Annotated in this window: 42 protein-coding genes, 2 tRNA genes and 2 pseudogenes (1 of these 46 only partly in view); 29 read left to right on the top strand and 17 right to left on the bottom strand. The window is 73.1% G+C overall.

The genetic code is table 11. The features are described from left to right. Window positions 1–903, bottom strand: a pseudogene (locus SCA03_RS18435) (hypothetical protein); the annotation flags it as partial. 608 nt (window positions 904–1,511) lie between these two features. On the opposite strand from SCA03_RS18435, the gene proB reads away from it, so the two are divergent. From proB to SCA03_RS18410, 5 genes are all read left to right on the top strand, one after another. After that, window positions 1,512–2,618 (top strand): glutamate 5-kinase, encoded by a 1,107-nt coding sequence (gene proB, locus SCA03_RS18430; RefSeq protein WP_141275501.1) that lies wholly within the window; start codon window positions 1,512–1,514, stop codon window positions 2,616–2,618. A gap of 242 nt (window positions 2,619–2,860) precedes the next feature. Beyond that, on the top strand, window positions 2,861–3,280 hold the full coding sequence (locus tag SCA03_RS18425) for a DUF8830 family protein (RefSeq protein WP_230988793.1): 420 nt from the start codon (window positions 2,861–2,863) through the stop codon (window positions 3,278–3,280). Between the two features lie 266 nt (window positions 3,281–3,546). Then, window positions 3,547–4,848: a glutamate-5-semialdehyde dehydrogenase gene (locus SCA03_RS18420; protein WP_086818107.1), complete on the top strand. Its 1,302-nt coding sequence runs from the start codon at window positions 3,547–3,549 to the stop codon at window positions 4,846–4,848. A gap of 50 nt (window positions 4,849–4,898) precedes the next feature. Continuing rightward, window positions 4,899–5,720 carry an SCO2584 family spore wall biosynthesis protein gene (locus tag SCA03_RS36325; RefSeq protein WP_230988792.1) on the top strand — a complete coding sequence of 274 codons (822 nt, stop codon included), beginning with the start codon at window positions 4,899–4,901 and terminating at the stop codon, window positions 5,718–5,720. A 338-nt stretch (window positions 5,721–6,058) separates the two neighbouring features. Continuing rightward, entirely contained in the window at window positions 6,059–7,177 is a 1,119-nt protein-coding gene (locus SCA03_RS18410) for an SCO2583 family membrane protein (protein ID WP_030892109.1), read from the top strand. On the opposite strand, the gene SCA03_RS18405 is transcribed toward SCA03_RS18410, so the two are convergent. Beyond that, window positions 7,174–8,313: a M48 family metallopeptidase gene (locus tag SCA03_RS18405; protein WP_086814924.1), complete on the bottom strand. Its 1,140-nt coding sequence runs from the start codon at window positions 8,311–8,313 to the stop codon at window positions 7,174–7,176. The genes SCA03_RS18410 and SCA03_RS18405 overlap by 4 nt on opposite strands. 271 nt (window positions 8,314–8,584) lie before the next feature. Between SCA03_RS18405 and SCA03_RS35155 the strand changes: the two genes are divergently transcribed. The 7 genes from SCA03_RS35155 to SCA03_RS18370 all read left to right on the top strand — a co-directional run bounded on the left by SCA03_RS35155 (window position 8,585) and on the right by SCA03_RS18370 (window position 13,734). Beyond that, window positions 8,585–8,752: a hypothetical protein gene (locus SCA03_RS35155; protein WP_037853371.1), complete on the top strand. Its 168-nt coding sequence runs from the start codon at window positions 8,585–8,587 to the stop codon at window positions 8,750–8,752. A 63-nt stretch (window positions 8,753–8,815) separates the two neighbouring features. Further along, window positions 8,816–9,478: a nicotinate-nucleotide adenylyltransferase gene (nadD, locus tag SCA03_RS18400; RefSeq protein WP_030892103.1), complete on the top strand. Its 663-nt coding sequence runs from the start codon at window positions 8,816–8,818 to the stop codon at window positions 9,476–9,478. After that, window positions 9,475–11,316: an LCP family protein gene (locus tag SCA03_RS18395; protein WP_086814923.1), complete on the top strand. Its 1,842-nt coding sequence runs from the start codon at window positions 9,475–9,477 to the stop codon at window positions 11,314–11,316. Before nadD ends, SCA03_RS18395 begins: the two co-directional genes overlap by 4 nt. Before the next feature lie 206 nt (window positions 11,317–11,522). Beyond that, the gene (rsfS, locus tag SCA03_RS18390; protein WP_086814922.1) at window positions 11,523–11,990 is read left to right on the top strand and encodes a ribosome silencing factor; all 468 of its coding nucleotides are present in this window, start codon (window positions 11,523–11,525) and stop codon (window positions 11,988–11,990) included. Next, window positions 11,987–12,643: a histidine phosphatase family protein gene (locus SCA03_RS18385; RefSeq protein WP_030892093.1), complete on the top strand. Its 657-nt coding sequence runs from the start codon at window positions 11,987–11,989 to the stop codon at window positions 12,641–12,643. The genes rsfS and SCA03_RS18385 overlap by 4 nt, the downstream gene beginning before the upstream one ends. A 224-nt stretch (window positions 12,644–12,867) precedes the next feature. Further along, window positions 12,868–12,940, top strand: a tRNA-Ala gene (locus SCA03_RS18380). A gap of 560 nt (window positions 12,941–13,500) precedes the next feature. Beyond that, on the top strand, window positions 13,501–13,734 hold the full coding sequence (locus tag SCA03_RS18370) for a hypothetical protein (RefSeq protein WP_030892913.1): 234 nt from the start codon (window positions 13,501–13,503) through the stop codon (window positions 13,732–13,734). On the opposite strand, the gene SCA03_RS18365 is transcribed toward SCA03_RS18370, so the two are convergent. Further along, complete coding sequence (locus SCA03_RS18365) at window positions 13,703–15,076, bottom strand: glycosyltransferase 87 family protein (RefSeq protein ID WP_371863957.1); 1,374 nt, start codon at window positions 15,074–15,076, stop codon at window positions 13,703–13,705. The genes SCA03_RS18370 and SCA03_RS18365 overlap by 32 nt on opposite strands. A 190-nt stretch (window positions 15,077–15,266) precedes the next feature. Between SCA03_RS18365 and SCA03_RS18360 the strand changes: the two genes are divergently transcribed. The 6 genes and pseudogenes from SCA03_RS18360 to SCA03_RS36320 form a co-directional block, all read left to right on the top strand. Further along, window positions 15,267–15,339: transfer RNA gene (locus SCA03_RS18360), tRNA-Ala, on the top strand. A gap of 525 nt (window positions 15,340–15,864) precedes the next feature. After that, window positions 15,865–18,738 (top strand): leucine--tRNA ligase, encoded by a 2,874-nt coding sequence (leuS, locus tag SCA03_RS18355; RefSeq protein WP_030891359.1) that lies wholly within the window; start codon window positions 15,865–15,867, stop codon window positions 18,736–18,738. Between the two features lie 295 nt (window positions 18,739–19,033). Further along, a complete protein-coding gene (locus tag SCA03_RS18350; RefSeq protein ID WP_037867211.1) occupies window positions 19,034–19,822 on the top strand; it encodes a hypothetical protein in 789 nt (262 codons plus the stop codon). A 59-nt stretch (window positions 19,823–19,881) separates the two neighbouring features. Further along, window positions 19,882–20,715 carry a DegV family protein gene (locus tag SCA03_RS18345; protein ID WP_030891396.1) on the top strand — a complete coding sequence of 278 codons (834 nt, stop codon included), beginning with the start codon at window positions 19,882–19,884 and terminating at the stop codon, window positions 20,713–20,715. Window positions 20,716–23,503: 2,788 nt separating this feature from the next. Further along, complete coding sequence (locus SCA03_RS18340) at window positions 23,504–24,229, top strand: ComEA family DNA-binding protein (protein ID WP_086818488.1); 726 nt, start codon at window positions 23,504–23,506, stop codon at window positions 24,227–24,229. A 443-nt stretch (window positions 24,230–24,672) separates the two neighbouring features. Next, window positions 24,673–27,375, top strand: a pseudogene (locus SCA03_RS36320) (ComEC/Rec2 family competence protein); the annotation flags it as partial. A gap of 310 nt (window positions 27,376–27,685) precedes the next feature. Here SCA03_RS36320 and SCA03_RS36315 read toward each other — a convergent pair. Further along, window positions 27,686–27,931 (bottom strand): hypothetical protein, encoded by a 246-nt coding sequence (locus tag SCA03_RS36315; protein WP_086818480.1) that lies wholly within the window; start codon window positions 27,929–27,931, stop codon window positions 27,686–27,688. 53 nt (window positions 27,932–27,984) lie between these two features. Here SCA03_RS36315 and holA point away from each other — a divergent pair, with 53 nt between their 5' ends. Next, window positions 27,985–28,992, top strand: coding sequence for a DNA polymerase III subunit delta (gene holA / locus SCA03_RS36310; protein WP_170223843.1), 1,008 nt, complete (start codon window positions 27,985–27,987; stop codon window positions 28,990–28,992). A 359-nt stretch (window positions 28,993–29,351) separates the two neighbouring features. Here the strand turns inward: holA and rpsT are convergent, their stop codons facing one another. Next, window positions 29,352–29,618 (bottom strand): 30S ribosomal protein S20, encoded by a 267-nt coding sequence (gene rpsT, locus SCA03_RS18330; protein WP_030891373.1) that lies wholly within the window; start codon window positions 29,616–29,618, stop codon window positions 29,352–29,354. Window positions 29,619–30,173: 555 nt separating this feature from the next. Between rpsT and lepA the strand changes: the two genes are divergently transcribed. Next, window positions 30,174–32,042, top strand: a complete 1,869-nt coding sequence (lepA, locus tag SCA03_RS18325; protein WP_030891376.1) for a translation elongation factor 4 — start codon at window positions 30,174–30,176, stop codon at window positions 32,040–32,042. A 309-nt stretch (window positions 32,043–32,351) separates the two neighbouring features. Then, window positions 32,352–34,232: an AMP-dependent synthetase/ligase gene (locus tag SCA03_RS18320; protein WP_086817561.1), complete on the top strand. Its 1,881-nt coding sequence runs from the start codon at window positions 32,352–32,354 to the stop codon at window positions 34,230–34,232. A gap of 144 nt (window positions 34,233–34,376) precedes the next feature. Here SCA03_RS18320 and hemW read toward each other — a convergent pair whose 3' ends face one another. From hemW to SCA03_RS18305, 3 genes are all read right to left on the bottom strand, one after another. Continuing rightward, window positions 34,377–35,603 (bottom strand): radical SAM family heme chaperone HemW, encoded by a 1,227-nt coding sequence (hemW, locus tag SCA03_RS18315; protein WP_086817564.1) that lies wholly within the window; start codon window positions 35,601–35,603, stop codon window positions 34,377–34,379. 137 nt (window positions 35,604–35,740) lie between these two features. After that, window positions 35,741–36,574: a DUF3097 domain-containing protein gene (locus SCA03_RS18310; protein ID WP_030891385.1), complete on the bottom strand. Its 834-nt coding sequence runs from the start codon at window positions 36,572–36,574 to the stop codon at window positions 35,741–35,743. A gap of 12 nt (window positions 36,575–36,586) precedes the next feature. Next, complete coding sequence (locus SCA03_RS18305; RefSeq protein ID WP_051847206.1) at window positions 36,587–37,354, bottom strand: MBL fold metallo-hydrolase; 768 nt, start codon at window positions 37,352–37,354, stop codon at window positions 36,587–36,589. 305 nt (window positions 37,355–37,659) lie between these two features. Between SCA03_RS18305 and hrcA the strand changes: the two genes are divergently transcribed. From hrcA to SCA03_RS18270, 7 genes are all read left to right on the top strand, one after another. Continuing rightward, window positions 37,660–38,676 (top strand): heat-inducible transcriptional repressor HrcA, encoded by a 1,017-nt coding sequence (hrcA, locus tag SCA03_RS18300; RefSeq protein ID WP_030891391.1) that lies wholly within the window; start codon window positions 37,660–37,662, stop codon window positions 38,674–38,676. Beyond that, a complete protein-coding gene (gene dnaJ / locus SCA03_RS18295) occupies window positions 38,677–39,810 on the top strand; it encodes a molecular chaperone DnaJ (protein WP_030891394.1) in 1,134 nt (377 codons plus the stop codon). 471 nt (window positions 39,811–40,281) lie between these two features. Then, window positions 40,282–41,403 (top strand): nitronate monooxygenase, encoded by a 1,122-nt coding sequence (locus SCA03_RS18290; RefSeq protein WP_030892679.1) that lies wholly within the window; start codon window positions 40,282–40,284, stop codon window positions 41,401–41,403. A gap of 40 nt (window positions 41,404–41,443) precedes the next feature. Then, complete coding sequence (locus SCA03_RS18285) at window positions 41,444–42,181, top strand: 16S rRNA (uracil(1498)-N(3))-methyltransferase (RefSeq protein ID WP_086817341.1); 738 nt, start codon at window positions 41,444–41,446, stop codon at window positions 42,179–42,181. Between the two features lie 89 nt (window positions 42,182–42,270). After that, window positions 42,271–42,651 carry a histidine triad nucleotide-binding protein gene (locus SCA03_RS18280; RefSeq protein ID WP_030882177.1) on the top strand — a complete coding sequence of 127 codons (381 nt, stop codon included), beginning with the start codon at window positions 42,271–42,273 and terminating at the stop codon, window positions 42,649–42,651. A gap of 6 nt (window positions 42,652–42,657) precedes the next feature. Beyond that, a complete protein-coding gene (locus tag SCA03_RS18275; RefSeq protein WP_086817339.1) occupies window positions 42,658–43,575 on the top strand; it encodes a ribonuclease Z in 918 nt (305 codons plus the stop codon). 87 nt (window positions 43,576–43,662) lie between these two features. Then, window positions 43,663–44,715, top strand: a complete 1,053-nt coding sequence (locus tag SCA03_RS18270; RefSeq protein WP_078873251.1) for an adenosine deaminase — start codon at window positions 43,663–43,665, stop codon at window positions 44,713–44,715. 30 nt (window positions 44,716–44,745) lie between these two features. On the opposite strand, the gene SCA03_RS18265 is transcribed toward SCA03_RS18270, so the two are convergent. From SCA03_RS18265 to SCA03_RS18225, 9 genes are all read right to left on the bottom strand, one after another. Further along, complete coding sequence (locus SCA03_RS18265; protein ID WP_086817337.1) at window positions 44,746–45,756, bottom strand: pyridoxal-phosphate dependent enzyme; 1,011 nt, start codon at window positions 45,754–45,756, stop codon at window positions 44,746–44,748. A 70-nt stretch (window positions 45,757–45,826) separates the two neighbouring features. Continuing rightward, window positions 45,827–46,792, bottom strand: coding sequence for a GTPase Era (era, locus tag SCA03_RS18260; protein ID WP_030882194.1), 966 nt, complete (start codon window positions 46,790–46,792; stop codon window positions 45,827–45,829). A 144-nt stretch (window positions 46,793–46,936) separates the two neighbouring features. Further along, window positions 46,937–47,308, bottom strand: a complete 372-nt coding sequence (locus SCA03_RS18255) for a cytidine deaminase-like protein (RefSeq protein WP_078873253.1) — start codon at window positions 47,306–47,308, stop codon at window positions 46,937–46,939. 318 nt (window positions 47,309–47,626) lie between these two features. Beyond that, window positions 47,627–48,436: a hypothetical protein gene (locus SCA03_RS18250; RefSeq protein ID WP_030882201.1), complete on the bottom strand. Its 810-nt coding sequence runs from the start codon at window positions 48,434–48,436 to the stop codon at window positions 47,627–47,629. Window positions 48,437–48,589: 153 nt separating this feature from the next. Beyond that, entirely contained in the window at window positions 48,590–48,952 is a 363-nt protein-coding gene (locus SCA03_RS18245; RefSeq protein ID WP_086817335.1) for an MmcQ/YjbR family DNA-binding protein, read from the bottom strand. A gap of 60 nt (window positions 48,953–49,012) precedes the next feature. Further along, window positions 49,013–50,350, bottom strand: a complete 1,338-nt coding sequence (locus tag SCA03_RS18240; RefSeq protein WP_030882205.1) for a hemolysin family protein — start codon at window positions 50,348–50,350, stop codon at window positions 49,013–49,015. Then, the gene (ybeY, locus tag SCA03_RS18235) at window positions 50,347–50,847 is read right to left on the bottom strand and encodes an rRNA maturation RNase YbeY (RefSeq protein WP_030882208.1); all 501 of its coding nucleotides are present in this window, start codon (window positions 50,845–50,847) and stop codon (window positions 50,347–50,349) included. Before ybeY ends, SCA03_RS18240 begins: the two co-directional genes overlap by 4 nt. Before the next feature lie 13 nt (window positions 50,848–50,860). Then, window positions 50,861–51,928, bottom strand: coding sequence for a PhoH family protein (locus SCA03_RS18230; RefSeq protein WP_030882211.1), 1,068 nt, complete (start codon window positions 51,926–51,928; stop codon window positions 50,861–50,863). A gap of 215 nt (window positions 51,929–52,143) precedes the next feature. Further along, window positions 52,144–53,472 carry a carbohydrate kinase family protein gene (locus SCA03_RS18225; protein WP_371863956.1) on the bottom strand — a complete coding sequence of 443 codons (1,329 nt, stop codon included), beginning with the start codon at window positions 53,470–53,472 and terminating at the stop codon, window positions 52,144–52,146. Here SCA03_RS18225 and SCA03_RS18220 point away from each other — a divergent pair. Continuing rightward, a protein-coding gene (locus SCA03_RS18220) for a family 4 glycosyl hydrolase (protein ID WP_086817343.1) crosses the window boundary here: on the top strand, window positions 53,471–53,557 show its beginning. The gene runs 1,242 nt beyond the window's last position; only the first 87 of its 1,329 coding nucleotides appear in the window; the start codon lies at window positions 53,471–53,473; its stop codon lies beyond the right edge, outside the window. The two genes, SCA03_RS18225 and SCA03_RS18220, sit on opposite strands and share 2 nt — an antisense overlap.

The following is a 53,557-nucleotide window of genomic DNA, read 5'->3' as shown; positions in this document are numbered from 1 at the left end:
GGCCGGGTGCAGCAGCACACGCAGTGCGGAGTGCTCCAGCTGCATCAGATGCGCCACCTTCGGGATGCACACGATCGGGACGTCCGTGGCCTCGATCTTCTGCACCATGAACCGCTCGCGCAGCACGATCAGGGGCCGTCCGTCCAGCTCGGCGAGCGTGGAGAGCCACATGTTGGCCTGGTACGCGGAGGTCGTCCCGCCGGAGAAGTACATGCCGACGGTGGGCTTGTACTCGGCGAGCCAGGCGTCCAGCCAGTCGAGAACCTTCTGCTCGCTCGCGGGCCGCTTCTTCGGCAGCAGCCAGGTGCCCAGGTGGATCGCGCTGCCGAAGGAGAGCAGGAAGGAGAGGCTGACCCCGATGAGGCCCCAGGCTTCGGCGGACAGCCCGGCGCTGAGCATCAGACCGAGCGCGCCGGGGATGGAGAAGCGCAGCAGCCGGCGGCTGGGCTGGCGGGCCAGCAGCCGGGGCGGTGCCGGGGTGAGACGGAGCGCGGAGGCGTCGATGTTGCGGGTGACGACCGGCAGGGTGCGGGTCCGCCGTACCAGCTGGGCCACGGCCTGGCACAGGAAGTGCGCGGCGTAGGCGGCGAGCAGCAGCAGGGTGAGGGGGCGCTCGATGTCCGGCGGCACATCCGGGATCCGGACGAGGCCGATGACGATCAGCATGTCGCGCAGCAGCTGCCGCGTGGTGACGTCGAAGCGGACCTTGCCGAGCAGAGCCAGCAGGCCGGGCTGCCGGTGCGTCAGGTACAGGTCGAGGGCGAGTCCCGCGAGGGATGCGGCGACGAAGACGGGCACGTTCGGTAGCAACGCGCCCGCGAGCTGTGCGGTGTAGAACACCGCCAGCGCGAGCAGCGCCGCCAGCTGTACGGCGCGTCGTGGGGAGAGTCCGGCAGAGGGCACGGGCTGGGCTCCTGGCATGGAGATCGAGGAACTTCTACGGACGGTGGCCACGCGGCCAGTGGTCGACCACTGACCGTATGACGGTCCCGGGTCAAGTGCCAATCTTCGGCGGCCCCGCGCGGGCGCCGCCCGGCCCCGTGAGCGGGCACGGAACCGGCAAAGGTAACCATCCTCACGCGTCCACGGCGCGGAACGCGGGGGCGGCGCGGAGGGGCGCTGACGTAGATTGCGCCCAGGGGAGGCCGCGACCGGCCTGGTCACGGGGCCGCCGGGGGAGGGGAGGGGCCGACCGTGGCGGGGGAGGCGGTCTCCGTTCGTTCACGAGTCGGTCGCACAGGTGCGGGTTTCCCGGAGGCCGGGATTCCGGTCGCGCGGGGAACGCCGCAGGGCCGGAGAACGCCGCAGAGGACCGAGAAGGCCGACCGGCACCGAGAAGGCCGACGAGATCGAGAAGGTCGAGGACGCAGAGGGACGTGGCAGCAGAGGGCGGGGCCGGCGGGGCCCATGAGGAGAACACGGACAGTCACCAGGGCGGGGTCGGCGCCGACCGGGCTCCGGCCGCTCCCGGAGGCGGCCGGGCCGACGCGCGCCCGGGCCCGCGCGAGGCGGTGCGGCAGGCACGCCGGATCGTCGTCAAGGTCGGCTCGTCGTCGCTGACGACCCGGGCCGGCGGCCTGGACGCCGACCGGGTCGACGCCCTCGTCGACGTCCTGGCCCAGCACGGCGGGACGCGGGGCCGCGAGATCGTGCTCGTCTCCTCGGGCGCGATCGCCGCCGGCCTGGCCCCGCTCGGCCTGGAGCGGCGCCCGCGCGACCTGGCCCGGCAGCAGGCGGCGGCCAGCGTGGGCCAGGGCCTGCTCGTCGCCCGGTACACCGCATCGTTCGCGCGCTACGGCCGCGGCGTCGGCCAGGTGCTCCTCACCTCCGACGACACCAGCCGCCGCACCCACTACCGGAACGCCTACCGCACGCTGGACCAGCTGCTGACGATGGGCGCCGTGCCGGTCGTCAACGAGAACGACACCGTCGCCACGGACGAGATCCGCTTCGGCGACAACGACCGGCTGGCCGCGCTGGTCGCCCACCTGGTCCGCGCCGACCTGCTCGTCCTCCTCTCCGACGTGGACGGCCTCTACGACGGCGACCCGTCCACCCCGGGCACCCGCCGGATCGAGGAGGTGCACGGGCCCGCCGAGCTGGACGGCGTCCGCATCGGCAGCGCGGGCCGGGCCGGGGTCGGCACCGGCGGCATGGTCACCAAGGTGGAGGCCGCCCGGATCGCGGCCGGTGCCGGGGTGCCGGTCGTGCTCACCTCGGCGGCCCGGGCGGCGGACGCCCTCGCGGGCCGGGACACCGGCACCTGGTTCCACCCCACGGGGCGGCGCGCGGCCGGACGGCTGCTGTGGCTCGCGCACGCGTCGACACCGGCGGGCGCGCTCACCCTGGACGAGGGCGCGGTGCGGGCCGTCGTCGACCGGCGCACCTCGCTGCTGCCGGCCGGGATCGCCGGGGTGGAGGGCGAGTTCACCGCGGGCGACCCGGTCGAGCTGCGCGACCAGCAGGGCCGGGCCGTCGCCCGGGGCCTGGTGGCCTTCGACGCGAAGGAGCTGCCGCGGCTGCTGGGCCGCAGCACACACGAGCTGGCCAGGGAGCTGGGCCCGGAGTACGAACGCGAGGTCGTGCACCGCGACGACCTGGTGGTGCTCGGGCCCTGAGCGAGGGCGCGGGGAGGCCCTGGGGATCGATGCCCCGGGGCCCGGCTCCGGGTGTCATACATGGGCAAGATCGGAAAAAGACCTGCCCTTCCATGGACAGCTTCTGGAAAACGGCCCCATTCAGGGGCGCGGACTGGTCAACTTTGACGCGGAGGTGCCGCGCTGCCCGTGCATCCGCACGTGCACGCAGCGCGCGGGACCAAGCGGCCGAGCAGGACCAGCAGCACACCAGGAGGCCACCGGTGAGACGACTGGCCAGTGTCGACACGGCGCCCGTTCCCCGGCGCGAGCCCTCCCCCGAGGAGCGCGGCGAAGCGCCCGGGGCCAGGCTCTGGCACATCACGCTCAGCGTCGCCGGAGCCGAGGCACCGCTCGCCGAGGTGCGCCGCGGGCTCCAGCAGCTCGCCCACGACCACCCCTTCCTGCTGACCAGCCGCTACGCCACCGACCACGCCGAGATCCGGTACTGGGAGGAGGCGCGCGATCTGCACGACGCCGCCGCCGTGGCGCTGCGGCTGTGGGGCGAGCACCGTGCCTCGGCGCAGCTGCCGCCGTGGGAGATCGTCGGCCTGGAAGTGATCGACAGGGAGACCTACCACCAGCGGGTCGCCGAGGGCTACGGCCCGCCGCCCGCCACCCCCGTCGGCGTCCACCCCTTCTGAACAGCCGCACGATGTCCGGCGGCCCCCACGACCGCTCTGCCGACCACCCTTCCCCTCGCGGTCGGACCCGCGCTCCGGGCGCCCTTCGGACGGGCGTTCCGAGCGGCGTTCCGACCGCCCTCCGGAACGCCGCTCCGATCGGCGACCCGAACGCCGGTCCGGAGGGCGGTCCTCCGACCGGCTCCGGCGGGACGTGCCCGCCGGGGTCCCGGGCCCGCCGTCCCCCATCCGAGACGCCGGGCCACCGCCGCGCACCCCCGGCTACCATGCGCCGCATGAGCGCACCGCAGACCTCCGGGCAGACCACCGACACCCCCGTCGTCGCCGCCGCGCGCCGGGCCCAGACGGCAGCGGCGGCGCTCGCGCCGGCCCCGCGCAGCACCCGCGACGCCGCGCTGGAGGCGATCGCGCGGGCGCTGACCGACGGCACGGAGGCGATCGTCGCCGCCAACGCCGACGACATCGCCAGGGCCCGGGCGGCCGGCACCCCCGAGTCGATCGTCGACCGGCTCACCCTCACCCCCGAACGCATCGAGCGGATCGCCGCCGACGTGCGCGACGTCGTCGGCCTGCCCGACCCGGTCGGCCAGGTGCAGCGCGGCTCGACGCTGCCCAACGGCCTGGAGCTGCGGCAGATCCGCGTCCCCCTCGGGGTCGTCGGGATCGTCTACGAGGCCCGCCCGAACGTCACCGTCGACGCCGCCGCGCTCTGCCTCAAGTCCGGCAACGCCGTCCTGCTGCGCGGCTCCTCCTCGGCGCACGCCTCCAACACCGCGCTCGTCGCCGTACTGCGCGACGCCGTGCAGGAGGCCGGGCTCCCGGCGGACGTCGTCCAGCTCGTCCCCGGCGAGAGCAGGGAGAGCGTCACCGAGCTGATGCGCGCCCGCGGCCTCGTCGACGTGCTCATCCCGCGCGGCGGCGCCTCGCTGATCAGGACCGTCGTCGAGGGCTCCACGGTGCCGGTGATCGAGACCGGCACCGGCAACTGCCATGTGTACATCGACGAGGCGGCCGACCTCGACTCCGCGCTGGAGATCCTCGTCAACTCCAAGGCACAGCGGCCCAGCGTCTGCAACGCGGCCGAGACCGTCCTGGTGCACGCCGGGATCGCCGACACCTTCCTGCCCCGCGCCCTCGACGCCCTCACCGCCGCCGGGGTGACCGTGCACGGGGACGACGCCTGGCAGAAGGCGGGCGAGGCGGCCGGGACGAAGGTGCTGCCCGCCGGGGAGCAGGACTGGGCCGAGGAGTACCTCTCCTACGACATCGCCGCCGCCGTCGTCCCCTCGCTGGACGCCGCCGTCGAGCACATCAGGACATGGAGCTCCGGCCACACGGAGGCCGTCGTCACCCGGGACACCGCGGCCGCCCGCCGGTTCACCGCCCTGGTCGACGCGGCCGCCGTGATGGTCAACGCCTCCACCCGGTTCACCGACGGCAGCCAGTTCGGCTTCGGCGCCGAGATCGGCATCTCCACCCAGAAACTGCACGCCCGCGGCCCCATGGGCCTGCCGGAGCTGACCTCCACGAAGTACGTGATCACCGGTGAGGGGCATGTGCGTGGGTGAATTCCCGCTCGCACTGCCCAAATTGACCGGTTAGGTCTAGGCTGGGCCCCGTGCCGGACGAGGTGGGGGGCCAGCCGTTCCCGGACGGCGAGGAGCCCGAGTACCGCGACCACGGGGCAGCGGACGAGGAGTTCGCCTCCGTGGTGTTCGACGAGGACTTCGTGCGTTCCGCCACGGTCCATGAACCGACCGCGGCGGAACGCCGGCTTGCCGCGGACCGCTCCCGGGCCGACGGCGAGAACGGCGAGACGGGCGCGCCCCGGATCATCGAGGACGCCCCCGGCCACGGACCGGGCGGCGACCCGTACGGCCCGGCCGACGAGGCCGACGCCGACGCGGCCGGTTCCACCGGTACCGATTCCGCCGACGACGAGGGCCGCTTCGACCGCTCCGACTACGGCGGTCTCTCCGGCGCCCCCGGTGCTCCGGGCGTCCCCGGCGTTCCGGGCGCCGCCGCACCCTTCCCGCCCTTCGACCCGTCGGCCCCGCCCGTGGGCGGGTACCCGCCCGAGCTGGACCCGGCGTACGAGCACGGCTCCGACTACGGCTACGCGTACGGCGCCTACGGCGCCCGAGGTCGTTTCGGCGGCCCGTACGGGGCGCGCGGCCGCTCCGCGCGCCCGTACCGCGGCAGCGCGAGCTGGCAGCGGCCCATCGCCTGGGTGCTGGCCGTGGTGATGGGCATCGGCATGGTCGCGCTCGCCTTCGTCGCCGTCTACCGCGGGGCCGCCGGCCACCGGCAGGAACCCACCCCGCCGCCCGCCACCACCGGCGTCGAGCCGTCGCCGTCCCCGTCGGCGGCCCCCGGCTCCCTGCCCCCGGTCTCCGCCGAACCCCGCGCACCCACCGCGACGGCCGAGCCACCGGGCTGACCGGCCCGGCCACCGCGATCCCGCCGTACCGGCCCCGCACCGCACCGGCCTGCGCCGTACCGACTCCGCGCCCGGCCCGGCCGCCGGAACGGCCCCGGCCACCGGAACGGCCCGGGCCCTGGAACGGCGGCAGGCAGCGGGAACGGCGATCGGCCCCCGGAACGGCAGTCGGCGGGTACCTGCCGTGGAACGTCGGCCGACGGGAAACAGCCCTGGAGCGGCGGCAGGCCGGATACGGCCACGGGCCGGTGGCCGACAGGAAACAGTCGCATAAGAATCCCGCAGCTTGTCCGGCACCGGCCCGCCCACCCCCGCCCGGTCGGTCCTACTCTGTTCCTATGGGCGGGCGAGTGGATCCTCCCGAGGGAACGCCGGACGGCGGCGGTTCCCCGGGCGGCGACGACGAGTTCCGGTCCGTGGTGTTCGACGACTCGTTCGTCCAGGCGGCCCGGCTCCAGGAGTTCTCGGCGCGCGAGCGGCTGGAGGACGAGGAGCACGCGGCCGTGCGCTCCCGTCCCGCGCTCGGCCCCGGCAGCCGCACGGGCCTCAGCTTCTCCCGGCAGGGCCTGGTCCTGGTGCTGCTGATCGCGCTGGCCTTCGGAACGGCCATCTACATGGGGATACGCAACCCGTACCACAGCCCGCCGAAGCCGGACGCCGAGCCGATGCGCAGCGAACTGCTGCCGCTCGCACCCCGCGACCCGGTGCCCGGGGCAACCACGGCGGACCTGTTCGAGCACAGTCCGGCTGCCGAGTTCGAGAAGGGAGCCGCCGGAGTGGTGGCGCCCACGGAGCGGCGCACGGAGCACTTCACGGAGAGCCAGGTCCTCGCCGCGCTCTCGGACGCCAAGCAGTACATCATCGAGAGCTCGCTCGATCCGAAGGTGCTCAAGGGCGGCTCCGTGCGCCCCGTCCGCGTCCTGCTCACGCCCGGTCAGCAGGAGCAGTTCGACCAGAGCCTCGACAACCCCCGCAACGACGGACGGCACGCGGCCACGGCCTGGATGGTGCGCTTCGACCCGGCGAAGACGACGCTGGCCGACCCGATGGTGCGGGTCAACGGCACGATGGGCGTCCAGGAGGTCGGCCCCAACGCGCTGGAGGTCACCGCCGACCACGTGTTCGTCTACGCCGTGCGCCCCACCGAGCTGGGCAAGGGCAAGGACGCCAAGAAGTCCGCCTCGCTCTTCTCACTGCGGCGCGAGGTCCGCTTCCACATAGAGCGCCAGAATCTGCGCGAGCACCAACTGAGCGTCCGCCAGGTCACGATGCGGGCCGGCCCGCTCAACTGCTCGGAGGACCAGTCGGCCGCGCTGTCCCCGCTGCACGCGGGCCAGAAGGCGAAGGATGCCGGGCTGGCCGGGACCGACCCGTACGCACGGGGCCGGTCGACCGACTCGATGTGCGGACTGCTGGCCGCCGACGCCCAGCCGAGCCCGGACCATCCCTCGCACTAACGCCCGGACGCCCCGGTGGAGCCTCCGCCGTCCCCGTCACCGCCCTCGCTGCCGTTGCCGTTGCCGTTCCCGTTCCCGTTGCCGTCGGTGTTTCCGCCGGAGGGGCGGGAGCGGCCGGTGAAGGTGTCGCGCAGCCGGCCGCCGAGGTCACCGGCGCCGCCCGCGATGTCCCGGACGAGGCCCATCAGCGGGTCCTTGCTGTTCTTCACCGACGAGGCGTAGTGATCGGCCGACTGCCGGAACGAGTCGCTGACGGAGGTGTCCTTGTCCTCCTCGCGCCGGGGGTAGTGGCCGTCCATGATCCGCTGGAAGTCGCGGCTGTCGTGCCACCGCTTCAACTCGGCGGCGCGCACGGTGGTGAACGGATGGCTGCGCGGCAGCACATTCATGATCTTCAGCACGGAGTCGCGCAGATCGCCGCCCGCCTCGTACTCCTCGGCCTGCTTGAGGAAGGCGTCGACGTTCATCTCGTGCAGATGGTTGCCGCCCGCGAGCTTCATCAGGCCGCGCATGGACGCCTGAAGGTCCTGCCCGACCAGCAACCCGGCCCGGTCGGCCGACAGTTCGGACTTGCGGAACCACTCGCGCAGCGCCGTGACGATCGCCATGATCGCGACATTCCCCAGCGGGATCCACGCCACCTTCAGCGCCAGGTTCGTCAGGAACAGCAGTATCGTCCGGTACACCGCGTGCCCGGAGAGCGCGTGCCCGACCTCGTGGCCGACGACGGCACGCATCTCCTCCTCGTCGAGCAGTTCGACGAGCCCCGTCGAGACCACGATGATCGGCTCGTCGAGGCCGATGCACATGGCGGTCGGCTGCGGGTCCTGCTTGACGTACATCGGCGGGACCTTCTCCAGGTCCAGGATGTAACAGGCGTCCCGCAGCATCACGTTGAGATGCGCGAACTGCTCGTCGCCGACCCGTACCGAGTCCGAGAGGAACAGCAGCCGCAGACTGCGCTCGGGCAGCAGCCCGCTCAGGGCCTTGAAGACCGTGTCGAAGCCGCTCAGCTTGCGGAGCGCGACCAGCGCGGAACGGTCGGCCGGATGTTCGTACGCACGGGAAGAGATCCCCGGGAAACGCCGCCTGTCGCGGCCCGGCAGCCGTTCGGTGCCGGCGGTGCCGTCTGTCATCTGACTCCCCCTCTTCGGCTGGACTGTCCAGACTAGAGGGTGGACGCGGAGCGGGGCCGTCCCGTTGCCCGGCCCCGCGGACCGGACGCACACCGAGCGGTCATACCTGGCAGCACCACGCAACTCCGGGCAGCGCCCGGCCGCACAGCCCGGAGCTGAGTCGGCGTGAGCCCGGTCAGGGCGCACGCTTACGATGTGCCTGCACAGCCAGTGCCGCGCCCCGGTGCGGCACAGCCAACTGTCCGCTCCGCACGGGATAGGTCCGACGACGATGACGCTGCCCACCACCGCACACGACACCCTGCTCACGCTGGCCTCCGGAGGCGAGCACGGCGAGGGTGGCCACGAGAGCCTCAGCCCGTTCCTGACCGGGGGCGGCGCGCTCGTCGCGCTGTTCCTGCTGCTGTGGATCACCACCCGTTTCAACCGGGACCGCTGAGCCCTCCGGCTCCCGAACCGGGGATGCCGTCCGGCACCCGGACAGAGGATAGGGTCCCCACGCATGGGAGAGGACGGCGAGGAGACAGTGCCCGGCACCGGTAAGCGGCGGCTCGGCGTGATGGGCGGCACCTTCGACCCCATCCACCACGGCCATCTCGTGGCCGCGAGCGAGGTGGCGGCCCGCTTCCACCTCGACGAGGTCGTGTTCGTGCCCGCCGGCCAGCCCTGGCAGAAGAGCCACAAGACGGTCTCGCCCGCCGAGGACCGCTATCTGATGACCGTCATCGCCACGGCGTCGAATCCGCAGTTCTCGGTCAGCCGGATCGACATCGACCGCGGCGGCAAGACGTACACGATAGACACGCTGCGCGAACTGTCCGAACTCAACCGCGACACCGACCTGTTCTTCATCACCGGGGCCGACGCGCTCTCCCAGATCCTCAGCTGGCGCAACACCGAAGAGCTGTTCTCCCTGGCCCACTTCATCGGTGTCACCCGCCCCGGCCACGCACTGACCGACCCCGGGCTGCCCCTCGGCGGGGTCACGCTGATGGAGGTCCCGGCGCTGGCCATCTCCTCCACCGACTGCCGCGCCCGGGTGGAGCGCGGCGACCCGGTCTGGTACCTGGTGCCCGACGGCGTCGTCCGGTACATCAGCAAGCGCGCGCTGTACCGGGGGCCGGGGACCGACGGGGACGGCCGAGAAGTGGGGTCGCACGCGTGAACGACGGCTACGGATACGACCCGTACGGGCAGCAGCCGCAGATCGTCGGCTACGACGAGTACGGCAGGCCGGTCTACGCCCAGCCGCCCCAGGCTGCCCCGCAGCAGGCCCCCCAGCAGGGCGCCCCGGTGCAGCCCGGCCAGGACCCCTACGCGGCCCAGGCCCCGCACCCCGGCTACGACCCGTACGCACAGCCGGGCCACGACCCCTACGCGGGCGGGCCGGGCCAGGGCTATCCGGACCCGTACGCCCAGCAGCCCGGCCACCAGGGCACCCAGCAGCAGGAGTGGTTCCCGCAGCAGTCCGGCGCGCCCCAGCAGGAGCAGTACGACGCGAACGCGCCCTACGGCGCCGGTCAGCAGCACGGCACCCAGCAGCAGCCCTACGCGGGCGCCCCCGGATACGGCGCACCGGACGCCTACGCCCAGGGCGCGCCCGAGGCATACGGCACGGCCGCCCCCGCGGCGCCGCCCGCCGCCCCCGGGCAGGAGGCCGCGCAGGGGCCGGCGCCCGCAGCGGCCCCGGCAGGCCCCGGTCCCGGCAAGAGCCAGGGCCAAGGCCAAGGCCAGGCCCAGGGCGGCGAGGACCGCGACTACCGCACCGAGCAGTTCTCCTTCGTCGAGGAGCCGGACGACGACTCCGAAGACGTCATCGACTGGCTGAAGTTCACCGAGAGCCGCACCGAACGCCGCGAGGAGGCCAGGCGCCGGGGCCGCAACCGCGTCGTGGCGCTGGTGGTCGCGCTGGTCCTCGTGGTGGCGGGCGGCGTGGGCTACCTCTGGTACGCGGGCATGCTGCCCGGACTCGACGGCGCCGGGAGCAAGAGCGGCGCGGCGGCGGGCAAGCAGCGCGACGTGATCGTCGTCCATCTGCGCGAGACCGGCGGCCACGGCAACTCGACGGCCCTGCTGGTCGACAACGCCGGCGCGGGCGAGGGCACCACCGTCCTGCTGCCCAACTCCCTTGCCGTGACGAACGGTGAGGGCAGCACGACGACGCTGGGCAAGTCCGTCGAGGACGAGGGCGCCGCCCCCACCAGGGAGGCGCTGAGCACCCTGCTCGGGGCCGACATCAAGGGCACCTGGCGGCTGGACACGCCCTATCTGGAGAACCTGGTCGAACTCGTCGGCGGGGTCGCGCTGGACACCGACGCCACCGTCCCCGGCAAGAAGAAGGGCGGCCCGCCGCTGGTCGAGCGCGGTGCCGCACAGGACCTGGACGGCCGGGCCGCCGTCGCCTACGCCACCTACCGGGCACAGGGCGAGCCGCAGGGCAAGCAGCTGGCCCGCTTCGGCCAGGTCATGCAGGCCGTGCTCAAGAAGATCTCGTCCGACGGCAAGGCCGCCACCAGGACCGTCGAGTCGCTCGGCCAGATCCCCGACCCGTCCCTGACCGAGGGCCAGCTCGGCGCCTCCCTCGCCAAGCTCGCCGAGCGCGCCAAGCAGGGCGACTACCGCACCACGGCGCTCCCCGTGGAGGCGAACGGCACCCTCGGCAAGCAGGCGGGCGACGAGGTCGTCAAGAAGGTGCTCGGCGGCACCGTGAAGAACTCCGACCCGAACGGCACGCTGCGCGTCAGCCTCCAGAACGCCGCCGGGAAGCGCGGCCTGGACAACACCGCCTCGGCCGCGCTGGTGAACGGCGGATACGCGGTGGTCGACGCCGGCAACGGCGCCACCCGGGCCCGGAGCAGGGTGAGCTACGACAAGCCGGAGAACCGGGCCAAGGCCGAAGAGGTCGCCAAGACGCTCGGCCTGGGCGCCGGCGCGGTGCAGAAGGGCAGCACGGCGGCCAACGCCGATGTCGCGGTGGTGCTGGGCGCCGACTACAAGGGGTGACCGTGCCTCTGCGGAGGGGGTGCCGGCCGGGGTCGGCACCCCCTCCGCGCGCACGACCGCGTGCTGCGGCGCGCTGCCGCGCACGTCTGCGTCCGCCCTGCGCCCGTCCGCGTACGACCGTCCTCCGGCCCCGGACGGCCGGTGACCCGGTCGTGAGACCCTTGAATCCGATACGTACACGACGTTCCCGACCCGAAAGCCTGCCTGTGACCGCCACGGACCGTTCCCGCGAGCTGATCGATGTCGCCGCCCAGGCGGCGGCCGACAAGCTCGCCCACGACATCGTCGCCTACGACGTCAGCGACGTGCTCGCCATCACCGACGCCTTCCTCCTCGCCTCAGCACCCAACGACCGCCAGGTCAGGGGCATCGTCGACGAGATCGAGGAGCGGCTGCGCAAGGAGCTGGACGCCAAGCCCACGCGCCGCGAGGGCGAGCGGGACGGCCGCTGGGTGCTGCTGGACTACGTCGACATCGTCGTCCACGTCCAGCACAGCGAGGAGCGCGTCTTCTACGCGCTGGAGCGGCTGTGGAAGGACTGCCCGCAGCTCGACCTCCCCGAGGACGCGCGGGCGACCCGCGGCAGGGCGGCGGAGCACGCCGGCGAGACGGGCGCCGACGCCACCGGGAACGCCGGGAACGCCGAGAACGCCAAGGACGGAGAGCAGAGCTGAACGGCGACGCGGGCGCGGTCAGGGACCGCAAGATCGTCCTGTGGCGGCACGGCCAGACCGAGTGGAACCTCCAGCGCCGCTTCCAGGGCACCACGGACATCGCACTGACCGAGGAGGGCCTGGCGCAGGCCCGCCGCGCGGCCCGGCTGCTGGCGGCCCTCAGGCCGGACGCGATCATCGCCTCCGATCTGCGCCGCACGGCGGCGACGGCGGCCGAGCTGGCCGCCGTCACCGGCCTCGGCGTACGGCACGACGAGGCCCTGCGGGAGACCTACGCGGGCGTGTGGCAGGGGCTCACCCACGACGAGATCCTGGAGCGCTACGGCGAGCAGTACGCCGCGTGGAAGCGGGGCGAGCCGGTGCGGCGCGGCGGCGGTGAGCTGGAGACGGAGGTGGCCGAGCGGGCCGCGCCCGTCGTCGAGCGCAGCGTCGACAAGCTGCCCGACGGCGGCACCCTCGTCGTCGTCAGCCACGGCGGCACCATCCGCACCACGATCGGCCGGCTGATCGGCCTGCCGCCCGGCACCTGGGAGGCGCTGGGCGGGCTGTCGAACTGCTGCTGGTCGGTGCTCGGGGAGACGCCGCGCGGCTGGCGGCTGCTGGAGCACAACGCGGGAAGCCTGCCCGAACCGGTCCTCGGCGACGACGACTGAGACGGCCGCGCACGGGACGGCCGGTTCACAGGTCCGCTTCGGACGGCGGGTACGGACGCCCCTTCGGGACGGACGGTACAACTGCCCGTCCGGAGCCGCCGGTTGGGACGTCCGGGGCAGGGCTGCCCGGTGCCCACCGGAGGGGCCGCTGGGAGCGGACTTCTCATTCAGGCAGGTCACCAGGTAAGCTACTTCTCGTTCGCGGCGCTCCGGCGCCGGAGCGCGGGGCTATAGCTCAGTTGGTAGAGCGCTTGCATGGCATGCAAGAGGTCAGGAGTTCGATTCTCCTTAGCTCCACAGAAGCGAGAGGCGAGGTGTGCCACTGCCCTTCGGGGTGGCCGCCTCGCTTTCGTTGTTTTTGCGCCGGGCTTCGCCCGCGCCTGGCGGGGGCTTCGCCACCCGCGGCCCCCCTGCCGTCTCCGGCTGGTGTTTTCTCTTTGGCTCTCCCGTCCCGGTTGCTGTGGGGTTCCGGCAGGGGGAGGGGCGGGGTGGGGTTGCTGGGTGTGGGTGGTGGCGTGTGGGGGTGCAGGGGGGAGCCGGGGGTGGGGTGTGCGCCCCCGGGTTTGGTTCGGCCACCCGGTCCGGGGGAGGATCCCTGACCAGGGCTTAGATGAGGGGCCCGGACGTGGCAGAATCGTCACGGCCGGGAGGGGGAAGGCCGAGGGGAGGGACGAGCGCGATGCCGGCGACGATCCCCAGTGCGGAAGAGCAGCGCCCCGTGTTCCAGCACGGACACCCTCCGCAGCTCTTGCAGTGCCCGTCCTGCGGCTCGTCGAACGTCGCCCAAGTGCTCGGTGACAATGGAGGAGTTTCCTACGTGTGCACGGCTTGCGGCCACATCTGGAGCTGAGTGAGCGATGGGCGCCCACAGCAGGAAGTGCGACTGGTGCGGCAGCGGCACCCCGATCGTCCGCGACATGGAACCGGTCAACAGCGCTTTTCAGTACTGGTGCGAGGACTGCGCGCGGGCGCTGATCATAAAGGGCGACCCGATCGAGACCTACCGCGAACTCGACGGCGAACCGATCTACGGCCGCCTGCTCGACGCCCACTGCACACTCAAACGCTTCTACTCCTTCGCCACCGCCTGAGCCCGGCGTCCGCCGGTCCGTCCGGCTCCGGCCTGCGCAGCGCCCGCACGGCGAGGACGGCCGTCAGCACCAGGAAGCCGAACCCGACGGCGGGATAGAGCCCGGAGAGCGCCATCTGCCCCGCGTTCTGGTGCAGTTCGGGCGAATGCGGAGAACCGGGGTCGCGCGGTACCCACCACAGGGCGTACGAGCAGAAGACGAGCGCGGCGACGGACACCGCGAGCGCCCAGCCGGCCCGGCCCCGGCTCGGCCTCCGCCGGGCCTCGGCCAGCAGCAGGGCGAACATCGGCACACACCACACCCAGTGGTGCGACCAGGAGATGGGGCTGATGAGGAGCGCTGTGACGGCGCACGCGACCGCCGCCCACGCCGGTGCGTAGGGCAACCGGCGCGATCCGGCCAGCGCTGCCGCCACCGCCGCGCCGAGCCCCAGCACGACGGTCAGCGCGGCCGCCGCCGCCCACACCCCGCCCGGTTCCGGCACGTGCAGCAGACGGGCGAGGACGCCGCTCAGCGACTGATTGGCGGAGATCTCCGTCCGGCCCACCCGGGAGGACTGGAAGATCGCCTCGCCCCAGAACCTCCGCGAGTCCCGCGGCAGCACCAGCGCCGCGAGGAGCACCGTCCCGCAGAACGCCGCCGTGGCCACGGCGGCCTGGCGCAGCCACGGGTTCCACAGCTGTGCCGCCCGGCCCGTGCGGCGCAGGTCACGGATGCCGCATATGGCACCGCACAGGGCGAGGAAGACCACGAACAGGGCCGGTGTGAGTTTGATGCCGGCCGCGACACCGATGCCCACCCCGGCCCACGGGTGCCCCCGGCGCCGTGACAGGTCCCACAGCACGAGCCCGGCGAGCAGCAGATTGATCTGCCCGTAGCGCAGCGTCGTCCACACCGGCTCGCACCACACGGCTGCGGCACCGATCAGGAACGTCGCCGCGATCCGGGGAAGGCGCACCGGGTGGCCCAGCAGTCGCAGGGACAGATGGACGACCCACAGGAGCAGCACGAGGTTCAGGGCCGTCGCCGCGGTGCGCATGTCCGCGACGTCCAGCAGCGTCAGGGGCAGGAACACCAGCGCGGCGAACGGCGGGTACGTCATCGGGAGATGCGCGTAGGTGGCGCGCAGGGCGTACAGGTCGTGCCCGGCGCGGGCCGCCCAGCCCTCGGCCCGGTAGACCATCAGGTCCACCATCGTCACCTCGGCGAAGCGCTGGGCCGTCCAGAAGACGGCGAACGACGCCAGGCACACGGCCGCGGTCGGCAGCAGCGGTCTCCGCAGCAGGAAATCCCGGAGGGTCAGGGTCCACTTTCCGGCGGCAGCCTGCTGCAACGTACTCACGCGGGATGGCTCCAGGGTGCGGGGCCTGCGGGGGCGCCCCGACACTACCGGCCCTGACGTGCCGGGATGCCCCGTGCCCGGCGTCCTGGCCGGAAGGGACCGGGGCCGGCCACCGATTTGGCAGTGGGGCGCCACCTGTGTGTAAAGTTGGCGAAGCCGCCGCGGGGAACACCCCGGCGGAGCACAGCCCGGGGCTATAGCTCAGTTGGTAGAGCGCTTGCATGGCATGCAAGAGGTCAGGAGTTCGATTCTCCTTAGCTCCACAAAAGCGAGAGGCGAGGTGTGCCACTGCCCTTCGGGGTGGCCGCCTCGCTTTCGTTGTTTTTGCGCGGGGCTTCGCCCGCGCCTGGCGGGGGCTTCGCCACCCGCACCCCCTCCTGCCGTCTCCGGCTGGGCTTTTCTCTTTGGCTCTCCCGTCCCGTTTGTTGCCCGGGTGCCGGTTTGCCGGGCTTTTTGTCGGGCTTCCTGTCCTCTGTCTGTGGAGCTTCTGGGTTTGCTGGGCTTGTTGCGGGGCGCCGGGTTTCTCAGGGGCGGGGGCTTCTGTCGTCGTTCTCGTGGCGGGGGGCTGCGGGAGTGCGGTGGGAAGGGCGAGCGCGGGGCTCCGGGGAGGGGGTCGAAAGTGTTGCGGTACCCTGAGCGCATGCGTGCTGTACGCCTTCTGCTTAGCCAGCCGCGTTGATCATGCCGGTCCGGCGCGGACCGGAATCGGCGCGGCTCCCCCTCCTGTGCGAGGGGTTTTTTCGTTTTGTGGCCGCTGGGCAGAGACGACCGATGGAGCTTAGAGGACGATGAGCGAGACGACTCCCGCCGCCGAGACCGCGGCCCCCTATCGCTACACGGCGGCGCTGGCCGCCGACATCGAGGCACGCTGGCAGGACTTCTGGGAGAAGAACGGCACCTACGAGGCGCCGAACCCGGGCGACGGCGAACTGGGCGGCGAGCCGGCGCAGGCCGCCAAGCCCAAGAAGTTCATCATGGACATGTTCCCGTACCCCTCCGGTGCGGGCCTGCACGTCGGCCACCCGCTCGGGTACATCGCGACCGACGCCTACGCCCGCTACGCGCGTATGACCGGGCACAACGTGCTGCACACGCTGGGCTTCGACGCCTTCGGGCTGCCGGCCGAGCAGTACGCCGTCCAGACCGGGACGCACCCGCGCACCTCCACCGAGGCCAACATGGTGCAGATGCAGGCCCAGCTGCGCAGGCTGGGGCTGGGGCACGACCGGCGGCGGAGCTTCGCGACGATCGACCCCGAGTACTACCGCTGGACGCAGTGGATCTTCCTCCAGATCTTCAACTCCTGGTACGACACCGCGCAGCGCAAGGCCCGCCCCATCGAGGAGCTGGTCGAGCAGTTCGCCTCGGGTGAGCGGGAGACGCCCGAGGGCTACGGCCCCTGGGCGGAGCTGACCGAGCGTGAGCGCGCCGACGTCCTGGGCGAGTACCGGCTGGCCTACGCCTCGGACGCCCCCGTCAACTGGAGCCCGGGCCTGGGCACGGTGCTGGCCAATGAGGAGGTCACCGCCGACGGCCGCTCCGAGCGCGGCAACTTCCCCGTCTTCAAGGCGAACCTGCGGCAGTGGAACATGCGGATCACGGCCTACGCCGACCGCCTGCTGGAGGACCTGGACGGCCTGGACTGGCCCGAGGCGATCAAGCTCCAGCAGCGCAACTGGATCGGCCGCAGCGAGGGCGCCCGGATCTCCTTCCCGGTGGGCGACGAGCACATCGACGTCTTCACCACGCGCCAGGACACCCTGTTCGGCGCCACCTACATGGTGCTGGCGCCGGAGCATCCGCTGGTCGAGACGATCACGCCGCAGGCGTGGCCGGAGGGCACCCACGAGGTGTGGACCGGCGGCCACGCCACCCCGCACGAGGCCGTGGCCGCCTACCGGGCGCAGGCCGAGGCCAAGTCCGATGTCGAGCGCCAGGCGGAGGCCAAGGACAAGACCGGCGTCTTCACGGGTGCGTACGCGGTCAACCCCGTCAGCGAGGAGCGGGTCCCGGTCTTCATCGCGGACTATGTGCTGATGGGGTACGGCACCGGCGCGATCATGGCCGTTCCGGCGCACGACGAGCGGGACTTCGCCTTCGCGCGCGCCTTCGAGCTGCCGATGCGCTGCGTCGTGGAGCCCTCCGACGACCGCGGCCTGGACCCGTCCACCTGGGACGCCGCCTTCTCCTCGTACGACGCGAAGATCGTCAACTCCAGCGACCACCAGATCTCGCTGGACGGGCTGAGCGTCACCGAGGCCAAGGAGCGGGTGACCGCCTGGCTGGAGGAGCGCGGTCTGGGCGAGGGCACCGTCAACTTCCGGCTGCGGGACTGGCTGTTCAGCCGGCAGCGGTACTGGGGCGAGCCGTTCCCGATCGTGTACGACGAGGACGGCATCGCGCACCCGCTGCCCGAGTCGATGCTGCCCCTGGAACTGCCCGAGGTCGAGGACTACTCGCCCCGCACGTTCGACCCGGACGACGCGGACACCTCGCCGGAGACCCCGCTCTCCCGCAACGAGGAGTGGGTGAACGTCACCCTGGACCTCGGCGACGGCAAGGGCCCGCGCCGCTTCCGGCGCGAGACCAACACGATGCCCAACTGGGCCGGTTCGTGCTGGTACGAGCTGCGCTACCTGGACCCGCACAACGACAGCGCACTGGTCGACCCCGAGGTCGAGCGCTACTGGATGGGCCCGCGCGAGGGCATGCCGCACGGCGGTGTCGACCTGTACGTGGGCGGCCAGGAGCACGCCGTGCTGCATCTGCTGTACGCCCGGTTCTGGTCGAAGGTGCTGCACGACCTGGGGCACATCTCCTCGTCCGAGCCGTTCCACAAGCTCTACAACCAGGGCATGATCCAGGCGTACGTCTACCGCGACGCCCGGGGGATCGCCGTGCCCGCGGCCGAGGTGGAGGAGCGCGACGGCGCGTACTACTACCAGGGCGAGAAGGTCACACGGCTGCTGGGCAAGATGGGCAAGTCCCTGAAGAACGCCGTCACGCCCGACGAGATCTGTGCCGAGTTCGGCGCCGACACCCTGCGGCTGTACGAGATGGCCATGGGCCCGCTGGACGTCTCGCGCCCCTGGGACACCCGCGCCGTCGTCGGCCAGTTCCGGCTGCTCCAGCGGCTGTGGCGCAACGTCGTCGACGAGGCCACCGGTGAGGCCGCCGTCGTGGACACCGAGCCGGATGTCGAGATGCTGCGCGCCATGCACAAGGCCGTGGACGGCGTCGGCCAGGACATGGCCGCGCTGCGGTTCAACACCGCGATCGCCAAGATCACCGAGCTGAACAACCACGTCACCAAGGCCCGCGAGGTGCCGCGCCAGGTCGCCGAGACCCTGGTGCTGCTGATCGCCCCGCTGGCGCCGCACGCCGCCGAGGAGCTGTGGCGCAGGCTCGGCCACGAGGACTCGGTCGTCCACCGGGACTTCCCCGTGGCGGACCCGGCCCACCTGGTGGACGACGCCGTCACCTGCGTCGTCCAGATCAAGGGCAAGGTCCGCGCCAGGCTGGAGGTTTCGCCGTCCGTCACCGACGCCGATCTGGAGGCGGCGGCGCTGGCCGAGCCGGCCGTGCAGAAGGCGCTGGGCGGTGCGGGGATCCGCAAGGTGATCGTCCGTGCGCCGAAGCTGGTCAACATCGTTCCCGAGTGAGCGCGCCGCGGTGCCGAGCGGGTATGCCGCGTCGTCGAGTGCGCGTGCCCTGACGGTGGGCGAGCGTTCCGTGTCGCCCGGTGTCGCTGTGTGAACGGCTGTGTGAACGGCTTTGCGAGCGGGTCCGGTCCTCCTGCGGCCGGGCCCGCTCGCGTGCGCTCCCGGGCGCCGGTTCCGGCCCGCGCCGGGGCCTCCCCTACGGGGCTTCTCCGGGGTCCGACGGAACCCGCGAGCGGCCCCGCACGTTTACGCTGGACGGTAAGACGGTGTGGGGCGACGGACGGAGGAGCGTTCCGTGGAGGTGGGCATCATCATCGGCCTGGTGCTCTTCCTGGCCTTCGTGGCACTCGGCGTGGTCGTCACGGTACGCGTCGTACGCGCGGTCAAACGCGGAGTCGAACGGACGGGAGCCCAGGTCAGGCGCACCGTCGAGGAGACGACGCTGAAGGCGCGCGGGGCCCAGCCCGGCCCCGTCGGCGAAGTGGCCCGGCTGCGCAGCGAGTTGCGCGCGTCCATCGACAGCACCGGCGAGGCACTGGAGGCGGGCGCGGCGGACGACCCGGCGCTCCAGGAGGCCCTCGGCCTGCTCGACCAGCTCTTCGAACACGCCCGCCAGCTCGACCGCGAACTCCGTGCGCTCATGGAGCGCGAGCCCGACCGCGGCCGTATCGCCGCCCGGCTGCCCGAGGCGCGGGAGCGGGTACGCGCCATCAAGGAGTCGGCCGACTCGCTCCGTTTCGCCGCCCAGGACAGAGCACGGCAGTTCGACGCCGAAGGGCTCGACGCCCTCCGCGCCCAGATCGACATCGAGTCCGCCGCCCTGCGGCACTGGACGAGCGGCACGGACCCCCTGGCGGACCCCGCGCCGCCGCGCCCCTCGGCCTCGGCCTCGGAACCCTCCGCCTCCCGCCCCGCGGGCCCGGGCCAGGGCGAGCCTGCCGCCGCGCCTCCGCCGCAGCCCGAACTCGGCCCCTCCCGCCCGTACTTCGACGATCTGCCCGGGACCGGGCCGGCGGGACCCGCCGCCGAGCCGGCCCCGGAGTCGCCCCGGTTCGGCAAGCGACGTCCGCGGAGCGCCTCCTGAACAGCACCGCCCCACCGTTCGACCCCGGCCCCGCCCGGAACGACGGCGCCCAGGGCCGTATCGCGGTCGTCACCGACTCCACCGCCTACCTTCCACCCGCCGCGCTCCGGCGCCACGGCATCGAGGCCGTGCCGCTGACGGTCGTGCTCGGCGACGAGGCGCTGGAGGAGGGTAGCGAGATCTCCGCGCGCTCCCTGGAGGCCGCCCTGCGGGAGCGCCGCGCCGTCACCACCTCACGGCCCGGGCCGGAGATGTTCGCGCGCGCCTACCGGGCAGCGGCCGACGCCGGGGCGTCCGGCATCGTCTCGCTGCACCTGTCGGCGGAGTTCTCCGGCACGTACGACGCCGCGCTGGTGGCCGCCGGGCGGTCGCCCGTGCCCGTGCGCGTGGTGGACACCGGCGTCGTCGCCATGGCGCTCGGGTTCTGCGCGCTGGCCGCCGCCGAGGTCGCCGAGGCGGGCGGCTCGCTGGAGGAGGCCGTGGCGGCGGCGCGGAAGCGCGCCGAGGGCACCTCGGCCGTCTTCTGTGTGGACACCCTCGACTACCTGCGCAGAGGCGGCCGTATCGGCGCGGCCCAGGCCCTGCTCGGCTCGGCGCTCGCGGTGAAACCGCTGCTCGAACTCGCCGACGGCCGGATCGCGTTGCTGGAGAAGGTCAGGACCGCCTCCAGAGCCAGGGCGCGGCTGGAGGAGATCGTGCTGGAGCGGGCCGGTACGGGGCCCGTGGACATCGCGGTACACCATCTCGCCGCCGCCGAGCAGGCCGACCGTCTCGCCGAGAACTTCCGGAAGAACGTGCCCGGGCTACGGGAACTGCACGTCACCGAGGTCGGCGCGGTCATCGGCGCGCACACCGGGCCGGGGCTGCTGGGGGCCGTGCTGTCGCTCGGGTGAAGGGCTGCTCCGTCACTCGGCCGGGTGGCCGAGTTGTCCACAACTCCCGGGTTTTCCACGGTAATCGACCAAGATCCCTGCGGTGAGGCGGCCGTACCTACCGTCGGTCGGCATGAGCTACGGATCTGGGACGCGGGATGCGTCAGGGGCACGTGACGGGGTCGGGACGGAGCGGGAGCTTCTGAGGCGCGCGGACGCCGCCGGTGGTGTGCCGGGGGCGGACGGGGCGGCGCCTCCCGCGCGTGACGGGGGCGGCCGCAGCGGGGCCGGAGGGACGCCTTCCGGCGGTGCAGGGCCGGGCGGTGCGGGGCCGAGCGGTACCGGGCCGGGCGGCGCGACGTCCCAGGATCCGCCGAGGGCGCGGCCCTGGCCGGTCGTGTATCCCGAACCGTTCCCCGACCGGGTCCGGAACCCCCAGAAGTATGCGGAGCCCGGGGCTCTTCCGTTTCCGGGGGCCGGAGCCCGTGCACCGGCCGACGCCGTGGGGAGCCCGGCTGCTGGGGAGCGCCCCGGCGGGGAGCACGGTTTCGCGCCAGGGCAGCAGCACGCGGGGCCGGATGGGCCCGAGCGGCACGAGGTTCACGAGGACTTCGGGGAGCGCGGGGGCGCGGGATCTTCCCGAGGGGCGGCTGCGGGGCGGACCGTCATGGCGTCGGGGCAGGCGTTCTGGCCACGGGCGACGGTGCAGCCCCCGGGGCTGCGGCCAACCGAGCCTCCGGGACCCGGCTTCGGAGGCGTGGCCCCGGCGGCCGGGGAGGGCGCGCGCCCCACGGGTGCCGCGCTGCTGACCGACGCCGGTGGGACGGGCCCGGCAGGCCAGGCCGGTGTGGCGGGCCCGCCACGTCTGCCGAACTCGGCCGTGCCGGAAGGGGCTTCGCGGGGGCGCGGTGAGGACACGACGCCCGTTGCCGGGATGCCGGCGATCGGGGTCTCGCTGCCGTCGCCGTCGGACGGCACGCAGGACTCCACTGCGGGCCCTGACGGCGCCGTCACCGGGGCTCGGCCGGGACGCCGTCCGCACCGCCGCCGCCCTCCGGGCAAGCCGCCCGCACACCCCGGGCCGGGCCGTGGCGCACACCGCGCGGAGCGGCGCAGGAGGCGTATGACCGGGCGGGGCCGCCATGGCGCCCGGCCGGGCACCGAAGCACCCGCGCAGTCCAGGTCCGCACGAGCGGAGGCGCTCCTCGCGGGCCCGGAGCCCCGGGTCCTGCCGCGGGCCGAGGCCATCGCGGAGGCCCGCGCGGCGGTGCGGCAGAGCAAGGAGCGCCGCGCGGCGAGCGGTCAGCAGCCGTCGCGGGCGTCCTCCGACGGATCGCGGGAACTGCCGGACGATCGGAACGGAAGGTGGCCGGGCGTCGGCCCGGCGGCACGAATCGGTGGCGCCCCGCAGCGTCCGGACGGCAGTGAACGTACGCAGAGCGTCCGGGAGTTGGCCGGGTCCGGCTGGGCGCCGCAGGGGCAGGACTCGGCATGGCCCGAGCGGACCGAGGCGGGCCGGACGGAGTCGGACTGGACAGACCCGGGCCGGGCAGAGCTGGGCCGGAGCGAGCCGGGCCGGACGGAGCGTGAGCGGGCCGGGTACGAGGGTGCGGGGCTCGACGACCGCTCGTCGACGGGGCGGGGCCGGGCGCGGGCCGGGCACCGGGAGCACAGCCGGTCGGGGTACGACCGGGCCCGGTACGGGCAAGCGGAACCCGATCGGGAGCCGGCGCAACACGGCTCGGCGCGGCCCCAAGACAGGGCAGGGCAGGGTTGGGCCCGGCCCGAGCGGACGGAGCCCGGCCGCCGGTCGACTGGACGCGGTCCGGCGTGGGACGAGCGGCCGGAGTCGGGCGCGACGGAGCACGGCTGGGGCCGACCCGAACGGACGGCCCCGGTCCGGGAGTCGGCAGGGGAGGGCCCGGCGCGGCCTGAGCGTCGGGTGCCGGGTCGGGTGGGGCGCGGCGATGGCGCTGAGCGTGAGCGGGCGGAGTCGGGTTCGGAGGTGTCGGGGCCCGGTGGGCTGTGGCCCGAGCGGCGAGCGTCCGGCTGGGCGGGGGATGACGGTCGTGCTGAGCGCGCGTGGGCGGAGCCCGGACGGGAGTTGACGAGGTTCGGCCCGTCGCGGCAGCAGCACCAGCAGCCACAGCAGCGAGGTCCTGCGGAGGGCAACCGGATGCGTCATGCGTCGGCGCAGCAGGGCTGGGCCCGGTACAGGCCGATGCAGGCGGATCCGGTCCGGCACACGGATGGCGCGGGTCGAGCGGGAGCGGGTGGCCGGGGCGGAGTGGAGGCGGGCAGCTCCGGTGCAGTTGCCCGTGGGCGGGTGTACCGACGGGGCGACGGCGACGAGTTGACCGCTACTGAGGTCGGGCAGGGGCGGCAGAAGGCGGCCGGAGCCGGCGCTTACCGCGATTACGGCGAGTACCGCGGCAGTGGAGAGATCCCGGGACGAGCCGAGGGCGCCAAGTTCCGGACGGGCCACGCCAATTACCGCGCGGGCGGCATTGAACACCGGACGGGTGACGGCAAGTACCGGACGGATGACGTCGAGCACCGGACGGGAGATGTCGTGCACCCGGTGGAGGGGGTTGGCGGGCGGACGGAGGGCGGTGCGGGCCGGGCGGAGGATGCCGCGGGGTGGAGGGGCGATGACGAGCAACGGACGGGTGGCGTCGAGCACCTGGCAGAGGGGGTCGCGGGGCGGGCGGAGGGCATCGAGGGCCCGGTGGAGGGGGCCGAGAGGCGGGTGGTTGCGGAGGGGCGGGGTCGGGAGGCGGGACGGCTCACGCTTCGGGAACGGGTCGCGTTGGCCCTGGGGGAGCGCGTTCCGACGTGGCTGCGGCTGCGCTGCGGAGTGGAACCCCGCACCCTTCTCGCCCTGGCAGTGGTGCTGCTCGTGGCGCTGGGCTTCGCGGTGTACCACTTCTGGACAGGTCGGCCCGAGAGCGTGACGGCCCCCGCGGCGCACGGCCCCGGCCGCGATGCTGCTCCTTCGGCTCCGTCCGGATCCTTCGGGCCTGGTCCCGGCCCGAGCGGCGCTCCCGGGGCGGGTGGGCCCGGCGGCAAGCGGCTGGTCGTCGACATCGCGGGCAAGGTGCGCGAACCGGGGGTGCACCGGCTTCCGTCCGGTGCCCGGGTGGCGGACGCGCTGGAGGCCGCCGGTGGGCTGCGCCCCGGCGCGGACCCGGATGGGCTCAACAGGGCACGCCTGCTGGTCGACGGCGAACAGATCGTGGTGGGCGAGAAGGGCAAGGGAGGCGGGTCGTCGGCAGGCGCAGCGAGCCCCGCGCCCCCGGCCGGGCCCGCCGGGGGCGGTTCGGCCGGGGCGGCGGGCGCGGGCGGGATGGTCAGCCTGAATTCCGCCACCGCCGAACAGCTGGAGAAGCTGCCGGGGGTCGGGCCCGTGCTGGCCCAGCACATCGTCGACTACCGGACGGAGCACGGCGGTTTCCGGTCCGTCGAGCAGTTGCAGGAGGTCAACGGCATCGGCGACAAGCGGTTCGCCGACCTCAAGTCGCAGGTGTCCCCATGACTCCGCCGCGCCGCCACCGCACCGGTGACGGACACCCGGCCCGGGCCGCCCGCCCCGGACCCCCGCCACCTCCTCGTCCCGACGGCTCCTCCCGTCGTCCCGATGCCTCCGTCGCACCGTTCGCCGACGGTGTGCCAGGTGACGTGCCCGCCACCGGTGACTCCCCTGACGGCGTGCCGTTCGGCACAGACTCCTCGACGCCTCCTGGCGGCCCGCAGGCTCGGAAGGCAGGGCAGGTTCTCCCGCCCCGCGCGCCGCGCGATAGCGAAGCCGAAGGGACGCCCCGGGCCCGGGCCCGGACGCGGCCTCCGTCGACTCGGCTCGCGGGAGCGGTACCGCGCTCGCACGCCCGCGCGGTTCCGCGCGGGGGAAGGCACTGGGCTCCTCCGAGAGCACCCAGCGGGTCCAGGGGATCGAGGGGACGCGGGGACACCGGCGCGCCCCTGCTGCGGGGCGGTCCGGCGGAGGGCACGGACCTCCGGCTCGTGCTTCCTGCCCTCGCGGCGTGGGCCGCGGCGGCCCTGGGGCTGGGCGTGTCCGGCGCGGTGGCCGCCGGGGGAGCGGTTCTGTGCTGCCTCGGAACCGTGGCGCTGCTGGCGGCGGCAGCAACTGCACGCCGGGGGACGGGCGATGGCGCCTCGCCCACAGGTTGGCGGGAACACCGTCCTGCGACCGCGCGCGTACACGACGGCACACCCACCGGCTCCCGGCCGCGCGGGACGCGCCCTCTCCGCACTCCGGCAGCGCTGGTGGGGGCCGCGGCGCTGTTGTGTGCGGCGGTGGCGGGCGGCAACGCCGCGCTGCACGCGGCGGATCTGCGCCGGGGCCCCGTGCCCGAATCGGCGCGGAAGCACGCCGAGTTGGACCTTGAGGTCACCGTCACCGGAGACCCGAGGGCGCTGCGCCCCAAGGTGCGTGGGGCGCGGCAGTCGCAGGGGCTGATCCTGGTGCGGGCGGACGCGGTGGCCGTGCACCGGCCCGACGGCGGGCGGGAGGCGGTACGGACGCCCGTCCTGCTGTTCGTCCAGGCCGGAAAGCCGGAGCGGAACGCCACGGACGGCGCGTCCCGGGCCGGGCCCGACGCCGCACAGCAGTGGAAGCGGCTGTTGCCCTCGACGCGGTTGCGGGTCTCGGGGAGAGCCGCGCCCCCGGCGCCCGGCAGGGCCGGCGGCCGTGATGTCGCGGCGGTGCTGCGCGTCGGCCCCGGTGCGCCGAGAATCACCGCCGGGCCCGACACCCTGCAACGGGCGGCCGGAGAGCTGCGTGCGGGGCTGCGCCGGGCGACCGAGGGGCTGGACACGGATGCGCGCGGTCTGCTCCCCGGCCTCGTGGTCGGCGACACCTCACGACTGCGGCCGGAGCTGGAGGCGGCGTTCCGGACGACGGACATGACGCATCTTCTGGCTGTCAGCGGGAGCAACCTCTCGATTCTGTTGGTCCTGCTCCTCGGTCCGCCCGGACTCGCCCACCGGGTCGAGCGGCGCGGACTGGCGGCCGGGCTCGGCATTCCGCTGCGCGCGACGGCGGTGACGGGCGCGCTGCTCACGCTGGGCTTCGTCGTCGTGTGCCGCCCGGAACCGAGCGTGCTGCGGGCCGCCGCCTGCGGGTTGATCACCATCGCGGCGATCGCGACCGGACGCAGACGCTCGCTGCTGCCCGCCCTGGCCGCGGCCGTGCTGCTGCTGGTGCTCTTCGACCCGTGGCTGGCGCGGGACTTCGGGTTCCTGCTGTCCGTGCTGGCGACCGCGTCGCTGCTGGTGGTGGCCCCACGGTGGAGCGACGCGCTGCGGCGCAGAGGCTGGCCCGCGCGGGTGGCGGAGGCGGTGGCCGCAGCGGCGGCGGCACAGGCGGCGTGTGCTCCGGTGGTCGCGGTGCTGGCGGCGCACGTGAGCCTGGTCGCCGTGCCGTGCAATCTGCTCGCCGAGTTCGCCGTGGCCCCCGCGACGGTCCTGGGCTTCGGCGCGCTGGTGCTGGCGGTTCCGGCGCTGCCCCTGGCGAAGGCATTGGCATGGGTGGCCGGTTGGCCGACCGGGGCGATCGCCGCCATCGCGCGGACGGGTGCCGCTCTGCCGGGGGCGGAGCTGGGCTGGCCAGGTTCCTGGTGGGGCGCGCTGGCGCTGGCGGTGGGAATCGGGCTGGCCGTGGTGGCGGCCCGCCGCTTCCGGGTGCCGCACCGCCCCTGGCTGTGTGCCGCGCTGGGGCTGCTGTTGTGTCTGGCGCTGCTCAGGCCGGTGCCGTTGGTGCGCCCGCTGACCGGCTGGCCGCCGCCGGGCTGGCGCATGGTGGCCTGCGATGTCGGGCAGGGCGACGCACTGGTGCTCGCGGTGGACGGTGCGCGCGGCGGCGGGGGCGGGGCCGTGGTGGTCGATGCGGGGCCGGAGCCCGCCGCGGTCGATCGGTGTCTGCGGGAACTGGGCGTCCGGAAGGTGCCGTTGGCGGTGCTCACCCACTTCCACGCCGATCATGTGGCGGGCCTGCCGGGGTTGTTGCGTGGGCGGCGGGTCGGGGCGATCCAGGTCACGGCGCGGGCCGAGCCGCCGGGTCAGGCCGCGTTCGTCCGCAGGACGGCCGGGCAGGCGGGGGTGCCGCTCGTGCCGGCGGCGGTGGGGGAGCGCCGTCGGGCGGGAGACCTGTCCTGGCAGGTGCTCTGGCCACCGTCCCCAGCGGAACCGTCCGCTCCGGGCACCGAGGGCACGGCGAGCGGCGAAACGGCGGGGGACGGTGAGACGAGCGAGGGAGCCGTCGGTGACGCGGCCATAAGGGGCGGAGCCGTGCACGCCGGAGCCCCCAGCGACGGGTCGGTGGCTCAGGGCGAGGAAGGGGGTGGTGCGAACGATGCCAGTATCACGCTGCTTGTACGTACCGGCGGGCTCACCCTCTTCCTTCCGGGCGACCTCGAACCGGAGGCACAGCAGGGCCTGTTGGCGCTGTGGCCCGGTCTGAAGCGGGTGGACGTGCTGAAGGTCGCACATCATGGATCGCGGTACCAGGACGGAGAGTTGCAGCGCCGTCTGCATCCCCGGATCGCATTCGTCTCCGCCGGCAGCGACAACCCGTACGGGCATCCGGCGCCGGAGACGGTGCACCGGCTCCAGGCGTCCGGCGCGCTGGTGGCCCGCACCGACCGGCACGGTGCGCTGGCCCTGGTGGCCCGGCCCCACGCCGCTCCCACGGTCGTGACGGAGCGGGGCAGTCCACGGGGCGGCGCGGACGACGGTCCCGCGGGCCCGCCCGCGCCACCCGGCGCTGCCCGGCCGGAGCGGGCCGGGAGGCGCGGTGGGCGGTGGTTCCGACGGGGCGGCCGGACGGCGCAGGCGAGGGGCGCCGGGGACGGGAACGGAGGCGGCGGGAGACCCGGGCTCCGCCGGGGGTCACGGGGCGCCGCGGTCGGCGGCGGGCGCCGGGTGGGCGCAGCCGGTGCGGGGGCGGGCCGGGAGGGAGGACGGCCGGGCCCGGTCAGTCGCGTTCGAGCCAGCCCTCGTGCTCGGTGGCGAGGTCGTCGAGCACCTTCGTGTCGTAGGTGCCGTCGGGGTCCTCCAGGACGACCAGCCACTGGGCGTCCTCCGCGTCGTCCTCGCCCGCGAGCGCCTCACGGACGAGCTGCGGCTCCTCACCGAGGGCGAGCCGCAGTTCCAACTCCTCGGCGACCTCCTCGGCCGCGTCCCTGTCGGGCAGCACCAGCACATGCCGTACGTCGCTCACCACGGCATTCTCTCAGTGCCGCACAGCGGGCGTGCGGGTGGTGTCGGCGCGGCATGGGATGCTGTGGGGCGATGGCTGGCACGCGTAAGAAGACCTCGGACGACCCGCTCGCGCCCCTGACTCTCGTGGTCGGGCAGGAGGAACTGCTCATCGAACGCGCCGTACGGCGGGTGATCGACGCGGCGCGCGCGGCGGACGCGGACACCGATGTCCGGGATCTGGCGTCCGGCGAGCTCCAGCCGGGCACGCTGGCGGAGCTGACCAGCCCTTCGCTGTTCGCGGAGCGGAAGGTCGTGGTGGTCCGCGCGGCGCAGGACCTGGCGGCGGACACGGTCAAGGACGTCAAGGCGTATCTGGCCGCGCCGGCCGAGGAGATCACACTCGTCCTGGTGCACGCGGGCGGCAACAAGGGCAAGGGCCTGCTGGACGCCGCACGCAAGGCGGGGGCGCGCGAGGTCGAGTGCCCGAAGATGACCAAGCCGGCGGACCGACTGGCCTTCGTGCGCGGCGAGTTCCGTACGCTCGGCCGCTCGGCGACGCCGGAGGCGTGCCAGGCCCTGGTGGACGCCATCGGCAGCGATCTGCGTGAGCTGGCCTCCGCGTGCACGCAGCTCACGGCGGACGTGGAGGGGACGATCGACGAGGCCGTCGTCGGCCGCTACTACACGGGCCGGGCGGAGGCGTCGAGCTTCACCGTGGCCGACCGCGCCGTCGAGGGGCGGGCGGCCGAGGCGCTGGAGACGCTCCGCTGGGCCGTGTCGACGGGTGTGGCGCCGGTGCTGATCACCAGCGCGCTCGCCCAGGGCGTCCGGGCGATCGGCAAGCTGGCCGGTGCACCCCGCGGGGCGCGCCCCGGTGATCTCGCGCGGGAGCTCGGTATGCCGCCCTGGAAGATCGACAGAGTGCGGCAGCAGATGCGCGGCTGGACGCCGGACGGGGTGGCGGTGGCGCTGCGTGCGGTGGCCGATGCGGACGCGGCCGTGAAGGGCGGCGGAAGCGATCCGGAGTACGCCCTGGAGAAGGCGGTCGTCACGATCGCCCGGGCGGCCCGTTCCCGCTGATCGCTGACCGTCGCGGCGGCCGTCCCGCTCCGGGTGTGCGGCCTGTCCGGGTTCCGGTGTACGGCCTGAGCCTCACCCGGTGTCGAGGCGTCCGCACTCTCCGTGAGTAGCGGGTGCCGTGTGTGCCGGAAGGGGGCCGGATATGCCGAAGCCCCGCGCTCGCTCCTGGGGAAGCGGAGCGAGGCGGGGCTCGGTTCGTGCTGGGTGCGCCGCACCCGCGTGGCGAACGCAGGCCGCGTGCGGCGCGCTGTCTCGGGTGCCCGGTGGCCCGGCCGGTCAGGGGCGGGGAGTCCGGGCGGCGGCTTCGGCGTCAGCGGAGGTGAGAGGGCCTGCTGTGCTGCCGGAGCCGGTGAGCGGAGTCAGCCCTTGAGGGAGGCGACGTGCTTGGCCAGCGCGGACTTCTTGTTGGCCGCGTTGTTCTTGTGCAGGACGCCCTTGCTGACGGCCTTGTCCAGCTTCTGGATCGCGACGCGCTGGGCCTCGCCGGCCTTGGTGGAGTCACCGGCGGCCACGGCCTCGCGGGTGCGACGGATCGCGGTCTTCAGCTCGGACTTGACCGCCTTGTTGCGCTGGCGGGCCTTCTCGTTGGTCCGGATCCGCTTGATCTGGGACTTGATGTTCGCCACGAATGAGCCTTTGCGGTTCGGGGTTTTCCGTCATGAGTGCCATCAGGCACAGTCGTCCAGGCTACCAGCAGGCTCTTCGGGCCTCCCAATCCGGTCGGTGCCCCCGGCTCATGGGACGATGGGGGCACGGTACGGCCGTGGAGGGCGCCCGCGTCGGCGTCCACGGCCGGTGGCCGTGCCGGCTCCGTCAGCTCCGTCGGTCCCGTGGGATCCGTCGGCGGGGTCCGGTGCGCACCCGTCGTCCCTCGTCGACGTGCCGGAGGCCGAGGGCGTCCGGGGCGGTGTGCGCCGGAACAGCCGGGGACGGGCGTACGGGACAGCGGACGACCGGACGGCCGTGCACCGGAACGGACAACTGAAGAACGGACGCGAGACAACTGAAGACCGAAGACAACTGAAGACGATCGAAGAGACACAGAACAGAAGCGGTACGGAAGCAGTACCGACAGACAGAAGGCGGACGGGGAAGACGGCGACGCTCCGGGCATCGAGGATCCGGACGTCGGGAGAGCTGTCCGCCGCCAGACCCGACAGGCCATACCGACAGGACACTGCGTGCCCGCGACCCCAACGAACGCGCCGGAGCCGAGCCGTACCGACCCGGCGCAGATCCGTAACTTCTGCATCATCGCGCACATCGACCACGGCAAGTCCACGCTTGCCGACCGGATGCTCCAGCTGACCGGCGTCGTGGACAAGCGGCAGATGCGCGCGCAGTACCTCGACCGCATGGACATCGAGCGTGAGCGCGGCATCACGATCAAGTCCCAGGCGGTGCGCATGCCCTGGGCGCCGTCGGAGGACGCGGGGACCCCGCACATCCTCAACATGATCGACACCCCGGGGCACGTGGACTTCACCTACGAGGTCTCCCGGTCCCTGGCGGCCTGTGAGGGCTGCATCCTGCTCGTCGACGCGGCGCAGGGCATCGAGGCGCAGACCCTCGCCAACCTCTATCTGGCGATGGAGCACGACCTCGCGATCATCCCCGTGCTCAACAAGATCGACCTTCCGGCCGCGCAGCCGGACAAGTTCGCCGCCGAGCTGGCGCATCTGATCGGCTGCGACGTCGAGGACGTGCTCAAGGTCTCCGCCAAGACGGGCGAGGGCGTGGAGGCGCTGCTGGACGAGGTCGTCCGGCAGGTGCCGGAGCCGGTCGGCGAGGCGGACTCCCCGGCCCGCGCGATGATCTTCGACTCGGTCTACGACGCCTACCGGGGCGTGGTCACCTATGTGAAGGTCGTCGACGGCCAGCTCAACAAGCGCGAGCGCATCCGCATGATGTCGACGGGCGCCACGCACGAGCTGCTGGAGATCGGCACGAACTCGCCGGAGATGGTCCCGGCGGACGGCCTCGGCGTGGGCGAGGTCGGCTATCTGATCACCGGCGTGAAGGACGTGCGCCAGTCCAAGGTCGGTGACACGGTCACCCAGCAGACCGGCGGCGCCGAGGACCCGCTGCCCGGCTACAAGGACCCCAAGCCCATGGTCTTCTCCGGGCTGTATCCGCTGGACGGCTCGGACTATCCGCTGCTGCGTGACGCGCTGGACAAGCTGCTGCTGAACGACGCGGCGCTCACCTACGAGCCCGAGACGTCCGCCGCGCTCGGCTTCGGCTTCCGGGTGGGCTTCCTCGGGCTGCTGCACCTGGAGGTCATCCGGGAGCGGCTGGAGCGGGAGTTCGGGCTCGACCTGATCGCCACGGCGCCGAACGTCATCTACCGGGTGGACATGGAGGACGGCTCCGAGCACCTGGTCACCAACCCGAGCGAGTTCCCCACAGGCAAGATCGCCACGGTGCACGAGCCGGTGGTGCGCGCGACGCTGATCGCGCCCAGCGAGTTCATCGGCGCCATCATGGAGCTGTGCCAGTCCCGCCGCGGCAGCCTCCAGGGCATGGACTACCTCTCGGAGGACCGCGTCGAGCTGCGCTACACGCTGCCGCTCGCGGAGATCGTCTTCGACTTCTTCGACGCGCTGAAGTCCAAGACGCGCGGCTACGCCTCGCTCGACTACGAGCCGACGGGGGAGCAGGCGGCCGACCTGGTCAAGGTCGACATCCTGTTGCAGGGCGACAAGGTGGACGCCTTCTCGGCGATCGTCCACAAGGACAAGGCGTACTCGTACGGCACGCGCATGGCCAACAAGCTGCGCGAGCTGATTCCGCGGCAGCAGTTCGAGGTGCCCATCCAGGCGGCCGTCGGCGCCCGGATCATCGCGCGGGAGACCATCCGCGCCATCCGCAAGGACGTCCTGGCCAAGTGCTACGGCGGTGACATCTCGCGGAAGCGGAAGCTGCTGGAGAAGCAGAAGGAAGGCAAGCGGCGGATGAAGGTCGTGGGGCGCGTGGAGGTGCCCCAGGAGGCGTTCATCGCCGCGCTGTCCTCCGACGACGGCGGTGGCGACGCGAAGTCCAAGAAGTAGCCCGGCGAGGCCCGTCCCGGGGCGAACCGGAACGGGCCCGCCGGATGCGGGAGCGGACGGGCCACGGGCCTCGCGGTAACCGGCCGCAGCCCCCTTACGTAAGGGGACTGCGGCCTCTAGTCTGATCACTGCTCAGTAGTTACTCGTGAGTCAATAAACTGCCCGGGCACACCTGAGCGGGTGCGCGAGCGGGCACACACGGGCACCGGCCGGCAGCCGAACCCGGCCGGGCGCACCGCAGCGGACACGAGAGCACTTCAGCAGGACACAGCACGAGTCAGACGCAGGACGCGGGCCCCGGAGGACGTCGTGAGCGACCCAGAATCCCTGATCAAGAACCTGCCGCCCTCCGTGGCGACGGTCTTCCTGGAGAGAGTCGAGGCGACTCCGGACGCCGAGGCCTACCGCTATCCGGTGCCGAGCGCCTCCGGCGAGGGCCCCGACGAGTGGCGCTCGTACTCCTGGCGCGAGGCGGCCGACCGGGTGTTCGCGCTCGCCGCCGGGCTCATGGAGCTGGGCGTCCGGCCCGAGGAGCGGGTGGCGATCGCCTCCGGAACGCGGATCGAGTGGATCCTGGCCGACCTGGCCATCCTGTGCGCCGGCGCGGCGACGACCACGGTCTACCCCAGCACCAACTCCGAGGAGACGGGCTTCATCCTGGGCGACTCGGACAGCCGTGTGCTGTTCGCCGAGGACACCGCCCAGCTGGACAAGGTGCGCGAGCACCGCGCCGAGCTGCCCGACCTCGCACACGTCGTCCTGCTGGACGGGGACGTGCCCGACGGCGAGGACGACTGGGTGCTCTCCTTCGCCGAGCTGGAGCGCCGGGGCGCCGCCCACCTGGCCGAGCACCCGGAGGCCGTGCGCGAGGCGGTCGCCGGGCTGCGCTCCGCCGACCTGGCCACGCTCATCTACACCTCCGGGACCACCGGGCGCCCCAAGGGGGTCCGGCTGCGGCAGGAAGCCTGGTCCTACATGGCCAAGGCCGTACCGGCGAGCGGGCTGCTGGAGTCGGACGACGTGCAGTATCTCTGGCTGCCGCTCGCACACGTCTTCGGCAAGATGCTCATCTCCGTGCACATCGAGTCCGCGCACGTCCTGGCCGTCGACGGGCGCGTCGACAAGATCATCGAGAATCTGCCGGTCGTCCGGCCGACCAAGATGTGCGCGGTCCCGCGGATCTTCGAGAAGGTCTACAACGGCGTCGCGCAGCGGGCCAGGGACGGCGGGCCCGCCAAGTACAAGATCTTCCAGTGGGCCGCCGAGGTGGCCCGCGAGTACGCCAGGACCTCCCAGGACAACCAGCGCCGCACCGGCGAGGCCACCGTGCCGGCCGGGCTGCGGGTCAAGCACGCCGTCGCCGACCGGCTCGTCTACGGCAAGCTGCGGGAAGCCTTCGGCGGCCGGATGCTCGGCTGCGTCTCCGGCTCGGCCGCGCTCGCGCCCGACCTGGGCCTGTTCTTCGCCGGAGCGGGCATCCCCGTGCTGGAGGGCTACGGGCTCACCGAGTCCGCCGCTGCCAGCTTCTGCAACCGGCGGGACACCTTCCGCACCGGCACGGTCGGCCAGCCGTTCCTCGGCACCGAGGTGCGCATCGCGGAGGACGGCGAGGTCCTGCTGCGCGGCCCCGGCATCATGGAGGGCTACCACGGCCTGCCCGACAAGACGGCCGAGGTCCTGGAAGAGGACGGCTGGTTCCACACCGGCGACATCGGCGAGCTGTCCGACGACGGCTTTCTGAAGATCACCGACCGGAAGAAGGACCTGATCAAGACCTCCGGCGGCAAGTACATCGCGCCCGCCGAGGTCGAGGGCCGGTTCAAGGCGCTGTGCCCCTACGTCTCCAACATCCTGGTGCACGGCGCCGACCGGAACTACTGCACGGCGCTGATCGCGCTGGACGAGGCGGCGATCCTGGGCTGGGCCGCCGACCAGGAGGAACTCAAGGGCAAGCCGTACACCGAGGTCGTCGGCTCGGACGAGGTGCGCAGACTCGTCGACGGCTACGTCGAGGACCTGAACGCCGGGCTCCAGCGCTGGCAGACGATCAAGAAGTTCCGCATCCTGCCCCGCGATCTGGACATCGAGCACGGTGAGCTGACCCCCAGCCTCAAGCTCAAGCGGCCCGTCGTGGAACGGGAGTTCGCCGATCTGATCGAGGAGATGTACACGGGGGCGCGGGAGCGCTGACCGCGCGCCGGCAGCTGTCCTGAACGGCCCCGGCCGACCGCCGGGACCGTTCAGGAAGCGGCCCGGGGGACGCGGCGACCGGCACGGGACGCGAGGTGCCGGGCGGAAGGCGGCGCCTGCTCGGCCGCCGAGGGGCGCTCGGGGTCAGTCGACCAGGTCCCGGACGACCGCGTCCGCCAGCAACCGCCCGCGCAGCGTGAGAACCGCGCGCCCCTCGGCGTACGGCCCCGGCTCCAACAGGCCGTCGTCGCACGCCTGTTGGGCCGCCTTCCGGCCCGCCGGGGCCAGCAGCTCCAGCGGGCAGCCCCGGGCGAGCCGCAACTCCAGCAGGATGCGCTCCACCCGACGGTCCTCGGCGCCGAGCACCTCGCGGCCCGCGCCGGGAGACCGGCCCTCGGCCAGCGCCCGCGCGTAGGCGGCCGGATGCTTCACGTTCCACCAGCGCACCCCGCCCACATGGCTGTGCGCGCCGGGCCCCGCGCCCCACCAGTCCGCGCCCGTCCAGTACAGCTCGTTGTGCCGGCAGCGGGCCGCCGCGTCGTCGGCCGCCGCCCAGTTGGAGACCTCGTACCAGCGCATACCGGCCGCCGACAGCCGCTCCTCGGCGATCAGATAGCGGTCGGCGTGCGCGTCGTCGTCCGTCATCGGGACCTCGCCGCGGCGGATCCGGCGGGCCAGCCGTGTGCCGTCCTCGACGATGAGCGCATACGCCGAGATGTGATCCGGCCCGGCCGCCAGGGCCGCGTCCAGCGAGGCCCGCCAGTCCTCGTCGGTCTCGCCGGGGGTGCCGTAGATCAGATCCAGATTGATGTGCGCGAACCCGGCCCGCCGGGCCTCGGCGACGCACTCCTCGGGCCGTCCGGGGGTGTGGGTGCGCTCCAGGACGCGCAGTACGTGCTGCCGTGCGCTCTGCATCCCGAAGGAGACCCGGTTGAACCCGGCCTCGCGCAGCTCCCCCAGATACGCCGGATCGACCGACTCCGGATTGGCCTCCGTCGTCACCTCGGCGCCCTCGGCGAAACCGAACTCCTCGCCCAGGGCGCGCAGCATCCTGGCGAGATCGGCGGCCGGCAGCAGGGTCGGTGTGCCGCCGCCGACGAACACCGTCTCCACCCGCCGCGGATCGTCCCCCAGCACCTTGCGCGCCAGCCGGATCTCCTCCACGACCTGGTCCGCGTAGCTCTCCCGGGAGGCGCCGCCGCCCAACTCGGAGGCCGTGTAGGTGTTGAAGTCGCAGTACCCGCAGCGCGTGGCGCAGTACGGGACGTGCAGATAGAAACCGAGGGGGCGCGCGGCGGTGTCGTGCAGTGCGTGGGCGGGCAGCGAGCCGTCTGCGGGCACCGGCTCGCCGTCGGGAAGTGCGGAGGGCATGCTCTCCATTGCACCACCTGACGGCCGGCCGGCGTCGTGCGCACCGTCACAGGGCCCGGCCACACCGCGTGCCCAGGTGAGAACTCCGGCAGGTCACCGGGCGGCAGACCGGGGACGGGGCTCTCGGACGCCGCCGGTCACGCCGCCGGGGCCGTGACGAAGTCGATCAGCTCTTCCACGCGGCCCAGCAGGGCCGGCTCCAGATCCCGGTAGGTGCTCACACGGCCGAGCAGCTGCTTCCAGGCCGCCCCCGTGTTCTGCGGCCAGCCCAGCTCACGGCAGACACCGGTCTTCCAGTCCTGGCCGTGCGGGATGCGCGGCCAGGCGGCGATCCCGGCGGAGGAGGGCTTCACGGCCTCCCAGATGTCGATGTAGGGATGGCCGACGACCAGCACGTGCTCGCCCGTGACCTGCTCGGCGATGCGGGACTCCTTCGAGCCGGCCACCAGATGGTCGACGAGCACGCCGAGCCGGGCGTCCGGGCCGGGCGAGAACGCCTCGACGATGGCCGGCAGATCGTCCACGCCCTCCAGGTACTCCACGACGACGCCCTCGATCCGCAGATCGTCGCCCCAGACCTTCTCGACCAGCTCGGCGTCGTGCCGCCCCTCGACGTAGATGCGGCCCGCCCGGGCGACGCGGGCCCGTGCTCCGGGGACGGCGATCGAGCCGGAGGCGGTCAGCCGGGGCCCGGCCGGGCGGTCCGGCCGCGCCGTCGGGCGCACCAGCGTGACCGTCCTGCCCTCCAGCAGGAAGCCGCGGGGCGCCAGGGGGAAGACCCGGTGCTTGCCGAAGCGGTCCTCCAGCGTGACCGTCGGCCCCTCGGCCGTCTTCTCGCAGCGCACCACGGCCCCGCAGAACCCGGTCGTGACCTCCTCCACCACCAGATCGGTCTCGGCCGGCACCTCGGGGACGGCCTTCTTCCGCTTCCACGGAGGAGTCAGGTCGGGATTGTCGTAGCGGTTGCGCATGGCGTCATTCTGCTACGGGCGGAAGGGCGGCCCGTCGGGGCCGGTCTCGAACCTCCGGGCGAGCACGTCACGTTGGGCGCGGACGAACGCGGCATCCACCAGGGCGCCGTGCCCCGGCACATAGACGGCGTCCTCGCCGCCGAGCGCGAGCAGCCGGTCCAGCGCCTGCGGCCAGTTCGCACCGTGCGCGTCGGGCCCGGCCTGCGGATCGCCCGACTCCTCGACCAGATCGCCGCAGAAGACGACGTCGGGAGAGCCCGGCACCAGAACAGCCAGGTCGTGCGCGGTGTGCCCCGGGCCGACATTGACCAGGACGACCTCCCGGCCGCCCAGCGCCAGCGCCATCTCCCCGGTGACGAGGTGGTGCGGCCGCACGAGCACATCCGCCGCCTCGGCGGCCTCGTCCTCCAGCAGGCCGTGCGCGACGGCGTCGTCCCGGATCGACTCGGCGCCCCGCGTGAGGAGTTCGTCGACGCCGACGGCCCCGTACACCTGTGCCCCGGCGAAGGCGGCGGCGCCCAGGACGTGGTCGAAGTGCGGATGGGTCAGTGCGATACGCGTCACGCGGCGCCCGAGCAGTGCCTGCACGTCGGCGCGGATCTCGGCGCCCTCCCGCAGCGAGGCGCCGGTGTCGATGACCAGCGCTCCCTCGTCGCCGCTCACGGCGCCCACGGTGGCGTCCCACTCCGGCAGCCGGCGGCGCAGCACCCCCGGTGCCACCCGCTCCCAGCGCCCGGTGCCGTCCCGGCGGTGCCGGGCCTCTTCCCCATGTGCCTGCATAGGACGACGCTAACGGTGCGGGGCCGCGGGAACACGGCGAAGGCGGCGCGGAGGAGGCGGAGGAGGCGTCCGGGTGCCGACGGGCGGCCCCGGACGAGATTCCGGGCGGTCCCGGGAGAGCCGCCCGGCGTCGTGACCGTGCGCTCCCGGGAGGGGGCGCGCGGTACGGTCGGATTCTGCTCGATCAGGCGGCCCTTGCCCTGGCCGTGGTGACCGGCCGTACACTGGCACAGGGGTGCTGGCACTCAGAAGTGGAGAGTGCCAGCGGACGGGACTCCAGCAACAGGCCGGACGGGAGGTGTGCCATGCTCAGCGAGCGTCGACTTGAAGTGCTCCGCGCCATCGTCCAGGACTACGTCGGCACGGAGGAGCCCGTCGGCTCGAAGGCCCTCACCGAGCGGCACAACCTGAAGGTGTCGCCCGCCACGGTCCGCAACGACATGGCGGTACTGGAGGACGAGGGCTTCATCGCGCAGCCGCACACCAGCGCGGGCCGGATCCCCACCGACAAGGGGTACCGCCTGTTCGTCGACAAGCTGGCCGGCGTCAAGCCGCTGTCCTCACCGGAGCGCCGCGCCATCCAGAACTTCCTCGACGGCGCCGTCGACCTCGACGACGTCGTCGGCCGCACCGTCCGGCTGCTCGCGCAGCTCACCCGGCAGGTCGCCGTGGTGCAGTACCCGTCGCTCACGCGGTCGACGGTGCGCCACGTCGAGCTGCTGGCGCTGGCGCCCGCGCGGCTGATGCTCGTCCTGATCACGGACACGGGCCGGGTCGAACAGCGGGTGATCGACTGCCCCTCGCCGATCGGTGAGACCGTCCTGGCGGATCTGCGGGCGCGGCTCAACAGCCGTGTCGTCTCCCAGCGGTTCACCGAGGTCCCGTCCCTGGTGCAGGACCTGCCCGAGGCGTTCGACACGGACGACCGCGGCACCATTTCCACCGTCCTCGCGACCCTCCTGGAGACGCTCGCGGAGGAGACCGAGGAACGGCTCATGATCGGCGGCACCGCGAACCTCACCCGGTTCGGGCACGACTTCCCGCTCACCATCCGCCCGGTGCTGGAGGCACTGGAGGAGCAGGTGGTGCTGCTGAAGCTGCTCGGCGAGGCCGGGGACTCGGACATGACCGTCCGGATCGGGCACGAGAACGCTCACGAGGGGCTCAGTTCCACGTCGGTCGTCTCGGTCGGCTACGGTTCGGGCGACGAAGCGGTCGCCAAACTCGGCGTGGTCGGACCGACCCGCATGGACTACCCCGGAACGATGGGAGCTGTACGCGCAGTGGCACGGTACGTCGGACAGATCCTGGCGGAGTCATAAGTGGCGACGGACTACTACGCGGTCCTCGGCGTACAGCGTGACGCCTCGCAGGACGAGATCAAGAAGGCATTCCGCAGGCTCGCCCGCGAGCTGCATCCGGACGTCAATCCGGACCCGAAGACGCAGGAGCGGTTCAAGGAGATCAACACCGCCTACGAGGTGCTCTCCGACCCGCAGAAGAAGCAGGTCTACGACCTGGGCGGGGACCCGGCCTCCGGCGCTTCCGGCGGCGGCCCCGGCGGCTTCGGCGCCGGCTTCGGCAACTTCAGCGACATCATGGACGCCTTCTTCGGCACGGCTTCGCAGCGCGGCCCGCGCTCGCGCACCCGCCGCGGCCAGGACGCCATGATCAGGCTGGACATCGACCTCGAAGAGGCCGCGTTCGGCACCACCAAGGACATCCAGGTCGACACCGCCGTCGTCTGCAACACCTGCAACGGCGAGGGCGCGGCCCCCGGCACCTCGGCGCAGACCTGTGACATGTGCCGTGGCCGGGGCGAGGTCTCCCAGGTCACCCGCTCCTTCCTGGGGCAGGTCATGACGTCGCGCCCCTGCCCGCAGTGCCAGGGCTTCGGCACGGTCGTCCCCACGCCCTGCCCGGAGTGCGCCGGCGACGGCCGGATCCGCTCGCGCCGCAGCCTGACGGTGAAGATCCCGGCCGGTGTCGACAACGGCACCCGGATCCAGCTGGCCGGCGAGGGCGAGGTCGGCCCCGGCGGCGGCCCCGCGGGCGACCTCTACGTGGAGATCCACGAGAACCCGCACTCCGTCTTCCAGCGCCGCGGCGACGATCTGCACTGCACGGTCACCATCCCGATGACGGCCGCGGCGCTCGGCACGAAGGTGCCGCTGGAGACCCTCGACGGCACCGAAGAGGTCGACATCCGGCCCGGCACCCAGTCCGGCCAGTCGATCCCGCTGCACGAGCACGGCGTCACACACCTGCGCGGCGGCGGCCGTGGACAGCTCATCGTCCACGTCGAGGTGACCACACCCACCAAGCTGGAACCCGAAGAAGAGGAACTGCTCCGCCGCCTGGCCACACTGCGCGGCGAGGAACGGCCCCAGGGGCAGTTCCAGCCGGGACAGCAGGGGCTGTTCTCGCGGCTGAAGGACGCGTTCAACGGGAGATGAGGGGGCGGGGGCTGAGGGGGGAGGTCCCGGGGGAAGCTGGGGGGATTGGGGGGTTGGTGGGGGTTTGTCGGGTTTGGGGGTGCGGGTTCCGGAGTGGGCCCACCCATCAAGGAGCCGCGCCCACCACCCGCCACCCCCTGACCTGCAAAAAACCCTACCCCCGCCCCCAGCCACCCCTCCGCCCCCGACGTCCGCACCCCCTCGCTGAGCCTCCCCCGCACCCCAAACCCCCGAAAGGGATGAGAATCCCGGGCAGGTCAGGCAACGTCGGCAGCTCAGCCAACGCCGGGCCGATCAGGCAGCACCGGGCAGCTCAGCCAACGCCGAAAAGGTCAGCCAACATCGGGCAGCTCAGCCAACACCGAAAGCTCAGCCAACGCCGGGAACGCCCGCCAACACCCCCCGGCAGGACCCGAAGCCCGCCTGAAGGTCCGACCCGAGGGCCATGGGTCCCCGTGACAGGATGAGCGCATGGTGGCTGCGTCCGTCTCGTCCGTTCTGCCGCGCGCGTTCAGCGAGTTGGTGGAGCATCCTGTGCTTCAGGCGCCGATGGCCGGTGGTGTGTCCGGTCCGGATTTGGCGGCTGCCGTGAGTGAGGCCGGCGGGTTGGGGTGTCTGGCCGCGGGTTACAAGACGCCGGAGGCCATGTACGAGGAGATCCGGCAGGTGCGGCGGCTGACGGCCCGGCCGTTCGGTGTGAATGTGTTTCTGCCGCAGCGTTCCGCTGTCGATGCGGCGGTGGTGGAGGCGTACCGGGAGCAGTTGGCGGATGAGGCCCGCTGGTACGGCGTGGAGTTGGGGGATGCGGGCGGCGGTACGGATGACGCCTATGACGGCAAGCTGGCGATCCTGTTCGAGGATCCGGTGCCTGTCGTCTCTTTTCATTTCGGTTGTCCTTCGCCGCGGGTGCTGGAACGCCTGGCGCGGTTGGGCACGTTCACGATCGTGACGGCGACGACGGTCGCGGAGGCGCGGGACGTGCAGGCGGCGGGGGCGCACGCGGTGTGTGTGCAGGGCGTGGAGGCGGGCGGTCATCAGGGTTCGCACCGGGACGATGTGCGGGCGGATGCGCCGGGGTCCGGGGTGGGTCTGCTGACGTTGGTGACGCAGGTGAAGGAGGCGGTCCGGTTGCCGATCGTGGCGGCGGGCGGGCTGATGCGGGGTGGGCAGATCGCGGCGGTGCTGGCGGCGGGGGCGTCGGCGGCGCAGTTGGGTACGGCGTTCCTGGCAACGCCGGAGTCGGGCGCTCATGTGCTGCACAAGCGCGCGTTGACGGATCCGCTGTTCACACACACCGAGTTGACGCGTGCTTTTTCGGGGCGGCCGGCGCGTGGTCTGGTCAATCGTTTCGTGCGGGAGCACGGGCCGTATGCACCGGCTGCCTATCCGCAGGTGCACCATGTGACGTCGGGTCTGCGGAAGGCGGCGGCGCGCGCGGGTGAGGCGCAGGGTATGGCTCTGTGGGCGGGGCAGGGGCACCGGCTGGCGCGGGAGCTTCCGGCGGCGCGGCTGGTGGAGGTGCTGGTGGCGGAGTTGTCGGTGGCCCGTGAGGGCATGGCGCAGCGTGGCGGTGCCGGGGAGGGACGGGCATGAGTGAGGGCGGGCCCCGTGGGGGCGCGGAGAGGAGACGGTTGTGACGGCACCGGTGTTTCTGGCGGACGCGGCTCTGTTGCGGACCGGCACGGTGGTCCTGGACGGGCCGGAGGGCCGCCATGCGGTGTCGGTGCGCCGGCTGGGCCCGGGTGAGGAGGTCGTGCTCACGGACGGCGCGGGTACCGGCGCGTTCGGCAGTGTGGTGGCGGCGCACGGCAAGGACCGGCTGGAGGTGGAGGTCGCCGAGGTCCGTACGGAGCCGGAGCCGGGTGTGCGGGTGACGGTCGTGCAGGCGCTGCCGAAGGGCGACCGGGGTGAGCTGGCCGTGGAGATGATGACGGAGACGGGCGTGGACGCAGTCGTGCCGTGGCAGGCGGCGCGGGCGATCACCAGGTGGAAGGCCGAGCGGGGGGAGAAGGCGCTGGCCAAGTGGCGTGCGACGGCCCGGGAGGCGGGCAAGCAGGCGCGCAGGCTGCGTTTTCCGCGGGTGTCGGAGCCGGCTTCGGGCAAGGAGGTGGCGGCGCTGCTGGCCGGTGCGGATTTCGCCGGGGTGCTGCACGAGGAGGGGAGCGAGCCGCTGGCGACGGCGCAACTGCCCGCCGAGGGCAGTGTGGTGCTGGTCGTGGGTCCTGAAGGGGGCGTCTCGCCCGAGGAGTTGGCGCTGTTCGAGGAGGCGGGTGCGCGGCCGTACCGGCTGGGTCCGAGTGTGCTGCGGACGTCGACGGCGGGGACGGCGGCCCTGTCGGTGCTGCTGGCCCGTTCGGGCCGCTGGGGCTGAGCGGCGCTGCCGAGGGGCCGGGGCTGCCGGGCCGCCGGCCGGCTGCCGGGCCGTGGGGGAGTCCGGGCGCGGGAGGTAGCATCCGCACCATGGCTGGAGAACCCCAGGCTGACTGCCTGTTCTGCAAGATCGTCGCGGGTGAGGTGCCCGCGACCGTGGTCCGGGAGACGGACACCACGGTCGCGTTCCGGGACATCAACCCGCAGGCGCCCACCCATGTGCTCGTGATCCCGAAGGCGCACTACCCGGATGCGGCCTCGCTGGCCGCGGGGTCGCCCGAGATCCTCGCCGATGTGCTGCGTGAGGCGGGCGAGGTCGCGGCCATGGAGAAGATCGCCCCGGAGGACGGCGGCGGTCCCGGTACGGGCTACCGGGTGGTGTTCAACACCGGTTCGGGCGCGGGCCAGACCGTTTTCCACACGCACGCGCACGTGCTGGGCGGGCGCGGCCTCGAATGGCCCCCCGGGTGACGGGAGTTGTCCGCACGTGAGCTGGTGGTGCTCGGCACCGCCAGCCAGGTCCCGACGCGGCACCGCAACCACAACGGCTACGTCCTGCTCTGGGACGGCGAGGGCATCCTGTTCGACCCGGGCGAGGGTACGCAGCGGCAGATGCTGCACACGGCCGTCACGGCGCACGACCTGACGAGGATCTGTGTGACGCATCTGCACGGCGACCACTGTCTGGGTCTGCCCGGTGTGCTCCAGCATCTGAGCCTGGACGCGGTGCCGCATCCGGTGACGGTGCACTACCCGGCGGGCGGGCAGCGGTATTTCGAGCGTCTGCGGCATGCGACGCCCTACCACGATGTGGCGACGGTGCGCCCTGAGCCCGTGCGGGGGCCGGGTGTGCTGGCGGGGGCAGGGGACGGGCTGCCGTTCACGCTGGAGGCGCGTGCACTCTCGCACCGTATCGAGGCGTTCGGCTACCGCGTCGTCGAGCCGGACGGCCGCCGTATGCTGCCCGAGCGGCTCGCGGCGCGCGGTGTCACCGGGCCGGACGTGGGCCGGCTCCAGCGGGCGGGGGAGCTGCGCGGGGTGCGGCTGGAGGAGGTCAGCGAGCGGCGGCCGGGGCAGCGGTTCGCGTTCGTCATGGACACCCGGCTGTGCGACGGGGTGTACGAGCTGGCGGACGGGTGCGACATGCTCGTCATCGAGTCCACCTTTCTGCACGCGGAGGCCGAACTGGCCGAGGTCTCCGGACACATGACGGCGTTCCAGGCGGGCCGGGTGGCTGCCGAGTGCGGGGTGCGGCATCTGGTGCTGACGCATTTCTCGCAGCGGTATCCGGACAACGCGGCTTTCGCCGCGGAGGCCCGGCGGGCCGGTTTCGCGGGTGAGCTGACCGCCGCGGAGGATCTGACGCGGGTCCCGGTGCCCAAGCGGGCGGCCTGACCGCGCGGGCTGTCCGCGGGCCGAGCCCGTGCCGTGCCGCGGCGGGGGTGCCGAGGGGGCACGGACCGGCGGGACTACCATTCCGGAATGTCCCACACCGTTTCCGTCTCCCCGCATCCGTCGCCCACCGCTTCGTCGACGGCGCCCGGCCCGGTACCGAAGGCCGAGCTGCATCTGCACATCGAGGGCACCCTGGAGCCCGCCCAGGCTTTCGCGTTCGCCGCGCGCAACGGCATCACGCTGCCGTACGCCGACGAGGCCGAACTGACGGCGGCCTACGCCTTCGAGGACCTCCAGTCCTTCCTGGATCTCTACTACGCCCTGATGGCCGTCCTGCGGACGGAGCGGGACTTCTTCGAACTGGCCGACGCCTATCTGGCGCGCGCCGCCGAGCAGGGCGTCCGGCACGCCGAGATCTTCTTCGACCCGCAGGCGCACACCTGCCGGGGCGTCCCCATCGGCACCGTGATCGAGGGCCTGTCCCGGGCGCTGGCCGCCGGCGAGGAGCGGCACGGGATCTCCACCCGGCTCATCCTGTGCTTCCTGCGCGACCAGTCCGCCGAGTCGGCCCTCCAGACGCTGGAGGAGGCCCGCCCGTATCTGGACCGGATCACCGCCGTCGGTCTGGACTCGGCCGAGGTGGGCCATCCGCCGTCGAAGTTCCGCGAGGTGTTCGCTGCGGCGGAGGCGCTCGGGCTGCGCAAGGTCGCCCACGCCGGCGAGGAGGGCCCGCCCGCCTACATCGTGGAGGCGCTCGACGTGCTCGGTGTCGAGCGGATCGACCACGGGCTGCGCTGTGTCGAGGACCCGGCGCTGGTGGAGCGGCTGGTGCGGGAGCGGATGCCGCTGACGCTGTGCCCGCTGTCCAACGTCCGGCTGCGTGCCGTCGACACCCTGGCCGATCACCCGCTGCCCGGCATGCTGCGGGCCGGCCTGATGGCGACGGTCAACTCCGACGACCCGGCCTACTTCGGCGGGTACGCCGGTGAGAACTTCGACGCCGTCCGGGACGCGCTCGCGCTCGGCGAGGAGGAGCTGCGCACCCTGGCCCGCAACTCCTTCCTCGCGGCTTTCCTCGACGACGACGAGGAGCGCAGGGCGCGCTACCTCGCCGAGGTCGAATCCCACACGTTCGGGTAGCCGCCCGGGCGGGCACTTCGGCCCGCGGCGTCAGGCAGCCGTGGACATGATCTCCACAAAGCGCCGCAGGCCGATGTTCCCGCCCGAGAGGATCACGCCGATGCGCTCGGGCAGCGGGTCGATGTGCCCGCCGAGCAGGGCGGCGAGGCCCGTGGCGCCGCTGGGCTCCACGAGCATCTTCAGCCGCTCGAAGGCGAACTGCATGGCGGCCCTGATCTCCTCGTCGGTGACCAGCGCGATGCTCTCCACCAGCCGCCGGTTGACGGCGAAGGTCAGCTCGCCGGGTGTCTCAGCGGCCTGCCCGTCGGCCAGGCCGCGGGGCACCTGGATGCGCACCCGGTGGCCCGCGGCGAGCGAACGGGCGGTGTCGTCGCCGTCCTGCGGCTCGACGCCGATCATGCGGATGCCGGGGTGCAGCGCCTTCGCGGCCGTGGCGCAGCCGGCCATCAGACCACCGCCGCCGACCGGCGCCAGCAGCGCGTCCAACTCGCCGGTCTCCGCCAGGAGTTCGAGTGCGGCCGTGCCCTGGCCCGCCATGGTCCAGGGGTGGTCGTAGGGCGGGACGAGGACGAGGCCGCGCTCCTCGGCGATCTGCCGGCCGAGGGCGACGCGGTCGCCGGTGTAGCGGTCGTAGGTGACGACCTCGGCGCCGTACTCCTCGGTGGCCGCGCGCTTGGCCGCCGGGGCGTCCTCGGGCATGACGATGACGGCGCTGCTGCCCATCTCGCGCGCCGCGAGCGCCACGGCCTGGGCGTGGTTGCCGGAGGAGAAGGCGGCCACGCCGCGTTTCAGCTGCTCGGGTGTGAGCTGTGCCAGCCAGTTGTAGGCGCCGCGGAACTTGAAGGCGCCCACCCGCTGGAGGTTCTCGCATTTGAGGTGGACCTCGGCGCCCACCAGCCGGTCGAGCGTCCGGGAGCGGACGACGGGGGTGCGGTGTGCGGCGCCCTCGATCCGGGCGGCGGCGGCGCGGATGTCGTCGAGGGTGAGGACGGGCTCCTCCGGCGCGGAGGAACCGGCGGCGGCAGCGGCGTCGTTCGTCATACCGGGAACCCTATACGCGGGCCGTGGGCCGCGCTGCGGGCACCGGTCATCCGCGCCCGCGGGCACCGGGTCAGAAGCCGAGCCGGCGCAGCTGCTTGGGGTCGCGCTGCCAGTCCTTGGCGACCTTGACGTGCAGATCCAGATAGACGGGGGTGCCCAGCAGGGCCTCGATGTGCCGGCGCGAGGTGCTGCCGACCTCCTTGAGGCGCTTGCCCTTCGGGCCGATGACGATGCCCTTCTGGCTGGGGCGTTCGATGAAGACGGTGGCGTGCACATCCAGCAGCGGCCGGTCGGCGGGGCGGCCCTCGCGGGGCAGCATCTCCTCGACCACCACCGCGATGGAGTGCGGCAGTTCGTCCCGGACGCCCTCCAGCGCGGCCTCCCGGATCAGCTCGGCGACCATGACCTGCTCCGGCTCATCGGTCAGATCGCCATCCGGGTAGAGCGCCGGGCCCTCGGGCAGCAGCGGCACCAGCAGCTCGGCCAGCAGCTCGACCTGGGAGCCCTCCGTCGCCGACACGGGGACGATCTCCGCCCACTCGATGCCCAGCTCCTTGCCGAGCCGGTCGACGGCGATCAGCTGTGCGGCGAGCGCCTCGGAGGTCACCAGGTCGGTCTTGGTGACGACGGCGACCTTCGGCGTGGACTTCTTCAGCTCCGCCAGCTCCCCGGCGATGAACCGGTCGCCGGGCCCGATCTTCTGGTCGGCCGGCAGGCAGAAGCCGATGACGTCGACCTCCGCCCAGGTGGTGCGCACCACGTCGTTCAGCCGCTCGCCCAGCAGGGTGCGCGGCTTGTGCAGCCCGGGGGTGTCCACCAGGACGAGCTGGGCGTCCGGCCGGTGGACGACACCGCGCACGGTGTGCCGGGTCGTCTGCGGGCGGTTGGAGGTGATCGCGACCTTCGTGCCGACCAGCGCGTTGGTCAGCGTCGACTTGCCCGCGTTCGGGCGGCCGACGAAGCAGGCGAAGCCCGAGCGGTGCGGCGCCTCACCCGGGGCCTGAGCGGTGGTGCCGGCGGCGGAGGATGCGTTCATGACGACCATTGTCCCCGATGGCCGGAGGGCACCGTGCCGCCAGGTGACCCCGGCGCTGAGGTCACCCGGCGGTGCCGCTCGCCGACCGATCGGCGGCCGGTCGGTGGCCGGCCGGTGGCCGGACCGTGGGGTGGGCCGGTGGTGTCAGCCCGCGGGGACCGTCGCGCGGTGGGTGCCGTCCGGACCGGCCAGCAGGACGGGGGTGCCGGGGCCGCCCAGGTCGCGCACCGCGGCCAGGTCCTCCGCCGCAGGCTGCTCGCTCTCGCCGACGACCGCGGCGGCCTCCAGCGACTTCGCGCCGGACGCCACGGCCATGGCGACGGCGGTGCGCAGCGCCGACAGCCGGAGCGAGGCCAGCTCGACGGAGCCGGCGACATAGGTGCGGCCCGTCTCGTCGCGCACCGCGGCGCCCTCCGGGACGGCGTTGCGCGCGCGGGCGCTGCGCGCCAGCGTGAGGATCTTGCGGTCTTCTGGGTCCAGCTGCTCCGGGCTCGGCTCGCTCATGCCCGCGAGCATAGGCGGTGGCGGGACGGCCGGGCCGGGCCGCCCGCGTACCGGACCACCCCCGTCCGCGTACCGGACGCCGCTCGCCCGGCGGGTGGCGCGGGGCGCGCCGGACGGACCGGGCACACGGACGAGCGCGAGCGCTCGCCGGCGCGCGGGGGCCGGGGCCGACGACCGCTCATGCCCGCTGGCCGAGGGGCGACGACTGGCCGCTGACCGAGGGGCGACGACGCCCATGACCGCCGTCCGAGGGCCGACGACCGCCGACGGGGACCTCTGACGAGGTGGCGACGGCCGACGGGGGCCTGTGGCGACCCGGGGACTGTGCCGTCAGTCGTCCTGGTCGGCCGGGGCGGTCGGGGTCGGCGTTCCGCCCTTGGCCGCCTCCTTCAGACGGGCGGCGGCCGTCTTCGCCACGTCGTCGGTGACCTTGGTCGGCTTGGCCTCCTTGCCGCCTGCCGTCAGCCCGGCCAGCCCCGTGGTGCTGTTGCCCACCCGGGTCAGCACCAGGTCGAGCGTGAGCGTCGAGCCGTCGGCGGGGCCGCCGCGTGCGGTGCCCCGGGCGCGGACGGCCGCGGTGTCGTCCCCGGCCTTCGGCGCCTTGCGGGAGGAGGTGGTGAACTCCACCGACACCTGGTTGTTGTGCGTGGTGAGCTTCTTGCACTTGCCCGCGGCCTTCCGGAAGGCGGAGAGCGTCTTCTGGGCGCCGTTCCCGTCGAACGAGGCGATCTTCTGCGACAGGTAGGGGCCCTTGGTGCTCTTCTGGAAGGAACGCGAGGCGTCCGTCGGGGACTCCAGGGCGTCCATGTCGCCGACGAGGGCGTCCAGCATCTGCTTGCAGTCGCGGTCCCGGGTGCTCAGGTCGTCGGGGGAGTCGCCGGCGGCGGTCGTGTCGTCCAGATCGGCGACGCTCCAGCCCTTGGGCAGGTTCTCCTCGGCGAGCAGTGCCCGGCCGGCCTGGTTCTCGCTGATCGGGCCGCCCTTCGGCGCGGAGCCGTCGGGTGACTGCGCGGCCTTCGAGGGCGAGGGGGAGTCCTCGCCGCCGTCGCCCGAGCCGCCGTCGTCCCCGCATCCGGCGGCGAGGAGCAGCACGGCGGAGACGAGAGCCACGGCGGCGGGTGTGCGGCGGGTGCGGAACATCGGACCGTCCTTTGTTCGGGAGCGCGACGGCAGGGGCAGCCGTGCGGCGGGACGCGTGTACCCGCCACCTTGCCCACTCCACGTCCACTCCATCAGTCCCGCCCCGGCACCGCCAACCCCGCCGGTCCGTGCGGGTGAGGCGCCCCGGCAGGCTCAGGGACGGTCGAGCAACAGCCGTTCGCCGCGGGGGAGTTTGGCCACGACGAGGTCGTAGGAGTCCTCGATCAGCTCGCGCACCATCGTGTCGGGGAGGCTTCCGTCGAGCGTGACGGTGTTCCAGTGCCGCTTGTTCAGATGCCACCCGGGGGCGATGGCCGGATGGGCGGCGCGCAGCGAAACGGCCAGCTCCGGCTCGCACTTGAGGCTCACCGTGAGCGGCTGCGCGTCCAGCGAGGAGAAGGCGAAGATCCGGTCCTTGACCTTGAACGTGGACAGTTCGGGCATGCCGGGGAACGGATGGTCCTCCCAGGCCGCGTTCTGCGCGAGACAGTGCTGCTGCAACTCCGACGGCGTCATGCGGTCAGGGTAGGCAGGGCCACCGACAGGCCGCCCCGGCCCCGGCCACCGGCGGCCTGCTCAGCTCTCCTGCACCGCCGTCGTCGACTCGCCGTCCGTGACGACGGGTTCCCGCACCGGCTCCACCAGCACCGTGACGATCCTGTTGCGCCGGCCGGCCGGGGACTCGGCCGTCAGCCGCAGCCCGGTGAGCGTCGGGTCGGAGTGGTCCTCGGAGACGTCGACGGTGGCCGCGGCCCCGGCGATCGGCACCCGGCCGAGCGACTTGGCGAGCAGCCCGCCGACCGTCTCCACGTCCTCGTCGTCCAGCCCGGTCAGCCCGTACAGCTCGCCGAGGTGGCCGATGTCCAGCCGGGCGGTGACCCGGTAGCTGCCCTCGCCCAGCTCCTCGACGGGCGGCAGTTCACGGTCGTACTCGTCGGTGATCTCGCCGACGATCTCCTCCAGGATGTCCTCGATGGTGACGATCCCGGCGGTGCCGCCGTACTCGTCGACGACCACCGCGACATGGATGCGGTCCTGCTGCATCTCGCGCAGCAGATCCCCGGCGTTCTTGGTGTCCGGCACGAACGCCGCCGGCCGCATGGCGGTGGAGACCAGCTCCGTCTCCGCCTCGCGGCTGATGTGCACCTTCCGCGCCAGGTCCTTGAGGTAGACGATGCCGACGACGTCGTCCTCGCTCTCCCCGACGACGGGGATCCGCGAGAAGCCCGAGCGCAGCGCCAGCGTCAGCGCCTGCCGGATGGTCTTGAACCGCTCGATGGTGATCAGATCCGTGCGCGGCACCATCACCTCGCGCACCAGGGTGTCGCCGAGCTGGAAGACGGAGTGCACCATCTTGCGCTCCTCCGCCTCGATCAGCGACTCCTGCTCGGCCAGATCGACCATGGCCCGCAGCTCCGCCTCGCTGGCGAACGGGCCCTTGCGGAAGCCCTTGCCGGGGGTGAGCGCATTGCCCAGCAGGATCAGCAGCTGCGGCACGGGGCCCAGGATGCGGGCCAGCGGGACGAGGACGTAGGCCGCGGCCGTCGCCGTGTTCAGCGGGTGCTGGCGGCCGATGGTGCGCGGCGAGACCCCGATCGCGACGTAGCTGACGAAGACCATCACCACTATGGCGATGGTCAGCGCCTCCCAGTCCGCCGGCACCTCGCGCAGACACGCGTACGCCACCAGCGCACCGGCCGCCACCTCGCACGCCACCCGCAGCAGCAGCGCCAGATTGAGATAGCGCGTCGGATCCTGCGCGACCTCCGCGAGCTTGGCGCTGCCGCGCCGGCCCTGGCGCACGGCCTCTTCGGCGCGGTAGCTGGTGGTGCGCGCGAGGCCGGCCTCGGCGCAGGCGGCCAGCCACGCGACGACCACGAGCAGCACGACCGCGGCGGCGAGCTGGAGCGTCATGAGGTCGTCGTCGGGGCCGGCGAGGGCCCGGTCAGACCGCGCTCGGCACGCCAGCCGTCCACGATCGCGGACTGGAGCGAGAACATCTCCGCCCGCTCGCCGGGCTCCTCGTGGTCGTAGCCCAGCAGGTGCAGCACCCCGTGCACGGTGAGCAGCTGGAGCTCCTCGTCCATGGAGTGCCGCGTCGGGGCCTCGGCCCCCTGCCGCTCGGCCACCTCCGGGCACAGCACGATGTCCCCGAGGAGGCCCTGCGGCGGCTCCTCCTCGTCCCGGGAGGGCGGCCGCAGCTCGTCCATCGGGAAGGACATCACATCGGTGGGGCCCGGCAGGTCCATCCACTGCACATGCAGCCGCTCCATGGTGTCGGGATCGACGACGATCACCGACAGTTCGGAGAGCGGATGGATGCGCATCCGGCTCAGGGCGTAGCGGGCGATGTCGAGCACCGCCTCCTCGTCGACCCGGCGGCCGGATTCGTTGTTGACGTCGATCGACATGAGTGGGGCTCGGTCACTTCCTCTTTCCGCGGCCGGAGCCGGGGCCCGCGCCGTCGTCCTGCTCGGCGGCCTGCTGGGCGCTGTCGTAGCGGTCGTAGGCGTCGACGATCCGGCCGACGAGCTTGTGGCGGACCACGTCCCCGCTGGTGAGCTGCGAGAAGTGGACGTCCTCGACGCCGGCCAGGATCTCCTGGACCTGGCGCAGCCCGCTCTTGGTGCCGCCGGGCAGGTCGATCTGCGTCACATCGCCCGTGATCACGATCTTCGAGTCGAAGCCGAGCCGGGTGAGGAACATCTTCATCTGCTCGGGGTTCGTGTTCTGGGCCTCGTCGAGGATGATGAACGCGTCGTTCAGCGTCCGGCCGCGCATATAGGCCAGCGGCGCCACCTCGATCGTCCCGGCGGCCATCAGGCGGGGGATGGAGTCGGGGTCGAGCATGTCGTGCAGCGCGTCGTACAGCGGGCGCAGATACGGGTCGATCTTCTCGTAGAGCGTGCCGGGCAGATAGCCCAGCCGCTCGCCGGCCTCGACCGCCGGGCGGGTCAGGATGATCCGGGTGACCTGCTTGGCCTGGAGGGCCTGCACGGCCTTCGCCATCGCCAGATACGTCTTTCCGGTACCGGCCGGGCCGATGCCGAAGACGACCGTGTGCTTGTCGATCGCGTCCACGTAGCGCTTCTGGTTGAGCGTCTTGGGGCGGATCGTACGGCCGCGGTTGGACAGGATGTTCTGGGTGAGCACCTCGGCGGGCGTCTCGTCTGCTTCGCCCGTCCCGTTCTCCTGGGCGCGCAGCATGGAGATGGAACGCTCCACCGCGTCCTCCGTCATCGGCTGGCCGGTGCGCAGCACCAGCATCATCTCGTCGAAAAGGCGCTGGACAAGAGCGACCTCGGCGGCCTCACCCGTCGCGCTGATCTCGTTGCCCCGGACATGGATGTCCGTCTCGGGGAACGCGTCTTCGATCACGCGGAGCAAGGAGTCGCCGGAGCCCAGCACGGTCACCATCGGGTGCTTGGCGGGCACGGTGAAGCGGGCGGTCTGCTGCCCGGATCCGGCCCGGGTAGGGGTTGTCTGCGTCATGGGCGGCCTCTGGGACCTGCTCATCTCCCTCTCTGCACAGCTGGTCTCTGCGCTTCCAGAGTACGACGCCGGGGTGACGGGCCCTGAGCAGTTTTCCGCATCGCGGCCGTGCCCTGCGGCGAGCAGCCCGGGTCGTCACGAAGCGTCACCGGCCGTGCGGGCCGCGCGAGATTCTCCGGGGTCTCGGCGTCCCGGGCCTCCACCGCTGCGGGACCTCAGCCGCCGGCGGGGGAGCGGAAGCCCAGGGTGGGCACCGCGCGACGCGGCGGGGCCGAGGGGGTGCAGGCGGTCAGGATCCGGTCCAGGAAGGCGAAGCGGCCGCGGTCGGCCAGGCCGCGCCCGGCGCCGTGCCGCCACCAGGCGGCGATCTGCGGCCAGTCCGGGGCGGAGAGCGAGCCGCCGAACTCCTGGACGGACAGCGCCGCCGTCAGCCCCGCGAACGCCAGCCGGTCCGCCAGGGGCCAGCCGGCCAGGGAGCCGGTGACGAACCCGGCGACGAACACGTCACCGGCGCCGGTGGTGTCCAGCGCCTCGACGGCGATCCCGGGCACCTGCGCCGTCTCGCCGGTGCCGCCGTCCACCGCGTACGCGCCGTCGGCGCCCATCGTCACCACCGCGAGCGGTACGTGCTCGGCCAGGGCGTGCGCGGCGGCGCGCGGGCAGTCCGTGCGGGTGTAGCGCATCGCCTCCGCCGCGTTCGGCAGGAACGCCTCGCACTGCTCCAGCTCCGCCAGCGCCGACAGGTCCCAGCGGCCCGTCTCGTCCCAGCCGACGTCGGCGAAGATCCGGCTGCCGCGCCGGGCCGCCGTCGTGATCCACTCCTGGGGTCCGTCGGGGACGAGCGAGGAGACGCAGGCCGCGGCCGGCGGCGGGCACTCGGGGGCGTCCGGGTCGTAGGCGGTGGCGGCGTTCTTCGGCGGGGCCTCGTGGCCGTGCGAGATCATCGTGCGCTCGCCCTCGTACGCCATCGACACCGTCACGGGCGAGTGCCAGCCGGGCACGGTGTGCGACAGGGACAGATCGATGTGCTCGCCGTGCTCCAGCACCTCGCGGCAGTAGTCGCCGTACATGTCGTCGCCGAACGCCGCGGCCAGCGAGGTGCGCAGGCCCAGCCGGGCCAGCGCGGTGGCCATGTTGGCGATGCCGCCGGGGCTCGAACCCATGCCGCGCGCCCAGGACTCGGTGCCGCGCACCGGCGCCGAGTCCAGGCCGGTGAAGACGATGTCGAGGAAGACCGTGCCCGTCAGATACACATCGCAGCCGGGCTGCGGCAGCGGGCGTACCGGGCCGAGGGGGTCGAACCGCCGTGCGGCCGGCACATCGCGCGCCGCCGGAGGGCGGCCCGCGACGAAGCTGCGGCCGCGGTCGGCCGTCCTGCGCGTGCTCACCGTGCTCACCGTGCCTTCCGCATCGCTCCGTTGCCGCAGCCGGGCCGCTCGCCGGCCGGTCGCGGCGGGGCCCCGGCCGGTGCGGCGCCGGTGACCCCGACCATAGCCGGTGACCCCGGGCGTGCCCGTCGCCTTCTGCGGTACGTTCCGGCTCATGAGGCTGACGATTCTCGGCGGGGGCGGGTTCCGCGTCCCCCTGGTCCACCGCGCGCTGCTCGCCGAGGCACGGCTCGGCAGCCCG

Origin of the sequence: Streptomyces cacaoi (assembly GCF_006539165.1) — a bacterium.
Taxonomy (GTDB): domain Bacteria; phylum Actinomycetota; class Actinomycetes; order Streptomycetales; family Streptomycetaceae; genus Streptomyces; species Streptomyces cacaoi.
Note: the sequence above shows the minus strand (reverse complement) of the source record. Positions and strands in the feature narration are given on the sequence as shown.

What these genes read in the sequence shown, in the direction of transcription:
- SCA03_RS18290 (WP_030892679.1), top strand. Translation starts at nt 40,282, where the DNA reads ATGGTGGCTGCGTCCGTCTCGTCCGTTCTGCCGCGCGCGTTCAGCGAG.
- SCA03_RS35155 (WP_037853371.1), top strand. Translation starts at nt 8,585, where the DNA reads ATGACGCTGCCCACCACCGCACACGACACCCTGCTCACGCTGGCCTCC.
- SCA03_RS18305 (WP_051847206.1), bottom strand. Translation starts at nt 37,354, where the DNA reads ATGCAGGCACATGGGGAAGAGGCCCGGCACCGCCGGGACGGCACCGGG.
- SCA03_RS18240 (WP_030882205.1), bottom strand. Translation starts at nt 50,350, where the DNA reads ATGACGCTCCAGCTCGCCGCCGCGGTCGTGCTGCTCGTGGTCGTCGCG.
- hrcA (WP_030891391.1), top strand. Translation starts at nt 37,660, where the DNA reads ATGCTCAGCGAGCGTCGACTTGAAGTGCTCCGCGCCATCGTCCAGGAC.
- SCA03_RS18370 (WP_030892913.1), top strand. Translation starts at nt 13,501, where the DNA reads ATGGGCGCCCACAGCAGGAAGTGCGACTGGTGCGGCAGCGGCACCCCG.
- SCA03_RS18270 (WP_078873251.1), top strand. Translation starts at nt 43,663, where the DNA reads ATGTCCCACACCGTTTCCGTCTCCCCGCATCCGTCGCCCACCGCTTCG.
- era (WP_030882194.1), bottom strand. Translation starts at nt 46,792, where the DNA reads ATGAACGCATCCTCCGCCGCCGGCACCACCGCTCAGGCCCCGGGTGAG.
- ybeY (WP_030882208.1), bottom strand. Translation starts at nt 50,847, where the DNA reads ATGTCGATCGACGTCAACAACGAATCCGGCCGCCGGGTCGACGAGGAG.
- SCA03_RS18265 (WP_086817337.1), bottom strand. Translation starts at nt 45,756, where the DNA reads ATGACGAACGACGCCGCTGCCGCCGCCGGTTCCTCCGCGCCGGAGGAG.
- hemW (WP_086817564.1), bottom strand. Translation starts at nt 35,603, where the DNA reads ATGCCCTCCGCACTTCCCGACGGCGAGCCGGTGCCCGCAGACGGCTCG.
- SCA03_RS18230 (WP_030882211.1), bottom strand. Translation starts at nt 51,928, where the DNA reads ATGACGCAGACAACCCCTACCCGGGCCGGATCCGGGCAGCAGACCGCC.
- SCA03_RS18310 (WP_030891385.1), bottom strand. Translation starts at nt 36,574, where the DNA reads ATGCGCAACCGCTACGACAATCCCGACCTGACTCCTCCGTGGAAGCGG.
- leuS (WP_030891359.1), top strand. Translation starts at nt 15,865, where the DNA reads ATGAGCGAGACGACTCCCGCCGCCGAGACCGCGGCCCCCTATCGCTAC.
- nadD (WP_030892103.1), top strand. Translation starts at nt 8,816, where the DNA reads ATGGGAGAGGACGGCGAGGAGACAGTGCCCGGCACCGGTAAGCGGCGG.
- SCA03_RS18250 (WP_030882201.1), bottom strand. Translation starts at nt 48,436, where the DNA reads ATGTTCCGCACCCGCCGCACACCCGCCGCCGTGGCTCTCGTCTCCGCC.
- SCA03_RS18410 (WP_030892109.1), top strand. Translation starts at nt 6,059, where the DNA reads ATGGGCGGGCGAGTGGATCCTCCCGAGGGAACGCCGGACGGCGGCGGT.
- SCA03_RS18255 (WP_078873253.1), bottom strand. Translation starts at nt 47,308, where the DNA reads ATGCTCGCGGGCATGAGCGAGCCGAGCCCGGAGCAGCTGGACCCAGAA.
- holA (WP_170223843.1), top strand. Translation starts at nt 27,985, where the DNA reads ATGGGATGCTGTGGGGCGATGGCTGGCACGCGTAAGAAGACCTCGGAC.
- SCA03_RS18405 (WP_086814924.1), bottom strand. Translation starts at nt 8,313, where the DNA reads ATGACAGACGGCACCGCCGGCACCGAACGGCTGCCGGGCCGCGACAGG.
- SCA03_RS18280 (WP_030882177.1), top strand. Translation starts at nt 42,271, where the DNA reads ATGGCTGGAGAACCCCAGGCTGACTGCCTGTTCTGCAAGATCGTCGCG.
- SCA03_RS18420 (WP_086818107.1), top strand. Translation starts at nt 3,547, where the DNA reads ATGCGCCGCATGAGCGCACCGCAGACCTCCGGGCAGACCACCGACACC.
- SCA03_RS18245 (WP_086817335.1), bottom strand. Translation starts at nt 48,952, where the DNA reads ATGACGCCGTCGGAGTTGCAGCAGCACTGTCTCGCGCAGAACGCGGCC.
- SCA03_RS18225 (WP_371863956.1), bottom strand. Translation starts at nt 53,472, where the DNA reads ATGAGCCGGAACGTACCGCAGAAGGCGACGGGCACGCCCGGGGTCACC.